This window comes from Mycobacterium sp. NGS61 (assembly GCF_059812325.1).
The window spans coordinates 1-57671 of sequence record NZ_JCALCL010000007.1 but is presented as its reverse complement, the minus strand read 5'-3'; the positions used below and the strand labels follow the sequence as shown (position 1 = coordinate 57671).

The 57671-nt window shown below is 66.4% G+C and carries 47 protein-coding genes and 6 pseudogenes (1 of these 53 running past the window's edge); 27 read left to right on the top strand and 26 right to left on the bottom strand.

Annotation, left to right across the window (positions count from 1 at the left end):
- The 4 genes and pseudogenes from AC5Y3Z_RS16030 to AC5Y3Z_RS16015 form a co-directional block, all read right to left on the bottom strand.
- Positions 1 to 521, bottom strand: partial view of an acyl-CoA dehydrogenase family protein gene (locus AC5Y3Z_RS16030; RefSeq protein ID WP_463826486.1) — the 5' portion only. Its footprint begins 637 nt before the window's first position; the window shows 521 of its 1158 coding nt (coding positions 1-521); the start codon lies at positions 519 to 521; its stop codon lies beyond the left edge, outside the window.
- Positions 518 to 925 (bottom strand): annotated as a pseudogene (locus tag AC5Y3Z_RS16025) (acyl-CoA dehydrogenase family protein); the annotation flags it as partial. The gene AC5Y3Z_RS16030 and the pseudogene AC5Y3Z_RS16025, both read right to left, overlap by 4 nt.
- Before the next feature lie 57 nt (positions 926 to 982).
- A pseudogene (locus AC5Y3Z_RS16020) lies at positions 983 to 1603 on the bottom strand (acyl-CoA dehydrogenase family protein); the annotation flags it as partial.
- Complete coding sequence (locus AC5Y3Z_RS16015; RefSeq protein ID WP_463826484.1) at positions 1600 to 2649, bottom strand: acyl-CoA dehydrogenase family protein; 1050 nt, start codon at positions 2647 to 2649, stop codon at positions 1600 to 1602. The gene AC5Y3Z_RS16015 and the pseudogene AC5Y3Z_RS16020, both read right to left, overlap by 4 nt.
- 69 nt (positions 2650 to 2718) lie before the next feature.
- Here AC5Y3Z_RS16015 and AC5Y3Z_RS16010 point away from each other — a divergent pair, with 69 nt between their 5' ends.
- Positions 2719 to 3576, top strand: a complete 858-nt coding sequence (locus AC5Y3Z_RS16010; protein ID WP_463826483.1) for an LLM class flavin-dependent oxidoreductase — start codon at positions 2719 to 2721, stop codon at positions 3574 to 3576.
- Here AC5Y3Z_RS16010 and AC5Y3Z_RS16005 read toward each other — a convergent pair.
- Positions 3533 to 4267, bottom strand: coding sequence for an SDR family oxidoreductase (locus AC5Y3Z_RS16005; RefSeq protein ID WP_463826482.1), 735 nt, complete (start codon positions 4265 to 4267; stop codon positions 3533 to 3535). The genes AC5Y3Z_RS16010 and AC5Y3Z_RS16005 overlap by 44 nt on opposite strands.
- The gene (locus AC5Y3Z_RS16000; RefSeq protein WP_463826481.1) at positions 4264 to 5085 is read right to left on the bottom strand and encodes a FadR/GntR family transcriptional regulator; all 822 of its coding nucleotides are present in this window, start codon (positions 5083 to 5085) and stop codon (positions 4264 to 4266) included. Before AC5Y3Z_RS16000 ends, AC5Y3Z_RS16005 begins: the two co-directional genes overlap by 4 nt.
- Positions 5086 to 5172: 87 nt before the next feature.
- Here AC5Y3Z_RS16000 and AC5Y3Z_RS15995 point away from each other — a divergent pair, with 87 nt between their 5' ends.
- From AC5Y3Z_RS15995 to AC5Y3Z_RS15965, 7 genes are all read left to right on the top strand, one after another.
- Positions 5173 to 7581: a CaiB/BaiF CoA-transferase family protein gene (locus tag AC5Y3Z_RS15995; protein WP_463826795.1), complete on the top strand. Its 2409-nt coding sequence runs from the start codon at positions 5173 to 5175 to the stop codon at positions 7579 to 7581.
- 11 nt (positions 7582 to 7592) lie between these two features.
- On the top strand, positions 7593 to 7784 hold the full coding sequence (locus AC5Y3Z_RS15990; protein ID WP_463826480.1) for a ferredoxin: 192 nt from the start codon (positions 7593 to 7595) through the stop codon (positions 7782 to 7784).
- A gap of 95 nt (positions 7785 to 7879) precedes the next feature.
- The gene (locus AC5Y3Z_RS15985) at positions 7880 to 9010 is read left to right on the top strand and encodes an aromatic ring-hydroxylating oxygenase subunit alpha (protein ID WP_463826479.1); all 1131 of its coding nucleotides are present in this window, start codon (positions 7880 to 7882) and stop codon (positions 9008 to 9010) included.
- An 8-nt stretch (positions 9011 to 9018) separates the two neighbouring features.
- Positions 9019 to 10584 (top strand): AMP-binding protein, encoded by a 1566-nt coding sequence (locus AC5Y3Z_RS15980; protein ID WP_463826478.1) that lies wholly within the window; start codon positions 9019 to 9021, stop codon positions 10582 to 10584.
- Positions 10585 to 10612: 28 nt separating this feature from the next.
- Entirely contained in the window at positions 10613 to 11035 is a 423-nt protein-coding gene (locus tag AC5Y3Z_RS15975) for a nuclear transport factor 2 family protein (protein ID WP_463826477.1), read from the top strand.
- Between the two features lie 141 nt (positions 11036 to 11176).
- Positions 11177 to 11719 (top strand): FAS1-like dehydratase domain-containing protein, encoded by a 543-nt coding sequence (locus AC5Y3Z_RS15970; RefSeq protein WP_463826476.1) that lies wholly within the window; start codon positions 11177 to 11179, stop codon positions 11717 to 11719.
- Positions 11716 to 12189 carry a MaoC/PaaZ C-terminal domain-containing protein gene (locus AC5Y3Z_RS15965; protein WP_463826475.1) on the top strand — a complete coding sequence of 158 codons (474 nt, stop codon included), beginning with the start codon at positions 11716 to 11718 and terminating at the stop codon, positions 12187 to 12189. The genes AC5Y3Z_RS15970 and AC5Y3Z_RS15965 overlap by 4 nt, the downstream gene beginning before the upstream one ends.
- 237 nt (positions 12190 to 12426) lie before the next feature.
- Here AC5Y3Z_RS15965 and AC5Y3Z_RS15960 read toward each other — a convergent pair whose 3' ends face one another.
- Genes AC5Y3Z_RS15960 through AC5Y3Z_RS15950 form a run of 3 tightly spaced genes read right to left on the bottom strand, consistent with a single transcriptional unit; the run spans position 12427 to position 14620 of the window.
- The gene (locus tag AC5Y3Z_RS15960) at positions 12427 to 12861 is read right to left on the bottom strand and encodes a type II toxin-antitoxin system VapC family toxin (protein WP_463826474.1); all 435 of its coding nucleotides are present in this window, start codon (positions 12859 to 12861) and stop codon (positions 12427 to 12429) included.
- Positions 12851 to 13120 (bottom strand): type II toxin-antitoxin system Phd/YefM family antitoxin, encoded by a 270-nt coding sequence (locus AC5Y3Z_RS15955; protein ID WP_463826473.1) that lies wholly within the window; start codon positions 13118 to 13120, stop codon positions 12851 to 12853. Before AC5Y3Z_RS15955 ends, AC5Y3Z_RS15960 begins: the two co-directional genes overlap by 11 nt.
- Positions 13121 to 13159: 39 nt before the next feature.
- On the bottom strand, positions 13160 to 14620 hold the full coding sequence (locus tag AC5Y3Z_RS15950) for an aldehyde dehydrogenase (RefSeq protein ID WP_463826472.1): 1461 nt from the start codon (positions 14618 to 14620) through the stop codon (positions 13160 to 13162).
- Positions 14621 to 14703: 83 nt separating this feature from the next.
- On the opposite strand from AC5Y3Z_RS15950, the gene AC5Y3Z_RS15945 reads away from it, so the two are divergent.
- Positions 14704 to 16011 carry a lipocalin-like domain-containing protein gene (locus AC5Y3Z_RS15945; protein WP_463826471.1) on the top strand — a complete coding sequence of 436 codons (1308 nt, stop codon included), beginning with the start codon at positions 14704 to 14706 and terminating at the stop codon, positions 16009 to 16011.
- Between the two features lie 12 nt (positions 16012 to 16023).
- On the opposite strand, the gene AC5Y3Z_RS15940 is transcribed toward AC5Y3Z_RS15945, so the two are convergent.
- Complete coding sequence (locus AC5Y3Z_RS15940) at positions 16024 to 17166, bottom strand: aromatic ring-hydroxylating oxygenase subunit alpha (protein WP_463826470.1); 1143 nt, start codon at positions 17164 to 17166, stop codon at positions 16024 to 16026.
- 76 nt (positions 17167 to 17242) lie between these two features.
- Here AC5Y3Z_RS15940 and AC5Y3Z_RS15935 point away from each other — a divergent pair, with 76 nt between their 5' ends.
- The 5 genes from AC5Y3Z_RS15935 (at position 17243) to AC5Y3Z_RS15915 (ending at position 31206) form a co-directional block, all read left to right on the top strand.
- Positions 17243 to 18106, top strand: coding sequence for a MerR family transcriptional regulator (locus tag AC5Y3Z_RS15935; RefSeq protein ID WP_463826469.1), 864 nt, complete (start codon positions 17243 to 17245; stop codon positions 18104 to 18106).
- A 180-nt stretch (positions 18107 to 18286) separates the two neighbouring features.
- Positions 18287 to 19006 (top strand): DUF1906 domain-containing protein, encoded by a 720-nt coding sequence (locus AC5Y3Z_RS15930; RefSeq protein ID WP_463826468.1) that lies wholly within the window; start codon positions 18287 to 18289, stop codon positions 19004 to 19006.
- 528 nt (positions 19007 to 19534) lie between these two features.
- A complete protein-coding gene (locus AC5Y3Z_RS15925; protein ID WP_463826467.1) occupies positions 19535 to 28756 on the top strand; it encodes a fatty acid synthase subunit beta domain-containing protein in 9222 nt (3073 codons plus the stop codon).
- Positions 28757 to 28775: 19 nt separating this feature from the next.
- On the top strand, positions 28776 to 29168 hold the full coding sequence (gene acpS, locus AC5Y3Z_RS15920; protein WP_463826466.1) for a holo-ACP synthase AcpS: 393 nt from the start codon (positions 28776 to 28778) through the stop codon (positions 29166 to 29168).
- A gap of 598 nt (positions 29169 to 29766) precedes the next feature.
- Complete coding sequence (locus tag AC5Y3Z_RS15915) at positions 29767 to 31206, top strand: PE family protein (protein ID WP_463826465.1); 1440 nt, start codon at positions 29767 to 29769, stop codon at positions 31204 to 31206.
- Between the two features lie 51 nt (positions 31207 to 31257).
- Here AC5Y3Z_RS15915 and AC5Y3Z_RS15910 read toward each other — a convergent pair whose 3' ends face one another.
- From AC5Y3Z_RS15910 to macS, 3 genes are read right to left on the bottom strand one after another with little or no spacing between them, the layout of a single operon-like run.
- Complete coding sequence (locus tag AC5Y3Z_RS15910) at positions 31258 to 33120, bottom strand: DUF2339 domain-containing protein (protein ID WP_463826464.1); 1863 nt, start codon at positions 33118 to 33120, stop codon at positions 31258 to 31260.
- Between the two features lie 60 nt (positions 33121 to 33180).
- Complete coding sequence (locus AC5Y3Z_RS15905; RefSeq protein ID WP_463826463.1) at positions 33181 to 33837, bottom strand: response regulator; 657 nt, start codon at positions 33835 to 33837, stop codon at positions 33181 to 33183.
- Positions 33830 to 34972 (bottom strand): MacS family sensor histidine kinase, encoded by a 1143-nt coding sequence (gene macS, locus AC5Y3Z_RS15900; RefSeq protein WP_463826462.1) that lies wholly within the window; start codon positions 34970 to 34972, stop codon positions 33830 to 33832. Before macS ends, AC5Y3Z_RS15905 begins: the two co-directional genes overlap by 8 nt.
- A 120-nt stretch (positions 34973 to 35092) precedes the next feature.
- Between macS and AC5Y3Z_RS15895 the strand changes: the two genes are divergently transcribed.
- Complete coding sequence (locus AC5Y3Z_RS15895; RefSeq protein WP_463826461.1) at positions 35093 to 36436, top strand: dipeptidase; 1344 nt, start codon at positions 35093 to 35095, stop codon at positions 36434 to 36436.
- 59 nt (positions 36437 to 36495) lie between these two features.
- Here AC5Y3Z_RS15895 and AC5Y3Z_RS15890 read toward each other — a convergent pair whose 3' ends face one another.
- Positions 36496 to 37734, bottom strand: coding sequence for an HNH endonuclease signature motif containing protein (locus AC5Y3Z_RS15890; RefSeq protein WP_463826460.1), 1239 nt, complete (start codon positions 37732 to 37734; stop codon positions 36496 to 36498).
- Positions 37735 to 37794: 60 nt separating this feature from the next.
- Positions 37795 to 38268, bottom strand: coding sequence for a thioredoxin-dependent thiol peroxidase (bcp, locus tag AC5Y3Z_RS15885; RefSeq protein ID WP_463826459.1), 474 nt, complete (start codon positions 38266 to 38268; stop codon positions 37795 to 37797).
- An 80-nt stretch (positions 38269 to 38348) separates the two neighbouring features.
- Between bcp and AC5Y3Z_RS15880 the strand changes: the two genes are divergently transcribed.
- Positions 38349 to 38576: a DUF3618 domain-containing protein gene (locus AC5Y3Z_RS15880; protein WP_463826458.1), complete on the top strand. Its 228-nt coding sequence runs from the start codon at positions 38349 to 38351 to the stop codon at positions 38574 to 38576.
- Positions 38577 to 38581: 5 nt separating this feature from the next.
- Here the strand turns inward: AC5Y3Z_RS15880 and AC5Y3Z_RS15875 are convergent.
- Positions 38582 to 39356, bottom strand: a pseudogene (locus AC5Y3Z_RS15875) (SDR family oxidoreductase).
- A gap of 91 nt (positions 39357 to 39447) precedes the next feature.
- Between AC5Y3Z_RS15875 and AC5Y3Z_RS15870 the strand changes: the two are divergent.
- Complete coding sequence (locus AC5Y3Z_RS15870; RefSeq protein ID WP_463826457.1) at positions 39448 to 40332, top strand: LysR family transcriptional regulator; 885 nt, start codon at positions 39448 to 39450, stop codon at positions 40330 to 40332.
- A gap of 124 nt (positions 40333 to 40456) precedes the next feature.
- Here the strand turns inward: AC5Y3Z_RS15870 and AC5Y3Z_RS15865 are convergent, their stop codons facing one another.
- Entirely contained in the window at positions 40457 to 42193 is a 1737-nt protein-coding gene (locus AC5Y3Z_RS15865; RefSeq protein ID WP_463826456.1) for a DUF3556 domain-containing protein, read from the bottom strand.
- Positions 42194 to 42555: 362 nt separating this feature from the next.
- On the opposite strand from AC5Y3Z_RS15865, the gene AC5Y3Z_RS15860 reads away from it, so the two are divergent.
- From AC5Y3Z_RS15860 to AC5Y3Z_RS15845, 4 genes and pseudogenes are all read left to right on the top strand, one after another.
- Positions 42556 to 43260, top strand: coding sequence for an ABC transporter ATP-binding protein (locus tag AC5Y3Z_RS15860; protein ID WP_463826455.1), 705 nt, complete (start codon positions 42556 to 42558; stop codon positions 43258 to 43260).
- On the top strand, positions 43257 to 44426 hold the full coding sequence (locus tag AC5Y3Z_RS15855) for an ABC transporter substrate-binding protein (protein WP_463826454.1): 1170 nt from the start codon (positions 43257 to 43259) through the stop codon (positions 44424 to 44426). The genes AC5Y3Z_RS15860 and AC5Y3Z_RS15855 overlap by 4 nt, the downstream gene beginning before the upstream one ends.
- Positions 44423 to 45226, top strand: a complete 804-nt coding sequence (locus AC5Y3Z_RS15850) for an ABC transporter permease (protein ID WP_463826453.1) — start codon at positions 44423 to 44425, stop codon at positions 45224 to 45226. Before AC5Y3Z_RS15855 ends, AC5Y3Z_RS15850 begins: the two co-directional genes overlap by 4 nt.
- Before the next feature lie 67 nt (positions 45227 to 45293).
- A pseudogene (locus tag AC5Y3Z_RS15845) lies at positions 45294 to 45966 on the top strand (cytochrome P450); the annotation flags it as partial.
- A gap of 5 nt (positions 45967 to 45971) precedes the next feature.
- On the opposite strand, the gene AC5Y3Z_RS15840 reads toward AC5Y3Z_RS15845, so the two are convergent.
- On the bottom strand, positions 45972 to 46868 hold the full coding sequence (locus AC5Y3Z_RS15840; protein ID WP_463826452.1) for a lysophospholipid acyltransferase family protein: 897 nt from the start codon (positions 46866 to 46868) through the stop codon (positions 45972 to 45974).
- Between the two features lie 49 nt (positions 46869 to 46917).
- Between AC5Y3Z_RS15840 and AC5Y3Z_RS15835 the strand changes: the two genes are divergently transcribed.
- Positions 46918 to 47490: a TetR/AcrR family transcriptional regulator gene (locus AC5Y3Z_RS15835; protein ID WP_463826451.1), complete on the top strand. Its 573-nt coding sequence runs from the start codon at positions 46918 to 46920 to the stop codon at positions 47488 to 47490.
- A 154-nt stretch (positions 47491 to 47644) separates the two neighbouring features.
- Positions 47645 to 47830 carry an excalibur calcium-binding domain-containing protein gene (locus AC5Y3Z_RS15830; RefSeq protein WP_463826450.1) on the top strand — a complete coding sequence of 62 codons (186 nt, stop codon included), beginning with the start codon at positions 47645 to 47647 and terminating at the stop codon, positions 47828 to 47830.
- 30 nt (positions 47831 to 47860) lie between these two features.
- Here AC5Y3Z_RS15830 and AC5Y3Z_RS15825 read toward each other — a convergent pair whose 3' ends face one another.
- From AC5Y3Z_RS15825 to AC5Y3Z_RS15800, 6 genes are read right to left on the bottom strand one after another with little or no spacing between them, the layout of a single operon-like run.
- A complete protein-coding gene (locus tag AC5Y3Z_RS15825) occupies positions 47861 to 49111 on the bottom strand; it encodes a flavin monoamine oxidase family protein (protein ID WP_463826449.1) in 1251 nt (416 codons plus the stop codon).
- Between the two features lies 1 nt (position 49112).
- On the bottom strand, positions 49113 to 49913 hold the full coding sequence (locus AC5Y3Z_RS15820; protein ID WP_463826448.1) for a TauD/TfdA dioxygenase family protein: 801 nt from the start codon (positions 49911 to 49913) through the stop codon (positions 49113 to 49115).
- Positions 49892 to 50956 (bottom strand): D-alanine--D-alanine ligase family protein, encoded by a 1065-nt coding sequence (locus AC5Y3Z_RS15815; protein ID WP_463826447.1) that lies wholly within the window; start codon positions 50954 to 50956, stop codon positions 49892 to 49894. Before AC5Y3Z_RS15815 ends, AC5Y3Z_RS15820 begins: the two co-directional genes overlap by 22 nt.
- Entirely contained in the window at positions 50957 to 52312 is a 1356-nt protein-coding gene (locus AC5Y3Z_RS15810; RefSeq protein ID WP_463826446.1) for an ATP-grasp domain-containing protein, read from the bottom strand.
- A complete protein-coding gene (locus AC5Y3Z_RS15805) occupies positions 52309 to 53529 on the bottom strand; it encodes a sedoheptulose 7-phosphate cyclase (RefSeq protein ID WP_463826445.1) in 1221 nt (406 codons plus the stop codon). The genes AC5Y3Z_RS15810 and AC5Y3Z_RS15805 overlap by 4 nt, the downstream gene beginning before the upstream one ends.
- Positions 53530 to 53560: 31 nt before the next feature.
- Positions 53561 to 54226, bottom strand: coding sequence for an HAD-IA family hydrolase (locus tag AC5Y3Z_RS15800; RefSeq protein ID WP_463826444.1), 666 nt, complete (start codon positions 54224 to 54226; stop codon positions 53561 to 53563).
- A gap of 224 nt (positions 54227 to 54450) precedes the next feature.
- On the opposite strand from AC5Y3Z_RS15800, the gene AC5Y3Z_RS15795 reads away from it, so the two are divergent.
- The 3 genes from AC5Y3Z_RS15795 to AC5Y3Z_RS15785 all read left to right on the top strand — a co-directional run bounded on the left by AC5Y3Z_RS15795 (position 54451) and on the right by AC5Y3Z_RS15785 (position 56309).
- The gene (locus AC5Y3Z_RS15795) at positions 54451 to 55047 is read left to right on the top strand and encodes a TetR/AcrR family transcriptional regulator (protein ID WP_463826443.1); all 597 of its coding nucleotides are present in this window, start codon (positions 54451 to 54453) and stop codon (positions 55045 to 55047) included.
- Entirely contained in the window at positions 55044 to 55943 is a 900-nt protein-coding gene (locus tag AC5Y3Z_RS15790; RefSeq protein ID WP_473139677.1) for an oxygenase MpaB family protein, read from the top strand. The genes AC5Y3Z_RS15795 and AC5Y3Z_RS15790 overlap by 4 nt, the downstream gene beginning before the upstream one ends.
- A 237-nt stretch (positions 55944 to 56180) precedes the next feature.
- The gene (locus AC5Y3Z_RS15785) at positions 56181 to 56309 is read left to right on the top strand and encodes a hypothetical protein (RefSeq protein ID WP_463826441.1); all 129 of its coding nucleotides are present in this window, start codon (positions 56181 to 56183) and stop codon (positions 56307 to 56309) included.
- A gap of 127 nt (positions 56310 to 56436) precedes the next feature.
- Here the strand turns inward: AC5Y3Z_RS15785 and AC5Y3Z_RS15780 are convergent, their stop codons facing one another.
- Together AC5Y3Z_RS15780 and AC5Y3Z_RS15775 are read right to left on the bottom strand one after the other, a co-directional pair.
- On the bottom strand, positions 56437 to 56940 hold the full coding sequence (locus AC5Y3Z_RS15780; protein WP_463826794.1) for a DUF4352 domain-containing protein: 504 nt from the start codon (positions 56938 to 56940) through the stop codon (positions 56437 to 56439).
- Positions 56941 to 56988: 48 nt separating this feature from the next.
- Positions 56989 to 57084: pseudogene (locus tag AC5Y3Z_RS15775) on the bottom strand (DUF2510 domain-containing protein); the annotation flags it as partial.
- Between the two features lie 152 nt (positions 57085 to 57236).
- On the opposite strand from AC5Y3Z_RS15775, the pseudogene AC5Y3Z_RS15770 reads away from it, so the two are divergent.
- Positions 57237 to 57671: pseudogene (locus tag AC5Y3Z_RS15770) on the top strand (IS21 family transposase); the annotation flags it as partial.

Here is a 57671-nt window from a genome sequence, read left to right as displayed (position 1 = left end):
AGCACGCACCACGACGCCATCCGGGCGTAGGAGGTCCACACCTTCTGCCCGTCGATGCGCCAACCGGTGCCGTCCGGCACGGCGCGGGTGCGCAGTGAGGCGAGGTCGGTCCCGGCTTCCGGCTCGGAGAATCCCTGACACCAGATCACCTCACCGGATGCGATGCCGGACAGGTGTTTTGCCTTCTGCTCGGCCGTCCCGTGCCGCATGATCGCCGGACCGACCCAGTTGATGCCCATGTACTGCGGTCCACGCGGCTCGTAGTTGGCCCACATCTCTTCACGCAGCACGGTCTGCTGCCAGATCGAACCGCCACCGCCGCCATGTTCTTTCGGCCACGCCAGCGCCAGCAACCCTTCGGACGCCAACAGCTTGCAGAACGACTCGGTGGTCGCCAGGTCGTCCGGATCGTCGGTGCAGGCGCCGAGAAAATCTTCCGGAATGTGGTCGGCTATCAACTGGCGCAACCGGTTTCGCAGCTCACCGGCGTCGTCACCGAGATCGTAGTCCATCGTGGTCATCCCTTCGGCAGCCCGAGCACCCGCTCGGCGATGATGTTGCGTTGGACCTCGGAGGTCCCACCGTAGATGGTGGCGGCCAGCGCATCCTGGCGTTCGAACAGCAGGTCCGGGTCCGAGCTCGAAGCCGGGCCGGCCGCGGCTGCGCTCAACTCCCAGACCCGTTGCAGCGTCAGCGATCCGAGGAGCTTCATGGTGTCGGCCTCCGGGCTGGGCCGCCCGGCGAGTTCGTTGGCCAGGGCGCGGTAGCCGGTGGCCCGCAGCGCCTCGGCGTCGGCGTGCAACCTGCCCAGTTCGGTGTGGACGTCCGGGTTGTCGCCGATGGAGGCCAGCCCGCGTTTGATCTCGACCCAGTTCATGATCCAGATCATCTGCCGCTCATGGTGTAACGACGCCAGCGCGACATTCCAGCCGCCGTTGCACGGACCCAGCAGGTTGGCTGCCGGCACCTCGACGTCGTCGAGGAAGACCTCGCAGAACGTCTCGTCGGAGATCGAGGCCATCCGGATGGTCTCGATCCGCACCCCCGGTGACTCCAGGTCGAGGATCAGGCAGGAGATGCCGCGGTGCTTCGGCGCGTCCGGGTCGGTGCGGGCATACAGGGTGCACCACCGCGACAGGTGGGCCTGGGTGGTCCAGATCTTGTGGCCGTTGACCCGGAACACCTCGCCCTCGCGCACGGCACGGGTGCGCAAACCGGCGAAATCGGACCCGGCCTCCGGTTCGGACATGCCCAGGGCCCACCATTCGTCGCCGCGCAACGCGGGAACCAGCAGGCGCTCGATCTGTTCGGGCGTGCCGAACTGGCGGATGCCCGCCGCCGCAACGTTGGGCCCGGCGATGTTGGGTAGCTTGGGCGCACTGCGCAGTGCCGCCTCGATGCGGATCTCCATGGCGTCGCGCAGGCTCAGTGAGCGCCCGCCGTGCTCGCGCGGCCAGGTGGGTTGTATCCAGCCGGCCTCGAAGGCGGCCCGTTGATAGTCGCGCCGCAGCGCTATGTCCCAGCGGTACTCCCGATAGCGGTCGTGATAGTCGCCGGGCAGAAAATCGGTCAGCCACGCACCGAATTCGTCGACCACCGTCATGGCGCGCCTCCGGCCAGACGCCGGCCCACCTCGGTGTACAGCGCGCGGCTGTCACCCAGCAGCGACGCGTTCTGCCAGGCGTGCCGGACGAACAAGTGGGCGTCGTGTTCCCAGGTCTGACCCAGCGCGCCGTGCACCTGGACCGCTGTGCGCGCGCACTGGGCGGCGGCATCCGCGGCCGCCGCTTTGGCCATGGCCGCCGCGGTCCAGGAGCACGACCCGGCGGCGGCGTAGGTGAGGCTGCGGGCGCGCTCGAGGCTGACGTAGTTGTCGGCGAGCGCGTGCTTGATGCCCTGGAACGCGCCGATCGGGGTGCCGAACTGCCGCCGCGTCCTGGCGTGCTCGATGGACCGCTGCAGGGCTGCGCCCGCTACCCCGATCAGGTCGGCGGCGACCGCGACCAACGGTGCGGCCAGGGCGGATTCGATGCTGTCGACGGGTGCGACGGCCGCCGGTGCCGCGTCGATATCGGCGTCGGCGACGGGTTGGGCGGGATCGGTGGACTCGCCGGCCCGGATGGTCACCCCCTCACCGGCGCGCACCACGGCAGCGACCGGCCCGTCGTCGGAGATCGCCAGTGTGACGATCAACTCCGCGCGGGAACCGTGCGGTATCGCGACCGCCCGTCCGTGCACGCGGCCGTCCTGAAATGTCATCGGTGCGCCCGGTAGCCGCACACCGGGGGAGTGCACGGCCAGGGTCGCGACTACCCCGGAGGTGATCTGCGCCAGCATCTCGTCGACTGCGGGACCCGCGGCACGCAAAACCCCTGCGGCCAGCCCGACCCCGCACAGCAGCGGCACGGGCGCGAGCGCCGCGCCGCACTCCTCGAGGACCACCGCGAGCTCGACCGGACCGAATTCACCGTCGGAGTCACGCGCTGCCAGTTCGGTCCAGCCGAGGTCGACGACCGTCTTCCACAGGACACGCCACCGTTCGGGGTCATCGAGGGCCTGTCGGGCGGCATCGGGCGGGCACTCGGTGCGCAGGATGGCGCGCACGGTGTCGCGCAGCGACAACTGCTCCGACGTCAGACCAACATCCATAAGACCCCTAACATAATAAAAATAGTAAACTAGCGACCCACGCGCAAACGGACATGGTGAGGTGGTCGGATGGTCGAGTGGTACCTGTTTCTGCCGCAGGTTCGGCTACCGGTGGCCGACATCGTGGACCGGGCGAAGCATGCCGAGGCCGGCGGGTTCGATGGGATCGCTTTCATCGATCATCTCGAGGCGCCCGGGCAGCCGGGTGAAAACATCTGGGAGGCAATGGGCGTCGCCGGCTGGGTCGCCGCGAAGACGCAACGGTTGCGGGTCGGTCATCTGGTGCTGTGTGACGCTTTCCGGCATCCGGCGGTGCTCGCCAAACAGGCCGTCACCCTGTCCGAGGCGTCGGAGGGCCGATTCGAACTGGGCCTCGGGTCCGGATCCTGGCCTGCGGAGTTCACCAAATTCGATGTCGGTCAGCAGGATCCGGTTGCCCGGGTCGAGCAGCTCGGGCGACACCTGGGACTGATCAAGCAGTACTGGGCCCGGGACCAGCATCCCCGGCCTACGTACCCGATACCGCTGGTCCTGGGTGGCAGCGGCCCGCGGATGATGAAACTCGTTGCTGAACACGCGGATTGGTGGAACCTGCAGGCAAATCACCTCGACCGGCTGGCCCGGCTGTCCGACGCCACCGGCTCGGCACGGATATCGGTCCAGCAGATGGTGGGCTTCGTCCGCTCGGGCATCGATCCCGAGCAGGTCCGCGAGGTCAGCACCCGACGCTTCGGCCACCTCAGCCCCGGGTTGGTGTGCGGCGACGCCGACGAGCTGACCGCCCACTTCGCCGCGCTGGCCGCGCAACGGGTCGAACGCTTCTACGTGTGGTTCGCCGATTTCGCCGCCCCGCAGTCACTGGCTGAGTTCGGTGAATCGGTGATCAGGAGGTTCTCTGGGCCTTTGCTCGCCGGCGGGCTTCGGTAGGCACCACCGGGGCGCGGGCGTACGGCCCGCGCTGCACGGCGCTGAGCCGGATTTCCGGCAGGTCCACCGAGGGGTCGACGGTGTCCAGCCAGGCGACCGTCTCGGCGATGTCGGACACCTGGATCGCGTACATCTCGAACGGAACATCTTGCAGCATCTCGGTTTCCACCGGACCCGGCGTCACCAGGTGCACCGCGATACCGTCGCGGTCGACCTCCAGCGCCAAGGCCCGCGCGAACGCGTTCATGCCGGCCTTGGACGCGGAATATGCGGTGCGGCCCATCATCGGTTCGTGCGAGGCCGAGGACGAAATGAAGATCAGCCGCGACCCGGGCCGCATCCGCGGCAGTACCGCGGAGGTCAGCACGAAGCACGAGTCGAGATTGGCCGAGATGATGGTGCGCCACTGCTCGAAAGTCTGCTTGCGCGCGTACGTTCCACCCAGCGCGCCGGCCGCATGGACGACGAGGTCGATGCGTTCGAGTGGGCTCAGCGCGGCGGCGAACTCATCCGGGTCAGCCGCGTCGGCGACGATGGCGCGGGCACCGACCTCGGCGGCCGCCGCACGCAGCGGGCCTTCGCGCCGCGCCAGCACCACGACGTCATAGTCGAGCTGACAAAGCTTGGCGGCGCACGCTTTTCCAATGCCACCGCTACCGCCGGTGACCAGAGCGGTTCGTCGAGTGGTCAAGGGCGCCGGAGGTCCCGCGGCCGGGACAACGCTTGCGGCGACAACGCATAGATCCGCTGTTCGGCGCGGCCGGACAAGACGTAGGTCTGGGTGTCGGCGAGGTGCCGACCGGCGATACGGCGTGCCCGGTCCACGTCGCCCTCGGCGATCGTCTCGGTCAGCTTGATGTGGGTGTTCAGCGCGGCCCGGCGCCTGGTCGGCGACGGGTAGGTGCCGCTGGCCGAACTTTCGTCGGCCCATTGCTGTTCGTGGCTGGACCACAGCGTCTCCAGGCTGCCCACCACCGCGATGATGGTGTGGTTGCCGCAACCCCGCACGATGAGGTTGTGAAATTTGCGGCCGATCTCGGTGAAGAGCCGCCCGTCTTCCAGGTTTTCCGCCATCTCGTCGTTGACCTGCTTGAGTTCGGGCACCAGGGTGTCGGCCCGGTCGGGCCGCTGGGCCGCCAGCGCCGCACAGGCGGGCTCGAGTTCCTGCAACGCGGCGCCCAGATCGCTGACGACGACGTTCTCACTCTGCAGCAACAGTCCCAACATGTAGGCGGCGCTGGTCTTGGCCGGTGCGTGCACGACCGCGCCGCCCCGGTTTCCGCGCCGCACCGAGACCAGTCCCTCGGTCTCCAGGATCCGTAGCGCTTCGCGCAGCGAGACCAGGCTGACCTTGAACTGATCGACGAGCACTTCCTGGCGTGGCAGCAGGTCGCCATCGGCGAGCTCACCGTCGATGATCTGGCGGCGCAACTCGTCGGCGACGATCTCGGCGATCCGCGGCGCGGACAGCCGGCGGCGGGCGTCGGGCCCAATACCCAGAGCGGTCATCCGGTTCCTCGCAACCTGCAGCAGGAGAGAGTACACGGTTGCTGACCCCGCGAACTCGTCTGGCTTAGCTATTTTAGCAGTAATGGTATAAATAGCCGCGTGAGTCACGGGGCCGATAACCGGCCGACGCCGCTCGACGATCTGCGAGTCGTCGAGATCAGTGACCGCCTGGCCGGCAGCTATTGCGGGAAGCTGCTGGTGGACGCCGGTGCGGTGGTTCGCAAAGTCGAACCGCCGCAAGGGGATCCGCTGCGGCGCTATTCCGCGACTTGCTCGCCGGTGCCGGACGGCGCAACCGGCCCGTTGTTCAGTTACCTCAATGCCGGCAAGAGCAGCCTGGCCGTGTCGGCCGATTCCGAGCGCTTCCGCGCCGAACTCGCCGGCGCAGACGTCGTCGTGGTGGCCACCGGACGCGCCCGGGCGGCCGCGCTGGGGATCGACCCGCAGCGGCTGCTGGCACGATCCCCGCAGGCGGTCGTCGTGACCATCTCCGATTTCGGTTGGAGCGGCCCGTTCGCCGATCGCGCTGCCACCGAGTTCACCCTGCAGGCGTGGTCGGGGTGCACGGGCTTCCGCGGCGATCCGGCCGGTCCGCCCATCTCGATCGGCGGTGAGCTCGGGGAGTACATGGGCGGTGTGTATGCGGCATTCGGAGTGCTGGCCGTGCGTCGCCGCGTCGAGCACGGCGGACCGGGGGAGCACCTGGACCTGTCCATGCTCGAAGCGATCACGGCGATGCAGAGCAGCGAATGGCTGCATTCCCAACTGCTTCGGGTGCCGCCGATCCGGCGCACCCTCGAGGTGCCCTCCATCCTTGCCGCCAAGGACGGCTACGTCGGCATCACCATGGTCACCGGGCAACAGTGGCTCGACTTCACCGCAATGGTCGAATGCCCGCAGTTCGAAGACATTCCGCAGCTGCGCTTCCAGATCGGTCGCTGGGAGTACCGCGACATGATCTACGAAGCGATCGGGCCGTGGATGGCGCAGCGCACCGTCGCCGAGATCGTCGAACTCGGCCAGCTCTTCCGGCTGCCGATCGCCCCGCTGGGCAACGGCGCCACCGTCCGGGACATGGACTACATGACCGAACGGGGCGTGTTCGTCGCGAATCCCGCCGGTTTCCACCAGCCGCGGCCACCGTGGCTGATGTCGCGCTGTGCTCCGGCACCGCCGCGCACGTCGCCCGGACTCGGGGACGGGAACGGTCAATCGGCATGGCAACAAAGGGAATCCGGACCAGTGTCGCCCGAAGCCGGGCTGCCGTTGCAGGGTGTCCGCATCGTCGACCTCACCGCCTTCTGGGCCGGCCCGGCCGCCACCCACCTGCTCGCCGCATTCGGCGCCGACGTCGTCAAGGTGGAGTCGATCCAGCGTCCCGACGGCATCCGGTACTCGGGCGGCATGCGTACCGATGTCGACGATTGGTGGGAATACGGCTGGGTGTTCCATGCGATGAACACCAACAAGCGGTCCGTCACACTGGATTTGGGGTCGGCGGAGGGTCGGCGGCTGTTCACCCGGCTGGTTGCCCAGGCTGATGTGGTGATCGAGAATTTCTCGCCGCGGGTGATGGAGAACTTCGGCCTCACCGCCGACGTCATGCTGGAGATGAACCCTGAACTCGTCGTCGCCCGGATGCCGGCTTTCGGGCTGGACGGTCCGTGGCGGGACCGAGTCGGATTCGCGCCCACCATGGAGCAGATCGCCGGCCTGGCCTGGGTGACCGGTCTGCCGGAGACCCCGCCGGTGACCCCGCGCGGTGCCTGCGATCCACTGGCCGGTGTGCACGCCGCGTTCGCGGTGCTGGCAGCGTTGCATTTCGCCGAACGCACCGGGTCGGGACAGCAGGTCGAGCTGCCGATGGTGGAAACGGTGTTGAATACCACCGCAATTCAGCCGATCGAATACGAAGTTTTCGGCAAGACCCTGACCCGGCGGGGCAACCGTGGGCACGGCGGTGTGCTGCAGAACCTGTATCGGTGTGCGGGGCCGGACGACGAGTGGATCGCGGTCAGTGTGTGCGACGACCGGCACTGGGCGGGTTTGGTCGACGTGCTGGGCGCGCCCGCCTGGTCAGCCGACGGACTGTCCACCGCGGCGGACCGACGTGCGCGGGCCGACGAGATCGATGACAGGTTGCGGGACTGGTTCGCCGGCCAGCCGCGGGACAGCGTGGCGGAACGGCTGGCGGGTGCGGGTGTCCCGGTGGCACCGGTCGTCTCGCCGTCCTCGGTGACCGAGAACGTTCAGTTGCGGAAGCGCGGCTTCTTCGAGGCGCTGGAACATCCGCGAACCGGACCCGGCCTCTATCCCACGCCGCCGTTCGCGCTGCTGGCCGGTCAACAAAACTGGCTGAGTCGCCCACCGCCGACGTTGGGCGAGCACAATGAAGAAGTACTGCGCGATCAGTGCGGGCTGACCGAGGAGGAACTCGCGCACCTTGCCGCCAGCGGGGTGATCGGGACCCGACCGGTCGGCGTCACGGCAAAGTAAGGGGACATCTGATGCGCGTGATCGTTGATCCGGACATGTGCGAGGCCAACGGGTTCTGTGAATCGCTCGCCGCCGACATCTTCGAGTTGGGCGATGAGGACGTGGTGCAGATCGCCGACGGTCCGGTGCCCGCCGACCGCGAGATCGATGTGCGCGCGGCGGTGGACCAGTGCCCGCGGGCGGCGTTGAAGCTCATCGACTGAACCCGATGAGCGGCCGCGTTGACGTTCAATGTCTAAGATAGTAAAAATAGACATTGGTCGTCGAACCGCGGTGAAGCGTGGGCAACGGAGAAGTCGTGACGGATACATTTTCAGACCTGGCCGCGGACTCGGCGGCCGAAGATCCCTCGGAACGGGAGTTCGGGCCGTCCGGTATCGCGCTATCCACCTATCGCTTTCCGACGGGTTGGTTCATCGTCGGGTTCGCCTCTGACCTGGCCGCCGGCGAAGTCAAACGGGTGCACTACTTCGGTGAGGAATTGGTGCTCTTCCGCACCAAGTCCGGCAAGGTGAACGTGCTGGACGCCTACTGTCAGCACCTCGGCGCCAACATGGGTGTCGGCGGGACGGTCGAGGGCGAACACATCGTCTGCCCCTGGCACGGCTGGCAGTGGCGCGGCGACGGCACCAACGCCCTGATCCCGTACAGCAAGATCGGTTGCAAGAACAACGTCCGCATCCGCACCTACCCGACGACCGAGTGGTACGGATTCATCCTGGTCTGGCACGAACGCCACGGCCGCGCGCCGTATTGGCAGCCGCCGGTGCTGCCGGAGTTGGAGACCGACGAGTACTACCCGCTGCACCCCCACACCCGGATGGTCAACCGGGTCAAGGTGCACGCGCAGATGATCATCGAGAACGCGGCCGACCCATACCACGTCCAGTACGTGCACAAGGCGGCCAACCCGGCCAACACCGCGTCGTTTGAGGTGTCCGGTTATCACCTGCACGCCACCGTCAAGGCCCACTTCGGCGGCGGCCGGGCTAAAACCTGGCTGACGCCGAACGGGCCGGTCGACGCCAAGATCATCTACGACAACTACTCGCTCGGGTTGGGCATCGTGCGCTTCCCCAGTGACCTGGTGCAGACCTGTCAGGTCACCGGCCAGACGCCGGTCGACGAGGACTACACCGATTACTTCTATACCCAGGCCTCGCTGCGGGAGCCCGGCGACAGCGGCGACAAGCCCACCGGTCGCGCCGCCAAATTCCTTGCGCTGCAACAGGAAGTGATCAAGCAGGACTTCTTCACCTGGGAGAACATGAAGTACCTGGAGAAGCCGAACCTCGCGCCGGAGGAGGCGCATGACTATGCGGCCCTGCGTCGCTGGGCGCACCGCTTCTACCCCGGTGCCGCGCCGTCGCCCAAAGACTTCGGGTACACCGCCGACGGCGAGCCGGACCCGGCCGCCGCTCCGGCCTGATCCCGCCGGTGTCTCCGGGCCCGGGTGATTTCGGTGTCGACGAGTTCACGGTGCCTGCCGTGCTCGATCGTCGGGCCGAGCAGTTCCCGGACCGGGTGATGATGTCGGTGGCCGGTCTGGACATCACGTTCGCCCAGCTACGCCGGCGTTCTCTTGCCGCGGCGGCTCTACTGGCTGATCTCGGTGTGGGACAGGGCGATTGCGTCGCACTGTTCACTGCGACGTGCCCGGAATGGATCTACTTCTGGCTCGGTGCGGCCCGGATCGGCGCAGTGAGTGCCGCGGTCAACGCCGCCAACAAGGGCGACTTTCTGCTGCACAACCTGAAGTTGTCGCAGGCCAAGGTAATCGTCACCGACGCCGAGCGACGGACCCGCCTCGACGAGATCGCCGCGCAACTGAGCACTGATGTTGTGGTGCTTGACGATTCGCTCACCGCGGCACTGGACCGCGAGGTATCGGTGCCCGCGAAGCCCGCCGCTGCCGGCGACCTCGGCGCGCTGTTCTTCACCTCCGGCACCACCGGGCCGTCGAAAGCTGTTGCCACGTCCTGGCATTACCTGTTCACGGTGGCGGCGACCGCAGTGTCGGCCTGGGAGTTCGCGGCGGGGGAGACCCTGTGGACCGCGATGCCGCTGTTTCACCTGAGCGCGGCGCCGGTGGTGCTGGCACCGATGCTGGTCGGCGGCACCGCGGTACTGGCCGAAGCTTTTCATCCGGGCGAGGTGTGGGACGACGTGCGCTCCCACGATGCCGTCGGGTTCGTCGGTGCGGGCGCGATGGTGTCCATGCTGCAGAACCTGCCCGCCGATCCGCGCGACGCGCAGTTGCCGTTGCGGTTCATCTCGGCGGCGCCCATCGATGCCGTGTCGTACCGGTCGATCGAGAAGCGGTACGGCTGCGCGGTCGTCACCATGTACGGCATGACTGAGGCATTTCCGATTGCGGTCAACGGCGTTGCCTACGAGGGTGTTCCGGGGACATCCGGGTGCGCGAATCCGAACTTCGAGGTCCGCATCGTCGATGCCGACGGCGTCGAATGTCCGACCGGATCGGTGGGGGAGATCAGTTGCCGGCCCCGGTATGCCGAAGTGATGAGTCAGGGCTACGTGCGGCCTGGCGACGACGCATTGCTCGTGGACCCCCATCCGGAGTGGTTCCGCACCGGTGACCTGGGCAGGTTCGACGACGGCGGCAACCTGACGTACGTGGACCGCGTGAAGGACTCGCTGCGTCGCCGCGGTGAGAACGTCTCCTCGGTGGAAGTGGAGGCCGTGCTGGCCAGTCATCCGGCTGTGCAGGAAGCCGCCGCCGTGGCAGTGCCCAGTGCGCTGGGGGAGGACGACATCCTGTCAGTTGTCATGTTAAGGCCGGGTGCGGCAATGGATTACGTGGAGCTGCTGGATTTCTGCGCCGCGCGCATGCCGTACTTCTGTGTGCCCAGGTACATCGATACCGTCGATGAACTTCCCAAGAACGTCATCGGCCGCGTCCGCAAGGACGTGTTGCGGGCCCGGGGCTTGACGGCGGGGGCGTGGGACCGGGAAAGCCACGGATACACAGTGAGCCGATGAATACACACCGCAGGAAAGGCGAACCAACATGCCGTTGACCTACCAGGAACAGCAGATGCTGCAGGCCGCGACCGGTCGCGGCGCGATTCTGGATCTGACCGCGCGGCACAACCGGGCCCACGCCGACGGGGACCGCGACGCGTGGATCACCACGTTCCGGCATTCCGGTGCCACCTATGTGCGCGACGGAGAGTCGTTCGACGATCTGCGTGCCGCGTTCGACGGCGGCGACGGGCGACGTCTGGTCACCGTCGACCACGAGTTACACGTCGACGGCGTCCACGCGACACAGCATTGTGTGGCAATCCTTTTCCACACCGCGGGCGGCGAAACCACGCTGCAGGCCACCGGTGCGTTCCGGGACAAACTCAGCTACGAGCGCGGCGGCTGGTACTTCACCTCCCGGGAACTGACCTGGGATTCGGTGCCCAGTCCGCAGTTGGTCGGCTGATACCGGTCACGCCCTGAGCTGACCCAGCAGGCCCAGCATGTCCGCGCGCGCCCAATGCCCGACCCACTGTCGTCTCGGAGTCAAAGGAGGGTGGTGTCCGGATGTTCCCACCTAGATCAGCCTGAACTACTCTGGCGAAGAATGGTCGAGGACATCAGTTACAAATGCGCGTTCGGAACATACGAGGACGCGCTGAAGATGGTGGGCTTCCGCACCGAACCCCGCACTGCCGGAACTGTGGTGAGCGGTGCCAGAATCCAGCATTTCGCCGCCCTGGTACACGACGGCAACCCGGCCTACTGGAACCGCGAGTTCGCAACGCAGGTGTGGGGCGGGCTCCTTGCGCCGCCGGGATTGCTGATGGGTTGGGTGATCCCACTGCCGTGGGCCGGCGATGGCGTTCGGCCGACGGCAGCAATCGCGATCCGGGTTCCGCTGCCCGGCAGGACTTTTGTGAACGCATCCAACGAGGCCGAGTTCTTGGTCCCGATCGTCGAGGGCGACCGACTCTCCATCGTGGAGGAGGTGGTTTCGGTGTCTGCCGAGAAGACCACCAAACTTGGTGTGGGACATTTCATTCAGACGCTGGATACATTCCTGCGTGATGACGGCACGGTCGTGGCGTTGAACCGGAATACCTTGTTCCGCTTCAATCCGAGCGATTCGACCGGGGACCCCGGATGATCTCGGACACCGGAGACCACCGACTGGATTGGGATGCGCTGAGCGTTCCTGTCGACCTGCCTGAGGTTGTCGACGAGATCAGCTATGAACGGGTGGTGATGAATGCGGGCGCTACCTGGGATTTCTTCCCGGGGCATTTCGACCCCGAATACGCCAAGCGCCAAGGCCACCCGACGATCTTCGTCAACACCATGCATCTGGCCGGATTCGCCGACCGGATCGCGACCGAGTGGGCGGGCCCGACCAGTCGGGTGCTGCGCCGCTCCATGCGACTGATCGGATCTATCTACGCCGGCGACACCATGATCGGCCGGGGACAGGCAACGGCCAAGCGCCTGGACACTACGGTCGACCCGCCGCGTCAACTGGTCGACCTGCGGATCGAGGTGAGCAACCAGCACGGTGCGCTGTGCTGCCCGGTCGACATCACCTTGCAGTTGAGCGGATCCGGATACCTCATCAGTGGATGATGCGGGTGGACTGCATCGCTCGCGCCGTCGGGGCCGATGTCCGGTCCGACCCCGGGTGGTGCGAACTGTTCCACTCCGGTCTACCGCACGCCTGGCGGACCTTGACCGAGTCTGGCATGTTCGATGCGCCGGTTCACATAGCCGAGGGCGCGGATGTGCAGACAAGGCTGCTCGCCCGCCTTGGCCGTGACCCGTCGTGGCGGTGCCCAGCAGGAGGCGAGCCGGCTGGGTGACTCGTCACGACGGTGGACGTCGTACCGCGACGACGCGGAGAATACCGTCCAGTCCGTCGAAATCGGTTGCGTTGGTGGTGTACAGCGGCAACTGTGCGGCCGCGGCCGTCGACGCGATCATCAGGTCGGCTATCCGCCGTCTGGGAGTTCGGCCACGGGCTTGGACCGACGCGCTGATACGTCCGAATGCCCGAGCAGCCTCGGTCTCGAATGCAATCGGGTCAAACTCGTTCTCTGCGCGTTGCAACACGGCCGCGCGGCGGGCGCGTTCCTCGACGGAGTCCGCGGTGTTGCCGCCGACCAGATGGACGCCCGCGGACAGTTCAGCCAAAGTGACAGCGCTGATTGCCATTTCGTCTGGCAGCTCGTCCGGGTCGATGGCGTTGCGCAGGATCAGGATGTTGGTGTCGAGCAGACCCCGCGTCGGATCAGCGTTCATACGGGTCGATTGTGGACTGGTCGAACGCGGCGTCTTGGTCGGCGCGGAAGGCGGTTATGTCGATCAGTGGCGCTAATTGCGACCCCCGGGCAAAGTCGGCGCGCGAGACGAAGCGACGCCGCCCACGCAGGGGAATTAATTCGCCGATCTGACGGCCGTCCCGCGTGACCGCGAAAGAGTCGCCCCGCTCGACGGCATCCATGATTTCTTTCGATCGCATGCGGAGGTCACGCTGACTGACTTGGCGCTGACCACTCATGTGCCATAGGGTAGCACGCCGTGCTACATGCAACGAGAGTCAGAGCGGCGGTAACTTGCCGCCGCACGCGATCGACTGCAGCTCCACGTATTCGTGCAACCCCTCCGGACCGAATTCGCGCCCCAGCCCGGAGTGTTTGAAGCCGCCGAACGGATTACTGATGTCGAGCATGTACATGTTGATGCCGTAGGTGCCGGTGCGCACCTGCGCGGCGATCTCCAAGCCATGCGCGACGTCGGCAGTCCACACCGAACCGGCCAGGCCGTAGTCGCTGTCGTTGGCGATCCGGATCGCGTCGTCCTCGTCGTCGTAGGTGAGCACGGTCAGCACCGGGCCGAAGATCTCCTCGCGGGCGATCCGCATGTCGTTGGTCGCGTCGGTAAACAGGGTGGGGCGCACGTACCAGCCGCGCGGCGCGGGGCTGTCGTCCCCGCCGATCACGACGCGGGCGCCTTCCTGTTGCCCGGACCGGATGTAGTCCTGTACCCGGGCCTGTTGTCGTTGGGCGACAAGGGGTCCGATGTCGGTCTTCTCATCGTCAGGGTCACCCACCCGCAGCGAGGACATCATGTCGGCCAGCGCGTCCACCAGCTCGTCGTGGCGCCGTTGGCTGACCAGGATGCGCGTCTGCGCAACGCAGGCCTGCCCGTTGTTCATCAAGCTGGCCGTCTTCAATCCGCTTACCGTCCTGCCGATGTCGGCGTCGTCGAGGACGATCGCCGCGGACTTGCCGCCGAGTTCCAGGCTCACCCGTTTCAACTGCTCACCGCACAACGCGGCGATGCGCCGGCCGGTGGCGCTGGAACCGGTGAACGCGATCTTGTCCACGCCCGGGTGACGCACCAGCGCCTCGCCGACCTCCGGCCCGCCGGTGAGCACCGAGACCACACCTTCGGGCAGGTCGAGTTGCTCGATCATCTCGGCCAACCACAAAGCGTCCAAAGGGGTTTCGGGTGCGGGCTTGATGATAACCGGGCAGCCCGCCAGCAATGCGGGAATCAGTTTCGGCATGATCAGGCATTGCGGGACGTTCCACGGCACGATCGCCCCGACCACCCCGACCGGGGCGCGGCGCAGGTGCGCTTCGCCGAGCACACCGCGACGGCGCTCCACCCACGGGAACTCCCGCGCGGTCGCCAATGCCAGGTGGATCATCGAGGCGGCTCCGGCCGCCTGGCCCAGTCTGCTGAAGCTGCGCGGCGAACCCATCTGTGCGGTGATCAGGTCGGCCATCTCCTCGATGTGCCGACCGTAGACGCCGGCCAGCTCATCGATTTTGCGCATCCGTTCCTGCGGTTCCAGCCGCGGCCACGGGCCGTGATCGAAGGCTCGGCGCGCCGCAGCGACCGCGGCCTCGATGTCGTCGGGGCCTGCGGCCGGAACCTCGGCGATCGTCTCCTGGGAGTGCGGGGAGATGACGGAAATCCGTTCCGTTGCTGTGGGTTTGCGCCATCGACCGCCGACGAACAATTCGTCGTAAGAGCGGGGATTCGCCGTCATCGGGGCACCACCTCAGGGCAGGCGACGGTTAAATTCACTATTGATGCTAACATAGCAAAAATTCAGCAGAGGCAAGGCAACCTGTGACGAACGACTGGCGCAGCTACCCGTTCCAGCTGGTACCCGGTGACAGCCAACTGGAATTTCCCGCCGCCGAAGGCGAGCACCCCGGTCAGGAGTCCGACACCTGGTTCATCGCCGGTGAACTCGCCGCAGCCGACACCGGTAGGTCATTCGCGTTCCTGACCATCTTCAACAAGAACCGGCCCGGCGGCTCGATCGTCGCCGACTTCTACACGCTGGCGTTGTTCGATCTCGACACCGGTGCGTACGGCACCTTCACCGATTACGACATGCCGCCGGCCAGCATGGAACCAGGGGTCAAGCCCAAGATGACCACCGCTGTCGGCCATCTCGACCTCGCATACGACACCGGTGCCGGCACCGCCCGCTGGACGACGCGCGACGACGACGGAGAGTTGCTGCCCTACACCTACGACATCAGCCTGGTGGGCACCGACCAGCACGGGCAGCCCATGCACCTGGACCTGGCGGTCACGCCGACACGCGCACCGACCCCGTTGGGCGCAGCGGCTTACCACGGCAAGATCGCCTGCTTCGGTCAGGACGACACCTACTCCTACTTCCAGACCGGGATGGTGATGACCGGAACGCTGCGCTGGGGTGACAGCACCGAACGCGTCACCGGCACCAGCGGGCACGTCGACCGGCAATGGTTCCCGAAGTACGCGGGTGGGGGAACTGGTGAGCCGCCGCGCACCCGATCGCACGAATGGCGGACCATCAACTTCGACAACGGCGTCGACATGAGCATCTGGCGCCAGTTCCTGCGCACCGAAGGCAATGCGCTGCAACCGTTTACCGGCATCACCACCAGCTACCCCGACGGCAGGGCCCCGGAGTGCGTCGAGGATTTCGACGTCACCATCACCAGCTACGTGCGCTGGCCGGACGAGATCAGAGCGCTGATCCGCCCGCCCGTCAAGGCCCGCTATCTGCCTGATCGGCATCGAATCGTCTGTGCTCCACTCCAATTGGATATCGTCGGCGAGCCGCTGGTGCCGGCCCCGGCGCACGGCTTGCCAATCGAGTACATGGAAGGGCCCTACCGCTACCGGGGAACGCTGGCCGGTGAGCCGGTGACGGCGTTCGCGTTCAACGAGCGTTCGCTGGCGCTGTACCGGGATTGGGAGTTGCTGCAGGTGTTGGCCACCGAAGCGGCACCGGACCTGGTCGACCGGCTCACCCAGCTACTGGCGTCCGGTCGCTGCAGCGAGGCACTCGAGGTCGTCCGGGCGGCGATGGCCGACGCTCCGGAACACGCAGAGGTGCTCGAAGCTCTCGCCGAGGCGCTGTCGCAGTCGGCGTAAATCCCGAAAGATTCAGCCGCGCGCGTCGACTGCCTGCTGCCAGGCAAGGTGTCGGTGCTGCAACCCCGGCTCGTTGCGCCCGAACAGAAGCTGTTCGCGCGCACCGGATTCCAGGTTGGCCTGCAGTTGCGCGACCAACCGGTAGTCCTCGTCGCGAACGGTGGCGTGGGCGTATTCGAAGACGGTCTGCGCGCCGGCCGCCACGGATTCCTCAGAGATGTCCAACGGCGTCGAATTCTGATGGACGGTGATCGACCGCCCCGGCTGATCACCCGGGTAGACCCGGAACAACTCACCGTTGGCGATGGTCACTGAGATCACGATGTTGGGGAACAACGCGTAGATGACCACCAGGTTGTTCAGCGGCACCCACTGCTGCTCAGGCACATCCTCCAGATCCAGAATTGTGTTGAGCGGGAAGATCAACCGGTGGTGGGGTCCGAACGCATCGAACACCGTGCAATTGCTGCGCGCCAGGGTCGCAAACGTCTTTTCGTGCACGGTGGCGAAGTGGTAGTTCTCCGCGAAGGTATCCACCGCTAGCTTCCAGTTGATGGGCGAATCGAGCACCTTCTCGCCCAGCGGAGTCCACCGTCCGATACCCCACGAATCCAGTTCGGCAGCCAATGGCCCCAGGTGGGCCGCGACATCCAGCTCCACTTCGGGATCCAATGCTATCCAGAGGAATCCGGCGTATTCGGTGGCCGGCAGCTCGGTCAGCCCGTCAGACTTCAGCGTGGTGTCCGGGAATCCTTCCCGTCCCGGCAACGCAACCAACCGGCCGGTGTTGTCGTAGGTCCAGGCGTGGTAGGGGCAGGTGAACCGTTTGGCGACACCGCAACCCGATGCGACCGGCGCCTGCCGGTGCAGGCAGATGTTGTCGAATGCCTTGACCGAGCCGTCGGCCGTGCGGGTCAACAGGATGGACCGGCCCAGCACTGTCTTGGTGCAATAGGCCCCCGGCCGCGGCAGTTCGGAGACATAGCCGACCAATTGCGGGCTGGCCTGCACCATGACCCGATCGCGCTCGTGCCGCTCCCGTGCGGTGTACTCAGCCGCGTTGACCCGGTGCGGCGCAGGTGCGAGGTCGGTCGTTTTGTCCCGCGCCAATTTGAGCGCACGACGGGTGAGATCGATGAGCTGATCGTGATCCACCGGAAGCCTCCTGCAGTCCTGTCTCCAAGCTTTTCTGCTTCCAGTACAGACCTTATGACCGTTGTAAGGTCAAGACGTGGCTGACCAGTTGTTGATCGGCGAGGTCACCGCGTTGACGGGAATCGCCTCAGGTCGCATCCGCCACTACGAGAAAATCGGATTGTTGCGTGCCGAGCACCTCAGCAACGGGTATCGGGTCTTCGATGTCGAGCAGGTGCTCGACCTGCTGCGCATCGACCTGATGAGAAGCCTCGGCGTCAGCATCAACGACATCGCCCGGTTGCTGGATGACGGGCAGACGACGCTGTCCGACCTGCTCGACGAACACCGCACACTGCTGGTGCGCCAGCGCGACCGGTTGGACCAGCTGATCACTGCGATCGATGCCGCCACCGACGCCGGCGGCGGCGACGTCAACGAGCACATCCTGCGCCGACTGGCGACCACCCACCGCGACAGCATCGGCGTGATGGGCAGACTGTCCGAGCCGTTGGCCGCCCCGGTGGCCGCGATGTATGCCGAGCTCTTCGACGAGTGGCAGTTGCCGGTGCCCGCTTTGTTCGGGCAGATGGTGCTGCCGCCCGCTGCCAGCACGTTGTTGGCGGAACTGTCCGGATGCCCGGGGCGGCGGGTGCTGTTCGATCGACTCCGCCAACTCGCCGCTGACGTGATCGCGCTGGGCGACAACGTCTCGGCGGTAGCGGAACTCGCAGGCAGGTGGATTGATGCGCAGGTGGCCGAGCCGTTGCCCGACGACGTGGTGGGTGCTCTGCGCAGGGTGCAACCGCTGTTGGAGAACGACCCGGTGATCGTGCAGGGCTTCCGCGCGTGGGCGCGCTCGATCAACCCCGCGGCGCCGATGTTGATCGACGAGATCGCTCAGCAGACGGCCCGGCGCGGACTCGAAGCGATCAGCGTGATCGTGCTGCCCGACCGCTGACCGGACGCACCGGAAGTGTCGAGCCTGAACAGGTGGCACCGAGACTGCAGTGAGGACGTCGGCGCGCACAGAATGCGGCGCTGAGTACAGGCTCGACAACCCAAGAACGATGCCAAGGTGATGCGTTGTGTCCAGTGTGGCCAACGTGATTTCTGGGAACAGTGAACTACTCTGTGCCGCATGTCGGTCTCTCGGCGTGACGTGCTCAAACTCGCCGCGGCGACACCCGGCCTGCTGGGGCTGGGTGCTGCGGCAGCGTCCCTGCGCGCGGCGCCCGCCGCGGCCTCGCTCGGCACGTTGCTGGACTACGCGGCCGGCGTCATCCCTGCCAGCGAGATCCGGGCCGCGGGTGCCGTCGGGGCGATCCGGTACGTGTCGGACCGCCGGCCCGGCGGTGCCTGGATGCTGGGCAAGCCCATTCAGCTGGCCGAGGCGCGCGACCTGCACGGGAGCGGACTCAAGATCGTGTCCTGTTACCAATTCGGCAAAGGCAGCACGTCGGACTGGCTGGGTGGGGCTGCCGCAGGCCTGCAGCACGCCAAGCGCGGCATGGAACTGCACGCCGCCGCCGGCGGCCCGTCCAGTGCCCCCATCTACGCCTCCATCGACGACGATCCCTCGCACGACCAGTACAAGAACCAGATCGTCCCCTACCTGCGGTCCTGGGAGTCGGTTGTCGGGCACCAGCGCACGGGTGTCTACGCCAACTCGAAGACCATCGACTGGGCGGTCAACGACGGCTTGGGCACCTACTTCTGGCAGCACAACTGGGGATCGCCGAAGGGGTACGAACACCCCGCCGCGCACCTGCATCAGGTCGAGATCGACAAGCGCTCGGTCGGCGGCGTCGGCGTCGACGTCAACGAGATCCTCAAGCCCCAATTCGGGCAGTGGGCCTGACCCCCGGTCGGTTCCCAGGCTCTGCCGCGGGCCCGCCTCGCACTTTCCAGCAAACACTTGTTCGCGCAGCTTCGGCGGTCGGCTACACGGATGAATCCGCGACAGCCCGCTGGGCGGCTCATTACGCGACGCTTGAGGGCGAAATTTTTCATATAACGATTTGATAACAATACTGCTTTGAACAGCGGAGTTATAGCTACTCGACCGTAACCACCTGCATGCAGGACGTTTGTCGGCGCCGCTCGCTCCGGCGGCCAAACGCGGTGTTACCCACGACACGGTTACCCGTGCGTAGAACTCGCCAGTAACCAATCGCTCCAAGAATTCGTGGAGATCCTCATGACACTCTTATTGGGACCGATGCCGATCGTTCGAGGTTCTGAGGCCGCCGCAGCAGCCCCGGACCGCACCGGTCACACCGACGATCGGCTGGCGATTCGGTGCGGAATCGCCCGGAAGTCGATGCGGCCCCGGGAAACCGGGCGATCGAACCGAGATGCGACACAGAGGTTTTGAGGGAGATACAAGGTGACGATCCACGAGAGGCACGACTGGGTGTCCGCCGACCGTGACGGCAGCGGTCCGCACAACGCACATGCTCTGGTCGATCGCCTGACCACCGGCGAGCCGTACGCCGTTGCGTTCGGCGGCCAAGGCAGTGCGTGGCTGGAGACGCTGGAAGAACTGGTGTCCGGGGCGGGCATCGAATCCGAATTGGCGACGTTGGTCGGCGAGGTCGAGCTGCTACTCGAGCCGGTGGCAAAAGAGCTGGTCGTGGTGCGTCCGATCGGTTTCGAGCCGCTGCGGTGGGTGCGCGCGCTGGCCGCCGAAGATGCCATCCCCTCCGAGAAGCACCTGACGTCGGCGGCGGTCTCGGTGCCCGGGGTGCTGCTGACCCAGGTGGCGGCCATCCGCGCGCTCGCCCGGCAAGGCATGGACCTGGTCGAAACCCCGCCGGTCGCCGTTGCCGGACATTCCCAAGGTGTGCTCGCCGTCGAGGCGCTCAAGGCCGGCGGCGCGCGCGATGTCGAGCTGTTCGCCATCGCTCAACTGGTGGGTGCCGCCGGCACGCTGGTCGCCCGGCGGCGGGGGATCTCGGTGCTCGGCGACCGCCCGCCCATGGTGTCGGTCACCAACGCCGACCCGGAGCGGATCGGACGCCTGCTCGACGACTTCGCCCAGGACGTGCGTACCGTGCTGCCGCCGGTGTTGTCCATCCGCAACGGCCGCCGCTCGGTCGTCATCACCGGTACCCCGGAACAGTTGTCCCGCTTTGAGCTGTACTGCCACCAGATCTCGGAGAAGGAAGAAGCCGAGCGCAAGAACAAGCTGCGCGGCGGCGACGTCTTCGCGCCGGTGTTCGACGCCGTCAAGGTCGAGGTCGGCTTCCACACCCCGCGGCTGGCCGACGGCATCGAGATTGTCGGGCGCTGGGCCGAGAAGGTGGGGCTGGATGTCGCGCTGGCCCGGCAACTGGCCGAAGCGATCCTGGTCCGCAAGGTCGACTGGGTCGAGGAGATCACCAAGGTCCACGACGCCGGTGCGCGCTGGATCCTCGACCTGGGTCCCGGGGACATCCTGACCCGGTTGACCGCGCCGGTCATCCGCGGTCTGGGCATCGGCATCGTGCCCGCGGCAACGCGCGGTGGTCAGCGCAACCTGTTCACCGTCGGGGCCACCCCCGAGGTGGCCCGGGCCTGGTCGAGCTACGCGCCGACGGTGGTCCGACTGCCCGACGGCAGGGTGAAGTTGTCGACGAAGTTCACCCGGCTGACCGGCCGGTCGCCGATTCTGCTGGCCGGCATGACCCCGACCACCGTCGACGCGAAGATCGTCGCCGCCGCGGCCAACGCCGGGCACTGGGCCGAGCTGGCCGGGGGCGGACAGGTCACCGAGGAGATCTTCGCCGACCGTGTCGAGCAGCTGTCCGGGCTGCTCGAACCCGGCCGCACCTACCAGTTCAACGCGCTGTTCCTGGACCCCTATTTGTGGAAGCTGCAGCTGGGCGGCAAGCGGCTGGTCCAGAAGGCTCGCCAGTCTGGCGCGGCGATCGACGGCGTGGTGGTCAGCGCCGGCATCCCGGAACTCGAGGACGCCGTCGACCTGATCGCAGAACTCAACGACATCGGCATCAGCCACGTGGTGTTCAAGCCCGGCACTATCGAGCAGATCCGTTCGGTCATCCGCATCGCCACCGAGGTGCCCACCAAGCCAGTGATCATGCACGTCGAGGGCGGCCGCGCCGGTGGTCACCACTCCTGGGAGGACCTCGACGACCTGCTGCTGGCCACCTACTCGGAGTTGCGCTCGCGCTCCAACATCACCGTCTGCGTCGGCGGTGGCATCGGCACCCCGGAACGGGCTGCGGAGTACCTGTCCGGACGTTGGGCGGAGGCTTACGGTTTCCCGTCGATGCCGATCGACGGCATCCTGGTCGGCACCGCGGCGATGGCCACGCTGGAGGCCACCACCTCGCCCTCGGTCAAGCAGATGCTGGTCGAGACCCAGGGCACCGACCAGTGGATCAGCGCCGGAAAAGCCCAGGGCGGCATGGCTTCCAGCCGCAGCCAGCTGGGCGCAGACATCCACGAGATCGATAACAGCGCCTCCCGGTGCGGGCAGCTGCTCGACGAGGTGGCCGGTGACGCAGACGCGGTCGCCGAGCGGCGCGACGAGATCATCGCCGCGATGGCCGGCACCGCCAAGCCGTACTTCGGCGACGTCGGAGAGATGACCTACCTGCAGTGGCTGCGCCGCTATGTCGAACTGGCCATCGGAGAAGGCAATTCGACCGCCGACACCGCCGCACCCGGCAGTCCCTGGCTGGCCGACACGTGGCGGGACCGGTTCGAAGAGATGCTCAAGCGCACCGAATCCCGACTGCACCCGCAGGATGTCGGTCAGATCGAGACCCTCTACGCCGACCGCGAGTTGTTGGAAAGCCCGGACCGGGCTCTCGCGGCCCTGGTCGAGCGTTACCCGGACGCCGAGACAGTGCAGCTGCATCCCGCCGACGTGCCGTTCTTCGTCACGTTGTGCAAGAAGCCGGGTAAGCCGGTCAATTTCGTGCCGGTCATCGACAAGGACGTGCGCCGCTGGTGGCGCAGCGACTCGCTGTGGCAGGCGCACGACGCCCGCTACGACGCCGACCAGGTGTGCATCATCCCCGGGCCGGCGGCGGTGTCCGGCATCACCCGGATGGACGAGCCGGTCGGTGAATTGCTCGACCGCTTCGAGCAGGCCGCCATCGACGAGGTACTCGCCACCGGGGCCCAGCCGACGGATGTGACGGCGCGCCGCCTCGGTCGCGCCGATCTGCGCGGACCGCTGGCCCTCGTGCTCGACGCACCCGACGTGCGGTGGGCCGGGCGCACCACCACCAACCCGGTGCACCGGATCGCACCGCCGGCCGACTGGCAGGTGCGCGAAAACCGCACCGCCACACACACATCCACCGGGTCGCGGCTGGCGGTCGGCTCCGACGACAACGGCGTCGTGCTCAGTGTGCCGGTGTCGGGAACCTGGATCGATATTCCATTCGAGTTGCCCGCCAACACAATCGACGGTGGCATACCCGTGGTGTCCACCGAGAACGCCAGTGCGGCCATGCGTTGTGTGCTGGCCATCGCTGCCGGTGTCGACGGCCCCGAATCGCTGCCCGCAGTGGAAAACGGCGCCGCCACCGTCACCGTCGGCTGGGATCCCGAACGGGTCGCTGACCACACCGGCGTCACCGCCACCTTCGGCGAGCCGCTGGCACCCAGCCTGACCACCGTGCCCGACGCGCTCGTCGGGCACTGCTGGCCCGCCGTCTTCGCCGCGATCGGCGCGGCCACCACCGACGATGGCGTGCCCGTGGTCGAAGGCCTGCTCAGCCTGGTGCACCTCGACCACGCGACCCGGCTGGCTCAGCAGTTGCCGACGGTACCGACCGAATTGACCGTCGTCGCAACGGCTTCGGCGGCCACCGACACCGATATGGGCCGCGTAGTGCCCGTCTCGGTCCGGGTCTCCGACAATGACGGCGCGCTCATCGCCACCCTCGACGAGCGGTTCGCGATCCTGGGGCGCACCGGGTCCGCCGAACTCGCCGACCCGGCCCGCGCCGGTGGCGCGGTCTCGGAGAACGCCACCGACACCCCGCGCCGGCGCCGTCGCGACGTCACCATCGGCGCGCCCGTCGACATGCGCCCGTTCGCCGTGGTGTCCGGCGACCACAACCCCATCCACACCGACAAGGCCGCCGCGCTCCTGGCGGGGTTGGGCTCGCCGATCGTGCACGGCATGTGGCTGTCTGCGGCGGCGCAGCACGCGGTGACCGCCACCGACGGCCAGGCGCGCCCGCCGGCGCGACTGATCGGCTGGACCGCGCGGTTCCTGGGCATGGTGCTGCCCGGCGACGAAGTGGACTTCCGGGTGGAGCGGGTCGGAATCGACCAGGGCGCAGAGGTTCTCGAGGTCACCGCGAAAGTCGGCGCGGAGCTGGTCATGTCTGCCAGCGCCCGGCTGGCCTCGCCCAGGACGGTCTACGCCTTCCCCGGCCAGGGCATCCAGCACAAGGGCATGGGCATGGACGTGCGGGCCCGCTCCAAAGCGGCCCGCAAGGTGTGGGACGAGGCGGACAAGTTCACCCGCGACACGTTGGGCTTCTCGGTGCTGCACGTGGTGCGCGACAACCCGACCAGCATCATCGCCAGCGGGGTGCACTACCACCACCCGGACGGGGTGCTGTTCCTGACGCAGTTCACCCAGGTGGCGATGGCGACGGTGGCGGCCGCGCAGGTTGCCGAGATGCGCGAGCAGGGCGCGTTCGTCGACGAGGCCATCACCTGCGGCCACTCGGTCGGCGAATACACCGCGCTGGCCTGCGTCAGCGGTGTCTTCGAACTGGAAGCATTGCTGGAAGCCGTGTTCCATCGCGGGTCGAAGATGCACGACATCGTGCCGCGTGACGAGCTGGGCCGCTCCAACTACCGCCTGGCCGCGATCCGGCCCTCGCAGATCGACCTGCCGGACGACGAGGTCACCGCGTTCGTCGCCCAGATCGCCGAGCGCACCGGTGAGTTTTTGGAGATCGTCAATTTCAACCTGCGTGGTTCGCAGTACGCCATCGCCGGTACCGTGCGGGGCCTCAAAGAGCTGGAAGCCGAGGTAGAGCGGCGCCGCGAAATCACCGGCGGCAAGCGCTCTTTCATCCTGGTGCCAGGCATCGACGTGCCGTTCCACTCGCGGGTGCTGCGCGTCGGGGTGGACGAATTCCGGCGGTCGCTGGAACGGCTGATGCCGCGCGACAAGGATCCCAAGGTGATCCTGGGCCGCTACATCCCCAACCTGGTGCCGCGGCCGTTCACGCTGGATCGCGACTTCATTCAGGAGATCCGCGACCTGGTTCCCGCCGAACCGCTCGACGAAATCCTCGCCGACTACGACACCTGGCGCAACGAGCGGCCCCGCGACCTGGCCCGTAAGGTCCTGATCGAGCTGCTGGCCTGGCAGTTCGCCAGCCCGGTGCGCTGGATCGAGACTCAGGACCTGTTGTTCATCGAGGAGGCCGCCGGCGGCCTGGGCGTGGAGCGCTTCGTCGAGATCGGCGTGAAGACAGCGCCGACCGTCGCGGGTCTGGCCACCAACACCCTCAAGTTGCCCGAATACGCGCACAGCACAGTGGAAGTGCTCAATGCCGAGCGGGATGCCTCGGTGCTGTTCGCTACTGACACCGACCCGGAGCCGGAAGACGAACCGGTGGCCGATGAGCCCGGGACCGACGCGCCGGCGTCGGAAGCCGTTGCCGCCGCGCCGGTTCCCGCCGCGGCACCGTCCGGAGGCCCGCGTCCCGAGGACATCGGTTTCGACGCCGCCGACGCCACCGTGGCGCTGATCGCGATCTCGGCCAAGATGCGCATCGACCAGATCGAGCCGCTGGACTCCATCGAGTCGATCACCGACGGCGCGTCGTCGCGGCGCAACCAGCTGCTGGTGGACCTGGGTTCTGAGCTGAACCTGGGTGCCATCGACGGCGCCGCCGAGGCCGACCTGGCCGGGCTGCGCGCGCAGGTCACCAAGCTGGCCCGCACCTACAAACCCTATGGCCCAGTGCTTTCCGATGCGATCAACGACCAGTTGCGTACCGTGCTGGGCCCCTCGGGCAAGCGCCCCGGCGCCATCGCCGAACGGGTCACCAAGACCTGGGAGTTGGGCGAGGGTTGGGCCAAGCACGTGACCGTCGAGGTGGCGCTGGGTACCCGCGAGGGCACCAGTGTCCGTGGCGGCGCCATGGGCCATCTGCACGAGGGTGCGCTGGCCGACGCGGCGTCGGTCGACAAGGTCATCGACGCGGCAGTGGCTGCGGTCGCCGCCCGCCGGGGCGTGTCGGTGTCGCTGCCCTCGGCTGGCGGTGGCGGTGGCGCGACCGTCGACGCGGCCGCACTGAGCGAGTTCACCGACCAGATCACCGGTCGGGACGGGGTGCTGGCTTCAGCTGCCCGGTTGGTGCTGGGGCAGTTGGGTCTTGACGACCCGGTCGCCGTGTCGCCGACAACCACCGACGCCGAACTCATCGACCTGGTCACCACCGAATTGGGTGCGGACTGGCCACGTTTGGTGGCGCCGGCGTTCGACGGGAAGAAGGCCGTCGTCTTCGACGACCGCTGGGCCAGCGCCCGCGAGGACCTGGTCAAGCTGTGGCTGACCGACGAAGGTGACATCGACGCCGACTGGGTTCGGCTCTCGGAGCGTTTCGAAGGTGCCGGTCACGTGGTGGCGACCCAGGCCACCTGGTGGCAGGGCAAGTCGCTGGCCGCGGGCCGTCAGGTCCACGCCTCGCTGTACGGCAGGATCGCCGCCGGTGCCGAGAACCCGGACCCCGGTCCCTGCAGCAGCGAAATCGCCGTGGTGACAGGTGCTTCCAAGGGATCGATCGCCGCGTCGGTGGCCGCGCGACTGCTTGACGGCGGCGCGACGGTGATCGCGACCACCTCGAAGCTCAACGACGAACGGCTGGCGTTCTACCGCACCCTCTACCGTGATCACGCACGCTACGGCGCGACGCTGTGGGTGGTGCCGGCCAATATGGCGTCCTACTCCGACATCGACGCGCTGGTCGAATGGGTCGGCACCGAGCAGATCGAAAGCCTTGGGCCGCAATCGATTCACCTCAAGGACGCGCAGACTCCCACGCTGCTGTTCCCGTTCGCAGCGCCGCGGGTGGTCGGTGACCTCTCCGAGGTCGGGGCCCGCGCCGAGATGGAGATGAAGGTGCTGCTGTGGGCGGCGCAACGACTCATCAGCGGGCTGTCGAAGATCGGTGCCGAGCGCGACATCGCCTCCCGGTTGCACGTGGTGCTGCCCGGTTCACCCAACCGCGGAATGTTCGGCGGTGACGGCGCTTACGGTGAAGCCAAGTCGGCGCTGGACGCCGTGGTGAGCCGCTGGCACGCCGAAACCTCGTGGGCCGAACGGGTCAGCCTGGCGCACGCGCTGATCGGCTGGACCCGGGGTACCGGGTTGATGGGGCACAACGACGCGATCGTCACCGCCGTCGAGCAGGCCGGTGTCACCACCTATTCGACCGACGAGATGGCGGCGATGCTGCTCGGCCTGTGCGACGTGGAATCCAAAGTCGCCGCGTCGAGTTCGCCGATCAAGGCCGACTTCACCGGCGGGCTGGCCGACGTCGAGCTGGACATGGCGGAGCTGGCCGCCAAGGCGCGCGAGGAGATGACCTCGGAGTCCGCCCCTGCCGACGACGCGCCGGCCGAGGGGACCATCGCCGCGCTGCCGTCGCCGCCCCGCGGGTACCGCCCGGCACCGCCGCCGGACTGGGACGACCTCGCCGTCGACCCGGCCGACCTGGTGGTGATCGTCGGCGGCGCCGAACTCGGGCCGTACGGATCGTCGCGCACCCGCTTCGAGATGGAGGTCGAAAACGAGCTGTCGGCGGCCGGTGTGTTGGAGCTGGCCTGGACCACCGGGTTGATCCGCTGGGAAGAGGACCCCCAACCTGGTTGGTACGACACGCAATCCGGCGATCTGGTGGACGAATCCGAACTGGTCGAGCGCTACCACGACACCGTGGTGGAGCGCTGCGGTATCCGCGAGTTCGTCGACGACGGTGCGATCGACCCCGACCACGCGTCGCCGCTGCTGGTGTCGGTCTTCCTGGACAAGGACTTCACCTTCGTGGTGTCCTCCGAAGCCGAGGCCCGAGCGTTCGCCGAGTTCGATCCCGAGCACACGGTGATCCGGCCGGCGCCCGACTCCGGCGACTGGCAGGTCACCCGCAAAGCCGGCACGGAGGTCCGGGTACCCCGCAAGACTAAGTTGTCGCGAGTGGTCGGGGCGCAGATCCCGACCGGCTTCGACCCGACGGTGTGGGGCATCAGCCCGGACATGGCCAACTCGATCGACCGGGTGGCGCTGTGGAACATCGTCACCACCGTGGACGCGTTCCTGTCCGCCGGGTTCTCCCCGGCCGAGGTGATGCGCTACGTGCACCCGAGCCTGGTGGCCAGCACTCAGGGCACCGGCATGGGCGGCATGACGTCGATGCAGACCATGTACCACGGCAACCTGCTCGGCCGTAACAAGCCGAACGACATCCTGCAGGAAGTACTGCCGAATGTCGTTGCCGCACACGTCATTCAGTCCTATGTCGGCAGCTACGGCTCGATGATCCACCCGGTCGCCGCGTGCGCGACGGCCGCGGTGTCGGTCGAGGAGGGCGTCGACAAGATCCGGCTGGGCAAAGCCGAGCTGGTGGTCGCAGGCGGGCTGGACGACCTCACGCTGGAGGCCATCATCGGCTTCGGTGACATGGCCGCCACCGCCGACACCGCGATGATGCGGGGCCGCGGCATCGACGACGCGAAGTTCTCCCGGCCCAACGACCGGCGTCGGCTGGGCTTCGTCGAGGCGCAGGGGGGCGGCACCATCCTGCTGGCCCGCGGCGACCTGGCGCTGCGGATGGGGTTGCCGGTGCTGGCGGTGGTCGCCTACGCGCAGTCCTTCGGCGACGGGGTGCACACGTCGATCCCGGCTCCCGGGCTGGGCGCCTTGGGCGCCGGCCGCGGCGGCAGAGACTCCGCCCTGGCACGGGCGCTGGCGAAACTGGGCGTCACTGCCGACGACATCGCGGTGATCTCCAAGCACGACACGTCGACGTTGGCCAACGATCCGAACGAGACCGAGTTGCATGAGCGGCTCGCCGACTCGCTGGGTCGCTCCGAAGGTGCGCCGCTGTTCGTGGTGTCGCAGAAGAGCCTGACCGGTCACGCCAAGGGCGGCGCGGCGGTGTTCCAGATGATGGGGATGTGCCAGATGCTGCGCGACGGCGTGATTCCGCCGAACCGCAGTTTGGACTGCGTCGACGACGAGTTGGCCGGTTCGGCGCACTTCGTCTGGTTGCGCGACGCACTGCGCTTGGGTGACAAGTTCCCGCTCAAGGCCGGGCTGCTCACCAGCCTCGGGTTCGGCCACGTGTCGGGTCTGGTCGCGCTGGTCCACCCGCAGGCGTTCATCGCGGCGCTGGAACCCGGGCAGCGGGCGGACTACCAGCGCCGCGCCGAGTCCCGGCTGTTGGCCGGCCAACGGCGGCTGGCATCAGCCATTGCCGGCGGCGAGCCGATGTATCAGCGGCCGCCGGACCGCCGTTTCGACCACGACGGACCGGAGAAGCCGCAGGAGGCGGCGATGCTGCTGAATACCGCATCCCGGTTGGGCGCGGACGGGGCGTACCAGGTCGTCGCGGATTGATCCGATAGCCTCACCACCCATGGGCATCGTCGGAATCGGGATTGACCTTGTCTCCATTCCTGATTTCGCCGAGCAGGTCGACCAGCCGGGCACGGTGTTCGCCGAGACCTTCACCCCGGGTGAGCGTCGCGACGCCTCCGACAAGAGTTCGTCGGCGGCGCGGCACCTGGCCGCCCGATGGGCGGCCAAGGAGGCGGTGATCAAGGCCTGGTCTGGTTCGCGGTTCGCGCAGCGGCCGGTGTTGCCCGAGGACATCCACCGCGACATCGAGGTGGTCACCGACATGTGGGGCCGCCCGCGGGTCCGGCTCAGTGGCGAAATCGCCAAGCACCTGGCCGACGTGACGATCCACGTGTCGTTGACCCACGAGGGGGATACGGCGGCCGCGGTGGCGATCCTCGAGGCGCCCTAGGCCCCGCTTCTGCGCGAGCAGACACAGAATCGCATCACGCGACCCGATTGAATGCGATTCTGTGTCTGCTCGCGGGGGGTGGTGAGCGTTGTGGCCATGCTGCAGCGGACGGTTCGCACGGAGAAGCTATTGCACATGCGTCGGGTTGCGAGTTACCATCCGAACGTACAACCTACTCCGCAGTAAGTTACTCGCTAGTTCGACCAAAGTACCGTGTCGAAGGGTCTGAGATGTGCAACCGTTGCCCGGTGAACCCGGTCGTCGCGGGCGAGACACCGCACTGGCGTGCCGCGTCACCGCCCTGAACAGTTGTCGCTCGGGCCGCGCGCCTGACGAATTCACTGCTGGCGGCAGCACCTAGTTAGTTCGGTCCCCGAACGGCTGAGTTGCATGCGATTTGGTTAATATTGCGCTCTGAATCCGGCGGATTCAGGGCTATTGAAGGTACCCGGATTTCAGCTATTTAGTAGAGCAAAATATGCTGTGAATTTCCTATGATACTTGACCCGATGTAGAAACAAGTGTTTAGTTTCGGGGTTGTACGGATGACCAGGGGTCATACCGGGCCTAGTCAAAGGAGACTGATATGTCGTATGTAGTGGCGATACCCGAACTCGTGCAGGCGTCGGCCAACGACCTTGCGGGTATCCAGTCAGCGCTGACCGAGGCCGCTGCGTCGGCTGCGACTGCGACCACTTCGGTGCTGCCCGCGGGCGCCGACGAGATTTCCGCGGCAATTGCTCAACTATTCGGCTCGCACGGGACAGAGTTCCAGGCAATCAGCAAGCAGCTCAATGCGTTTCATGCAAAATTCGCAGATCTGGTGGGTGCGAGCGCAGCGCAATACACTGCCGCTGAGGCCGCTGCGCAGTCGCTGCTCGGCGGGGTCAGCGCCGCCGCGGGAGCGTCTCCCCTGGAGGCGATTGCAACATTCGCCGGCGAGGTGGCGGCGCCGTACCAGGCGTTGTCGACGAATACCGCAGCGAACTTGCAGAGCCTGACTCGTGCCGTCTCGGCGAACCCTATGCCATTCCTACGGCAATTCATTGCCAATCAGGCCAGCTACCTGCAGACCATTAGTACCGGATTCGCCAGCGCCATACAGAACCTGCCCGCAACGCTGGGGAACCTACCGGTGGTAATTCACAACGCGCTCTCGGGTCTGGCTGATTTCCAGCCCGGTGCGCTGGCCCAAGGGTTCATTAATAACCAGATAGGCTATTTCAACACGATTTCGACGTCGTTGACAGCTGCCGCGCGCGACTTCGGCACCGGCGTGCAGGCCTTCCCGGCCAGTCTGCAGGCGGCTGGTCAGGCGTTGGCGGCGGGCGACTACACCAGCGCGGCGAACACTCTGGCAACAGGGTTCCTGGCGCCGTTCTTCACCGGCTTCAGCAGTGTGGTCCTGCCCACCGGTGTGGTAGTCGTCTCGCCGGTGGGTGCAGTCGGCGATCTCGGACCGATCTTCACCATCCCTGGGCAGATGGCACAGAACTTCACCAACCTGCTGCCGGTCGGTTCGATTCCCGCAGCGATATCGCAGAACGCCACCAACCTCATCACCACCATGACCGATGTCACTCAGTCGATCGACCTGGTAGCACCTACGCTCCCGCTGCATGTGGGCCTGCCGCTTGTGTTGGCGATTGACGCGATAGGTCCAGTGGTCACCACAGGTGCTGCGGCCCAGTCGAGTCTGGTGGCGGTCACGACCGCCCTCCAGGCGGGCAACATTCCGGGAGCGGCGGCGTCGCTGCTCGGCGCGCCGGCGGTGATTGCCAACGGGTTCTTGAACGGGCAATCGATGCTGACGCTCAATGTTCCGGTGGACATTGGTTTGGGAGTGCCGCTCAACACCTCGACCGGTCTGCCGTTGGGTGGACTGCTCACGCCGTTACAGGGCGGTCAATTGACACTCATAGAGGGCATCGATCCCTCGCCGCTCGGCGGCGCGCAGTTCGGCGGCATCATTCCGGGGCTGCTGAGCTACCTGCCACAGCAGCTGGCGCAAGCCATCGGGGCGGGGCCGCTCGCGTAACCGGTTGGCGCCCCGCCGAATTGCACTCTGTTCGGCGGGGCCCCGTGCGTTTCAGGTGCGTTGGTCTACGCCGGCCAGGCTGCGGGCATAGCCGGCGCCCATACCCAGCAACACCAGACCCACGATGATGAACGCCGCCACCCGAAAGATGCCGTCCAACGTGGCGAGGTCGAACAGGAACAACTTGGCGGTGGCTGCCGCGGTCAGCGCCAACCCTGCCGTGATCGCCTCGCTACGGTGGTCATGTCCAGACCGCAGGGCATACACGAAAAGCGCTGCCGCCATGCCGATCCAGCAGATGGTGGCCGCCATGTGCCCGGCCAGGAATCCGCCTCCGGTGCCACCGATCAGAACACCCGCAGTCACGGTGAACGCGGTCACGGCGTAGCCCACCGCTGCCGCCGCGATCGCGAGTAGTAGGCCCGCGCAGTCGGAGTTGAGGAAGACCCGGGTCAGCACGGATGCCAGAGCAACCACCAGCAGGCTGGCTGCCAGGGTGGACACCGCAACCGACGGCGGCGTCGTGCTGGCCCGCACCAAGGCCGTCAGCGGTGCGTAATGGTAGAACCACCCCGCCCCAATGGTGCCGAATCCTGTTGCAGCCCAGCGTGCTACGTCATTCCGACGACCGGCGATCGCAACCACGATAGCCAGTGCGAGCAGTAGCGGGCCCGCGACGTAGCCGTCGAACGCAACGGTGACGGCCACCAGTGCCGCGATCGCCGACCAGGCCGACCAGATCTGGCTGACGATGCGGGGGTGGTCGCCCAGCAATGTGACGGTGAGCATCGCGGCCGCCACCGCGGCGGAAAGAACCGCTGCCAGAACGTGATTCACTCCGACTGCGCTGGCCAGCACCGGCAAGGTACCGGCGGCGGTCAACAGTGCCAGTGCGGTCGCGTTGGTGGTGCTGGGCAGCAGCACCACGCCGCCGACGATGGCGAGTGTCGCCGCCACTCCGCATGCTCCGCCGACCAACCAGGCGTTGTCGTGGTCGTTGACCGCGACCAGTGCGAGGAGTAACGGCAGCGTCGTCGCCGCGGTGCGGGCGGTGTGCATCCAGATCCAGTCCTTGCCCAACTGCACCGGCAACGCGGCCGCCGACAGCGCCAACATGAAGCTGACCAGGAGCAGGTCGATACCGCGGGTGAGGACGGGAGCCAGGCCGATCAGTGGGATCAGCACCAGCAGCGCGAGATGCTCGGAACCCCACCGTCGCGACACAGCCAGACCCGCGCCACCCACGACGGCGGCCAGTACCAGTCCCAGCGACGCGGGGACCCACTTGTAGATGGTGACGACCGCGATCACATCCAGGTATTCCGCGGCAATACCGGTGGCGGCCAGGGCGATCGCACCGATCCGGCCGCCCGGGCGGCTACGCAATCGGGCAGCGACGCCGACGAGCGCGAGCGCCAGTGCGCTGCCGCCGGCCACCCGGATCTCCGGTCGTAACAGTCCGGCCTGCGCGGCCAGCACGAGCAGCAGCACCACGCCGATCAGCGTGACAGCTACACCGGCGACGGCCAGAACCTTGCCGATCCAACCGGATTGGGCCGTGTCCGGGCTGGCCGGGGCGACGGGCCGCGGGGGAGTGGGCGGGGCGGACGGCACGGGTTTGGGTTGACGCGGTGGGCGCGGTGGGCGGGGTGCGACTGTCGCCGGCCGCCAGGATTGGTAGTAGTGCTGCCAGTATGTGCCGGCTTGGTGCGGCGGGGCGACGGGAGCCGGCGCGACGGGCGGCGGGACGTATCGCGGTGCCGGCGGGACGGCGGTTTCCGGCGGCGTGGACGCGGGGGCGGAGATCAGCCGATCCAGCTGACTGAGCTCACCGGAAACTCGCGACATCTGCCGGGCGAGAGAGTCGAATTCTTGCGACAGCCGACTGATCACAGCCTGATGCGGTTGGGTCATGGTGACCCACCCTGCCGGGGATACCCCGGTGGTCGGATGAGTAGGACTACCCGAATCCGGTCATTGATCGAGCCCGTGCTCGATGGCGTAGCGCGTCAGCTCCACCCGGTTGGCCACCTGCAGTTTGCGGAAGGTGGCCTGCACGTGGTTTTCCACCGTCCGGTGGCTCAATGATAGTTTTTCGGCAATCTGCTTGGCGGACATGCCCTTTGCGACGAAGCGCAGTACCTCGGTCTCCCGCTCGGTCAGGCTGGGTCCCGCCGGCTCGGATTGCGGGCGCTGCGCGATGCGCCGGTATTCACCCAGCACCAGTCCGGCCAGACTCGGGGTGAACACCGCCCGTCCGGCCACGGTGGCTCGCACGGCATCGGCCAGTTCGGCCTTGGAGGCACTCTTGACCAGGTAGCCCGTCGCCCCCGCCTTGACCGCTTCCAGCACGTCGTCGCGTTCGTCGGAGGCCGAGAGCACCAGTACCCGGCTGTCGGGTGACACTTCAAGGACTTCCATCGTCGCCTGCACACCGTCGCCGTCGGACAGGCGCATGTCCATCACCACCACGTCCGGTTTGACCACCGCCGCCCGGCGGCGCGCCGACGCCACGCCCTCAGCGGTAGCAACCACGTTGAACCCGTCGTCTGCGAGATCCCGGGCGACCGCGTCGCGCCAGATCGGGTGATCGTCGACCACCATCACCGTAGGTGCCGCATCCTCAGCCATGCCGTCCCTCTCCCCGTGGCACTCTCAGTTCCCATTCGGTACCGTCACCCGGCCCGGTGGTCAGCTCGGCGCTGCCGCCCAACGCTTCCAACCGCCCGATGATCGACTTCACGATCCCGACGTGTCCCTGACTGACCGCTTCCTCCAGCCGTCCAGGTGCGATGCCCACTCCGTCGTCGCGAATGCTGACCGCGACCTCGTCGCCGAGGTCCTCCAGCAGCACGAAGGTGCGAGCCTCCGGACCGGCGTGCAGCCGTACGTTGTCCAGCGCGTTGCCGACCGCGGCATCCAGTTCGCCGGCCACGGCACTGTCCAGGGTCACCGGGGTTCCCGGCAGGCTCATCGACACGTGGTCGCACTCCCGGCAGCGCAGCAGCGCACGCAAATCGACCGTCGCCTCCGACTCGCGCTGCATGTCGGTGGAGGTGACCCACTTGCGCAGCGCGCGTTCCTGTTCGCCGGCAAGTCTGGCGAGTTCGGCTGTGGCACCGCCAATTTCGTGCCCCCGCTTGGCGACCAGCGCGAGTACCTGGACGACGCCGTCGTGGACCTGGCGGGACAGCCGCTCGCGTTCTTCCACCGCAGCGGACAGACGGGCCGCCCGCTGCAATTCTTCATGGGCGCGGCGCGCGGTCCGAGCCGCCAGACCTATGGCCAGCCCGACAGCCAGCTCGACGATGATAGTGGCGTTGCGTCCAAAGTTGACGTTGAGGTAGCCCTTGACGAATTCGCTGGTCGCCGCCACAGCCAGGCCGGTCAGCATGCCGCCGGCCGGTCCGAACTGCAGCGCCGCCGAGATAGTGGCGTTGCTGGCCCACAAGGTCGTGGGCCAGGTCTGATTGTTGTGCGCCCACTGGCCGGACGCAACGACCTCGGTCGACAGCATCAGCATCACGACCACCACGAGTTCGGCGATCACCCAGGCCGGGCGACGGCCGAACCCGCGCAGGTAGGCGACCGAACATGCCACGCTCCACCCGATCAGCACCGCGAACAGCGTCCAACCCAGCGCCGGATGGCGCAGATCCGCGCTGACCGCGATGTGGAAACCCAGCGCGTACAGGCAGCTCAACAGCCGGAACAGTTGCGCGGCCCGCCACAGTGGGGTGGTGGGATCGGGCCCGTCGGTGCTCACCCGGCAAGCCTAGAGCGGGCCGAGGGGTCAGTCGGTCCTGCCGTGCCCTCGCCCGCCGATGATCACTGGTCACACGACTCACCTCACGTCAGTGACACGGGCATGGCTAGCCTCGGAACCATGACTGATCTGGTGGAGCGGGTGCGCGCGGTGCTGCCTTCGGTGCGGCGCGACCTCGAGGATCTGGTACGCATCGATTCGGTGTGGGCCGACCCGGCCCGGCGCGACCAGGTGCACCGCAGCGCACAGGCGGTATCAGACCTGTTGTCGCAGGCTGGTTTTGGCGATGTGCGGATTGTCAGCGAAGGCGGTGCCCCCGCCGTGATCGCGCATCATCCCGCTCCGCCCGGGGCGCCTACGGTGCTGTTGTACGCCCACCATGATGTGCAACCCGAGGGCGACCGCGGGCAGTGGCACTCGCCGCCGTTCGAGCCGACCGAGCGGGACGGACGCCTCTATGGACGCGGCACCGCCGACGACAAAGCAGGCATCGCAACACATTTGGCCGCATTCCGGGCACATGGCGGTCAACCGCCGGTGGGCGTGACGGTGTTCGTGGAAGGTGAGGAGGAGTCGGGGTCGCCGTCGCTGGGGCAATTGCTGGCCGCCCACCGCGACGAGCTGGCCGCCGACGTGATTGTGATCGCCGACTCGGACAACTGGAGTACCGAGGTGCCGGCGCTGACGGTGTCGTTGCGGGGGATGGCGGACTGCGTGGTGGAGGTCGCCACCCTCGACCACGGCCTGCACTCCGGGTTGTGGGGCGGCGTGATTCCCGACGCGCTGAGCGTGCTGGTGCGCCTGTTGGCCAGCCTGCACGACGACGACGGCAATGTGGCCGTCGAGGGTCTGCACCAGACCGACATCACCGGCTTGAACTACCCCGACTATCCGCCGGAGCGGGCCCGCACCGACTCGGGCCTGCTGGACGGGGTGAGCGAGATCGGGTCCGGGTCGGTGCCGCAGCGATTGTGGGCCAAGCCCGCGATCACCGTAATCGGTATCGACACCACATCCATTGCTGCAGCGTCGAATACGCTGATTCCGCGGGCGAAAGCCAAGATCAGCATCCGGGTGGCGCCCGGCGGTGATGCGAGCGCGCACCTGGACTCGGTCGAAGCCCACCTCAAGCGGCACGCTCCGTGGGGCGCGCACGTCAGCGTGACTCGCGGCGAACTCGGCCAGCCCTACGCGATCGAGGCCAGCGGACCGGTGTACGACGCGGCGCGGGCGGCGTTCCGCCAGGCGTGGGGTACCGATCCCATCGACATGGGCATGGGTGGGTCGATCCCGTTCATCGCCGAGTTCGCCGAGGCGTTCCCACAAGCCAAGATTCTGGTCACCGGGGTGGAGGATCCGGGCACCCAGGCGCACAGCGTCAACGAGAGCCTGCACCTGGGCGTGCTGGAGCGGGCGGCGATCGCGGAAGCGTTACTGCTGGCGAACTTAGCTCCGGACCGCTAAACGCGAGACGCGGGAATTTCCGCGCAGCTGTGTGCAGGCGAGTTCCGTTGATCGCCAACCTAATTCGGTGGCGCTTCGGGTTGGAAGGGTGTGTACCACCACCAGTCGGCGCGTTCGCCGAGGGGTCCTTGGCAGGGTGGGACATCCGGTGGTGGTGTGGTGGGGGGTCGGGCCAGTGATCCGGGTGGGAGGGGGTGTCCGTCGTCGTCGGTGACGATGAGGTTCTCGGCGGTGCCGGTGATGGTGATCCCGCCCTGGTGATGTAGGCGGTGGTGGTAGGGGCAGACCAGGGCCAGGTTGGTCAGTTCGGTGGGGCCGCCGTCTTCCCAGTGCCGCAGGTGGTGGGCGTGCAGGCCGCGGGTGGCTCCGCAGCCGGGCACCACACAGCAGCGGTCGCGGTGTTCCAGGGCGCGGCGTAGCCGGCGGTTGATCTGGCGGGTCTGCCGGCCGGTGCCGATGAGCTGCCCGTCGCGTTGGAACCAGGCCTCGAAGGTGGCATCGCAGGTCAGGTACTGGCGGTCGGCGTCGGTGAGCAGCGGACCCAGATGCAGCGCCGCGGCGCGCTTGTCGACGTCGAGGTGCACCGCCACGGTGGTGCGCTGCCCGTGCGGGCGGCGGGCGACCTCGGTGTCCCAGCCGGCCTCGACCAGGCTCATGAACCCATCCACAGTGGTGGGCAGGGGCGGCGCGCTGGGCGCGTCGTCCTCGCCGTGGTCGCGTTTCCACGTCGCGACCAGGGCATCGAGATGAGCCTGCAACGCGGTGTCGAACACCGCGGCCTCGATGTGCGGCAACGTGATCCGCCACGTGGTCGTGTGTTCATCGCAGGTCTTGGTGATCCGCCGCCGCGGCTCGGGGGCGGGCCCGGGATCAGCTCGGGGTTCGAGCTTGACCGCGGTACGCAACTGGGTGACCGTGGCCACCGCCGCCAACTCCACATAATGCTCATCAGAGCCGTCCGCGGCGTGCTGGGCGATCACCCCCACCTGATCCAGCGACAACCGGCCCTCGCGCATGCCGGCCGCACACCGCGGGAACTGCTCCAGTCGCCCGGCGATCGCCGCCACCGTCTGGGCGTTGGCCGGCGACACCCCGGTCTTCCAGGCCACCATCGACGCCAGCGACCGACACCCGGTCATCCCCCACAACTGCTTACGGTCCACCTCAGCAGCGATCTCCACGATGCGCCCATCGATGGCATTACGCTGACCCGTCAGCTCCGCCAACTCCTCAAACAACACCTCCAAGCGCTCCTTGGGCATCAACCCGACAGGCTCAGCAACAGCGGCGGCAGACACAACACCATCACAGCACCGGGGTACGACAACTCCCGGCCGCCGGGGAAGGCTCGATCGGGCCTAAACCGACAAGTCCCGCCGCAGCTTCGCCACGTGCCCGGTGGCCTTCACGTTGTACTGCGCGATCTCGATCTTGCCCTTGTCGTCGACGACGAAAGTGGACCGGATGACGCCGGTGACCGTCTTGCCGTACATCTTCTTCTCGCCGAACGCGCCGTAGGCCGCCAGCACCTTGCGGTCCGGGTCCGACAGCAGCGGGAAGGTCAGCTTCTCCGCGTCGCGGAACTTGGCCAGCTTCTCCGGCTTGTCGGGGGAGATGCCGACGACGTCCAGACCGCTCTCGTTCAACTCGGCCAGGCTGTCCCGGAAGTCGCACGCCTGCTTGGTGCAGCCGGGCGTGGAAGCCGCCGGGTAGAAGTACACGACGACGCGGCGGCCCTTGTAGTCCGACAGCGACACCGTGTTGCCGTCAGCGTCGGGCAGGCTGAAAGCGGGCGCTGGGTCGCCGGGTGCCAGTCGTGTGGTCTCGGTCAAAGTGCATCCCTTTCTCGTCGCCGAAGCGTCGGCACTAGGGTAGTTGGTCAGTGCATCAGCTTGATTTGGAGGACAGACACGTGGCGGACCGCGATCCCGACACCATCAAGAAGGAGATCGATGTCGCCCGCGAGCAGTTGGCTGCCACGGTCGACTCGCTTGCTGAGCGGGCCAACCCGCGCCGCCTGGCCGACGACGTCAAAGCCAAGGTGTTCGAGTTCCTCAACAAGCCCATCGTGACGGTGTCACTGACCGGGGCCGGCGTCGTCGCCGTCATCGTGGTGATCCACAGGATCAGGAACCGCTGACCCGCTCAACGCGTGGAGTAACCGCCGTTGGCGAAGATGGTCTGTCCGTTGATCCACCAACCGTCACTGACCAGGAAGCGGATCAGCGAAACGATATCGTCCGGATCGGTCAAACCCGTCCTGGTGAATTTCGACAAATCGGCCGCCGTCTGGTTGAACTTCGCCGACTCATCGGTTTCCTGCCCGTAGAAGAAGGGCGTCTCCATCGGTCCGGGTGCGACGGCGACCACCGAGATACCACGTTCCCCGAACTCCTTGGAGGCCGCGCGGGTGAAGTGTTCGACGGGGCTCTTGGAGCCGGCATAGATCGAGTACAACCCGGTGTAAGCAGCCAGTAGCGAAGTGACCACGGTGACCAATTTGCCCTGGTCCGTGAGGTGCTTGCCCGCCTCCTGGATGAAGAAGAACGCGGCTTTGGAGTTGACGGCGAAGATCGTGTCGTACTCGTTCTCGGTGATGTCGGCGATCGGCTTCTTGATCACCATCCCGGCGGTGTTTACCGCGATGTCGATCGTCCCCAGGGCGGCCTTGGCGTCGTCGAACAGCGACGAGACCGCTGCGGCCGAGGTCAGGTCGCCCTGGAAGGCATAGGCCTCGGGTCCGGCGTCGCCTGATGGCAGCGACCGTCTGGTCCGCGGCTGCTCTGGTGGCGTCGCTGTTGTAGTGAATCGCAATGGCTTTGACGCCGCGAGTCGCCAGATCGCGGGCGAGCAGTCCGCCCAGGTTCTTGGCGCCGCCGGCGATCAGCACTGTCTTACCGTTCAGGCTGTGGTTGCTCATGACGCGAAACTATGTCGGCGGATATACAAATCGCCAACAGTGTTTAATGGTCGAATGACAACCGGAAGTTGTCCATGGTGAGGGGTTGGCGGTGTCGGACCACCATGCACCATTAGACCTGTACCGGCTGTCCCAGTTCATCGCGGTGACCCAACACGAGAATCTGACCGCCGCCGCCCAGCGGCTTCATCTCACTCAGCAGGCATTGAGTACGGCCATGCGCCAACTCGAGCACGCTATCGGCGTCAGCCTGTTCGACCGTCGCGGCCGGCGACTGCAGCTGACCCCGGCCGGGCAGAAGCTGCGCGAGGGTGCACCGTTGCTGTTGGCTGCCGCCGCCGCACTCACCGACGCCACGCGGCAGGTGGCCGCCGGCCGTCAGCCGCCCTTCGTCGTCGGACATACCCCGGCGATCACTGCCGAAGAGATCTTCACGATCATCGAACCGGTGCGCGCGGCGCTGCCGGAGGTCTCGGTGACGGCGCGACAGATGTTCCCCTCCGACATGCAGCAAGCCCTGCTCGATCGATCCATCGACGTGGGTCTGCGGCGCGGCGCCACCACGCCACCGGAGTTCGCCGGGGCGGTCATCGGTTACGACGAACTGCGGGTCGCGGTAGCAGCCGGTCACCCGCTGAGCAAGCAGACCAGCATCGCGCTCACCGACATCGCCGCCTACCCGCTTGTTGTGTGGGCACCGCCAACGTTCTCGTTCTATACGGACTTCCTCGTAGCAGCTTGTCGCCGTGCGGGTTTCGAGCCGACGGTGGTGGTCAACAAGATGCAGGGCACCCCGCCGGTCACCGCGGTCGTCGGCAACGACTACGTCGCATTGGTGACCGCGCCGGCGGGCCCGGCGTTACACGGTCGTGTCGAAGTGCGGGCCCTGGACGACCCGCCGCTAGTGCCCATTCAAGCATTATGGTTGCCGCACACCACATCTGAGGCACGGACCGCGCTGTTGGCGCGGCACTGAATCAGTGGCGCGCCACGAAAGTGCCCGGAGACCAGCGCCTTGAATCCTGCAATACCGTCGGCGGCGAACAGACCGGGCAGTTCGTGCCCCGGACCGGTCGACGCGTCGGTGACCAGGGCGGTCGTCATGCGTTCAGCCCGGTGCTGCTGGTGACGTGTACCGGGAGATCGTCGTTCCAAGGTTGCGTGGTGACCATGTCGTCGACGTTGACGTAACCGCGCTCGAATTCACCCGTCGCCGCGTCGACCAGCCGGTACTCCTGACGCTGAATGTGGATCGGCTGCGCGTCGAGGATCACCACCCGAACCTCACCGGGGGCGAATCCGCACCGCTGCTGCAGTGCCTCGATGAGGCACTCGTTGTGCATGTGCCCGTCGCCGAAGTTCCAGCCAACCGCCACCGCGCACAACATCTCGCCTTCACACAGGTTGTAGTCCTGCTCGTCGTAGCCGGCCAGCGCCCGGTGGACCAGGGTGAACAACGCGCGCCCGTGGGTGTTCATCCCGCGGAAGGCGTAGGCAAGATGGATGGGGACCAGGGTGTCCTCTTTGCTTTTGTACAACCGCTCGAGTTGCAAATGCTGCATCGGTCCCAGCGCGCGGGCGCCGATGCGGATCTTCTCGTCGGCCGACGGCTTCACGCACCACACGGTGGTGTCCCAGTTGCCGGCGTAGTACCGCATGCCGGGCAGGAAAGACACCTTGTGCGGGAACAGGTTTCCGACGATGACGGTGCCGACGAGGACCACGAACAGCACGGCGACCGGCAGCGGGTTGATGACACTGGCAAGTCCGACCGGCGCGTGCGCCACGAACAGCCACAGCACGCTGAAGATCATGAACACGTTCCACTCCAGTGGCACTCCCATCGGAAAGGCCAGCAGGATGTTCAGGTGGAACACGATCATCACGAACGCAGCGACGGTCGTCGGCCAGCCGCCGTGTGAGAAGAGCAGCGCCAGCGGCACCAGCCCTTCGATCGCGGTCGAGAAGTGCGCGATGAATCCCGACCACGCACCGGGCCGCAGATCGTCCGGGTAGTGCTTGAACAACGACGTCTTAAGGACGCCCGACGGGATGAACGGATTGTTGGCCAGCATGGTCGAGATCACGAACGGGAAGTGCCGGGTCAGCTTGGACGTGGCCGCGCCCATCCAGATCACCAGGCAGACCAGCTTCGCGGCGACCACGCTATCGGCACCGGAGAACAGGAACGCCAGCGCCAGCGGCGCGTAGACCTCGCCGCGCGCGGCCAGGAAGATCACCTTGTCCCGCAGGCCGAGTACGGCCAGCAGCGTCAGGATCGCGACACTCTGCCACCGCGGCAACACTCCGATCGCGGTGTGCAGGGCCGGGATCGGCCCACTCCCGTCAGACACCAGCGCCGTGACGAGCAGCGTGAGCAGTGCGCCGTAGAGTACCGCGTCGAGCGGAGTTCTGTTGTGGCCCTTGGTCAGCGGCACCCGGTCGGGCCACGGGGGCAACCGGATGGTGCCTGGCCGCAGCCAGTACAGGATCGAGCCGATCGGTGGGAAGTACCGCCCGGCCAGCGGTCCGAAGCAACAACCGAGCCCGACGACTTCGAAGAGCATGGTGAACAACACGGCCTTCTGGAACACGATGGGTTCGGTCCACCAGGCGGAGAGGTCGGTGAAATCGCCGATGCCCGCTGTGGACCACGCGCACACCCAGATGCCCAGGACGTAGAGCACGATCTTGACGCCGTACATAACATGCATCACCAGGGGAGTGCCGAAGCCGTTCTCAGCGATGTGGCGCATCATCGGGATCACCCGCTCGGAACGAGTCCGCTTGCTCCACTCCGCGTCGACGACGGGGAGGTTGGGCTGGATGAACCCCATAGCGACTCCTTCGACAGCGGCCGATTCTCGGTGAGGAAAAACTACCGGGTGTGGCGGGACTGGGGTAGTGCGTGTCGACTCAGCGGGACGCTTTTGCACCGGTTGCGATCAGCACGATCCCATCTGGCCGCCGGAGTTGCGGACGCCGCGCCACCGATCTCGGACTGAGACACCTGAATGCACTGTGCTGGAACATCATTCGGGATCACAACCGCGCTGCTTCCGCTCGCTGCCGGCGTAGCTGCGCGCCAGCTGTCCACAGTCGCCGCGGCGACGTGCAGGAGCAATGCCCGCGCCGCAATGGCAGCGTGCTGCCTGTGCCGTGCCCTGCCGACGGCACAGTCGTCGAAAGGAACGCGAACGTGGGAGCTGCCACTGTACGAATAGTCGGTGGCCACAAGCGCTTTGACGCCGGCAGCCACGCGCTGGCCGACATCGACCTGACCGTCGAGCACGGCGATTTCCTGGCGATCCTGGGCCGCAGCGGCAGTGGCAAGTCCACTCTGTTGCGGGTGATTGCCGGGCTGGAACAGCTCTCGTCGGGAACCGTCGAATGGTCCACCGGCTCCACGCGGCCGCACGCCGGCGTGGTGTTCCAGCAGGCGCTGCTGCTGCCGTGGCTGACCGCGGGGGAGAACGTGCTGATCGCCGGGCGGTTCGCCGCCCAGCAGGCGTCGTTCAACCGGGATTACGCCGAGGAGTTGTTGCGTCGCTTCGATCTGGAGCGGGTCGCCGACCGCTATCCCGACCAGCTGTCCGGCGGGCAGGCGCAACGGGTGGCGATCATCCGGGCGGTCGCTACCCGGCCCCGATTGTTGCTGCTCGACGAACCGTTCAGCGCACTGGACCCGGCCATCCGGGCCGACCTGCAGCGGTGGCTGAGCACGCTGGCCGCCGAGTTGGGCGTCACCGTCGTTCTGGTCACTCACGACGTCGACGAAGCGTTGTTGCTCGCCAGCCGTGTCGTGTTGCTCGGTCCCGACGGGCGGATCCGGCGCGAATGGCAGCCCGGCAGCCAGCAGTTGCGACAGGAGATCCTCGACCACTACCGCCTGGTGGGGCAGTGACGGGCCTGGTGTCGCGGCGGTCCTTGCTGACCGGCGCGGCGGCCCTCGCCGCGGCGGGCGGAGTGGCCGGCGTAGCTGATCTGGCGCACGCCGCCAGTGTCGACCGGACGAACACCAGCGGACAACTGCGGGTGGGCTACCTGCCGATCACCGACGCGGCGCCGCTGTTGATCGCACACGCCGCCGGTCTCTACCAGCCGGGTGTGGTGAGCGCGGCCAAGCCGGTGTTGTTTCGCAGTTGGGCCTCCCTGGCCGAGGCGTTCGTCACCCGCCAGGTTGACGCCGTGCACATGCTGATGCCGACGGCGATCCAGTTGCGATTCCTCCTGCGTAGTCCGGTGCGGGTGTTGAGCTGGAACCACACCAACGGATCAGCACTCACCGTAGCGCCGCACATCACCGACTACGGCCAGTTGGCCGGAACTCAAGTGGCAATACCGTTTTGGTGGTCGATCCACAACATCATCCTGCAACAACTGCTGCGCGCGCATAACCTGGTGCCGGTGGTGCGCCGCAGCGCCTCACGCACCGCCCGCACGGTCGAACTGATCGTGATGAGTCCGTCGGACATGGTGCCGGCGTTGGCCAACCGCTCGATCAGCGGCTACGTGGTGGCAGATCCGTTCAACGCCATGGCCCAGGTCCGCAAGATCGGCCGCATCCATGCGTTCCTCGGCGACGTGTGGCGTGACCATGCCTGCTGTGTGGTGCTCGCGCACGACGACCTGATCGAACACCGGCCGCAGGCGGCCGCCGCCTTGGTGGATTCAATTGTCGCTGGACAGCAACGCATTAACGCGGACCGGGCTGCAGCAGCAGCGGCGTTGTCGAACGGCGCGTACCTGCCGCAGCCCCTGCCGGCGATCAAGACCGCGCTCAACTACCGCGCGCAGGACTATCGGATCGTCCACCCCGACTGGCAACCACAGCGGCTGGGATATCAACCCTTTCCATTTCCCAGCTTCACCCGCCGCCTGGTCGAAGCCATGCACGACACCGTCGTGGACGGCGATCGCGGGTTCCTCGACCGACTGGATCCCGCGACCGTGCATTCGGAGTTGGTCGACGACTCCTTCGTGCGTGGTGCGCTGGGCGCCCGCGGTGGGCTCGAATCCTTCGGCATCCCTTCCGATTTCAGTCGAACTGAACAGGTGCAACCGCGATGACTCTGGATACAGCGACCCTCTCGGCACCCGTAGATTCCCCGTCAGGTGCACTCGTCCGGCGCTGGTGGCCGCCCACGCTGGCGATCGGGACGGCGATCGGGTTGTGGTGGTTGGCGACCGCCGTCCTGGCGCCCGCGCAGTCGCTGCTGCGTGAGACGACACCGTTACGAGTCGCCACATCGCTGGTCGATCTGTACCACCGCGGAGTGTTGCTGCCCGACACCGGTGTCAGCCTGTGGCGGCTGCTGGTCGGGTTACTGGTGGGCGCGGTCATCGGCATGCCCACCGGGCTGCTCATCGGGCTGAACGACACGGCCGATCGCGCGACCCGACCCGTGGTGCAGTTCCTGCGCATGATCTCACCGCTTTCGTGGGCCCCGATCTCGGTGGCACTGTTCGGAATCGGCAACGAGCCGGTGATCTTCCTGATCGCTGCGGCGTCGGTGTGGCCCATCCTGATCAACACCGCCGCCGGCGTGCACGCCATCGATCCCGGGTACCTGCAGGTGGCCAGATCGTTCGGTGCCACCCGGGCCGAACAACTCACCGTGGTGGTGCTGCCCGCCATCCGCGACCATCTGCAGACCGGTCTGCGCGTGGCCCTGGGTATCGCCTGGGTCGTGTTGGTGCCAGCCGAAATGCTTGGCGTGCGTTCGGGTCTGGGCTATCAGATCCTCAACGCGCGCGATCAACTGGCGTACGGACAAGTGGTTGCGGTGATCGTGGTCATCGGGTTGATCGGCTACGGGCTGGATCTCGCTGCGCGACGAGCGCTGTCAGGATCGCGGGCTGCCCGATGATCCCGTCGCGTAGCGACAACCGAAAATAGAGTAGTCGTCTACGCGTTGCATCTCGCCCGATCCACCCCAGGCCTTCACTCCTCGCTCGGTAGCCCGCCTGGACACCGTCATCACCGACATCATCACCGAACTGACCGACCCTCTGATGGCCGCGGGCCGCAGCGAGATCGTCTCGGATGTCGCCCGGCCCTATCCGGTACCGGTCATCAGCCCGTACTGGGCGCCCCCCGCGACGACCGGCGCCGATTCTCGGCCTGGGCCGACGACTTCTTCACGCTGTTCACCTGGAATGTCAGAGAGTACGAACGCGACATCCTGACCGCCTGGGCCGAACTCGACGCCTACATCGATGCCATGGTGGCTGACCGGCGCCACTCACTGACCGATGACCTGATTTCGGACTCGATCCGCGCCGAGGACGACGGCGACCGGCTGAGCATCGAGGAGCTGCGGATGCTCGCGATCGGCATTCTGATGGCGGGCACCGACACCACCCGCAACCAACTGGCCGCGGCGGTGGAGGTCTTCTGCGACCATCCCGGGCAGTGGCAGCTCCTCGCCGAGCAGCCCAACCTGGCGGTGACTGCTCGAACCTCGCCCGGCGCGACCTCGCCGAGGCGCTGCGGGTGATGGCCGCCCGGATGCGCAATCTTCGTCGCTACGGACCGGTTACGTGGCAGCCGATCGTCGGAATCACCGGTCCGGCAACGCTTCCGGTCGAGTTCGACGCCGCTGAGTAGTCGCTTCAGGCCGCCGTGGCTGCCCGTGTCCACGCCAGCGGGTTCAGCTCCCGGAACGGGTCGCCGGTACGGATCTCCAACAGCCGGTCCAGTATCGCTTCCAGGGACTGCTGGGTGTCCGCCCGCACCGACTCAACCCACTTCTCGGTAGACATGCGCGCTGGTTTCGTCGTGCAGATCGGCTCACCGAATTGCAGATACATCCGTTGCGGACGAGGGATGAAGGTGGGCCCAACGCCGCGCAGCAGCGGCATCGCCATATCGGCATCGCCGGACATCCTGGTGCTGACCGCCCGGCTGAGCCGACCCAACAGGCTGTCGCGGGTGACCAGGCTCTTGTAGACGTCGTCACCGCCGACCAACCCGACCGGAACGATCGGATAGTCGTTCTCCACCGCGATGCGGGCGAAGCCGGCCCGGCCACGCCAATTCAGTTGATATTCCTCGCCTTTGAATTTGGCGATCTCGCGTCCGCCGCCGGGGAACACCAGGATGGTCTCGTTGTGGCGCATCAGTTCCCGTGCGGTCTCCGGGTCGCCGACCACTCCGCCGTAGGCGGTCATCACGTCGTGGCCGAACCCGGGCTGCTGGGCGAAACGGCGGTCGGCCAGCGGCCGGACCCGGGTGCCGATCGCGCGTCGCACGAAGTGCGGAATCAGCAACACCTCGCCACCGATGAACTGAGTATGATTGCCCACCAACAGGAATCGACCGTCGGCCGGCAACGTGTTCAGACCGCTCACGTACGGCCGGGTCGCGTCGATCACCGGTGCGATGCCGTCGTGCACGCGCTCCAATGCACCACGCAGAAGCTCAACGCGGCGCGGATGGTTCATCACCGCATCCATGTCGATCGGCCGGCTGTCGACGTCTTTTGTTCGCGGCGGGGGGAAGGGTGCCATGCTGACCACTATACCGAACGAACTAGTTCGTATGGGTTATGATCGGATCGTGCGCACCCGGTCCGAGCTTCGCGACACGATTCTCGGTGCCGCGCGCTCCGAGTTCGCCCAGTACGGCCTGGCCGGCGCCCGCATCGACCGGATCGCCCGAGCGGCGACCGCCAGTAAGGAGCGGCTGTACGCGCACTTCCGGGACAAGGAAACGTTGTTTCGCAGCGTGGTCGCCGCCGACAGCGAGGAATTCTTCGCCGCCACCACGCTGAATCCGGAGGCGGTGCCCGAATTCGTCGGCGAAATCTACGATTTGGCTTGTCAGCGGCCCGAGCATCTGCGCATGATCACCTGGGCGAACCTGGAAGGGCTGGCGCTCGACCCGCCCCCCGCCGACGAATGGGACTCCATGCCGGCCCGTCATATCCGCGCCATCGAAGCAGCCCAAGCCGCCGGCTACGTGGACGTTTGCTGGCAGCCGATGGAATTGCTGGTGCTGTTGTTCGGGGTGGGCCTGGCCTGGGCGCAGTCGCCGCACCCCGATGCGCGAACGGTCGATTCCGAAGTGATTGCGGCCCGACGGGCCGCCGTGGTGGAGGCCGCCCGGCGGATTGTGAGTCCCGCCGGCTGAAGCGCGGTCAGTTCGGAGGTGGACCCGCCCCAAACCCGTTCGCGGGGAGTTCGGCACTTTCTCGACTTCCGCCCGCCGTCGGTCGCGGTGTCGTAATCTCGCCAATCAACACAGGGAGGGTGTTGAGACGACAGTTCGTATGCTCGTTGCTGCGGTGGCCGCAACTGTTGGTGTCCTGGGTTACGGGACGGCTATCGCACCTGCTGCACAGCCCGATGCGCCGTATGCCAACTGCAAGGCGGCTGTCGCCGATGGCCGCTACAACATCCCGAGGGGCGATCCCGCCTACCGGCCCCCGTTGGACCGCGATAACGACGGCTTCGCCTGCGAGTCGAAGTAACCCCCGCGCACACCGCGAAGGTGGCAGCGGTCAGCCGGTGTTGGCCCCGATGGCCTGCAGAATCGCCTCGCCGGTGCGACGACCGCTGACCAGCGCACCCTGAATCGAAGCGCTATCACGGTGATCGCCGCATAGCCACGTCCCTGCCGGAGTGCGGATCGGCCGTCGCACCCGCAGCGGCGGGTGCTGTGCAGGCAGTGCGCCAGGAATGACGTGCCGGGTCACCGGCACCCAATCGCGATGGTCGGTCTGCAGGATGTCTGCGGCATGTTGACGCATCGTATGTTCGTCGGGGACGGTGCCATCGCGCACCAACGCAGAAGCCGCGATCAGGTGCTGACCCGGTGGCGCGTAAGTCGGTGCGGCGGCACTGATCACCGCCGTGTTCAGCACCGGTCCGCGCCCTCGGCGGGCATCCACCCGCAGCATCGGGGGACCCGGTACCGACTGGTCGCTCGCCCACCAATCGGTCACCACCCCGTGCATCTGGGGTGCCGCTTCGCCGGTCAGGGGCGTTGCCGCGACAGCGTCGGTGGCGACTACCACGTGCTGGGCGCGGACGCTGCCCGCGTCGCCCTGGACGTGAGACCCGTGGGTGTCCGACACCACCCGAATGGCCCGGTGCTGCAGCGCAATTCGTTTGCCAAGTCGATCGGCGAGCTGACTCGGCAAAGCCTGCATACCGTCGGCCGGCAACGCCGGCAAGCCCAACGCGAACATGCGGGCCAACAACAGTGTGAACGCATTCGAACTGGCCCCGGACTCTTCGAGCAACACCCCGGCCAGAAAACGATCCACCACCCGGCGCACGTCGCCGCTCACACCGGCCCGATCCAGCGCTTCGCTCACATTGACATCCCAATGCTGGGGTGCCGTCAGCTTTTTCGGTCGTAGCGCTGGGGACGCCCACCGCGCCAGCGCGATCACATCGCGTGCCCTTACCCCACCCGAGGACAGCATTGTCAACACCCGCTTCGGGTGACGGATCGGGTGTACCCAGACCGCGGAGCCCTCATCGCGGCGCGCGATCACGCCGGCCCCGAAAGGTTGCAGTCGCAGCTGCGCCAAATCCACGGTGTGACGCAACTCGGGGTAGGCGGGGTTGAGGACCTGAAAGCCTCGGTCACAACGGAACCCGTTGATGACATCGGTCCGGATGCGACCGCCGACGGCGTCCGACGCTTCCCAGACCAGCACCTCGCGACCGGCCGCGGCGAGCACATCGGCACAGCGCAAACCGGCCAAACCAGCGCCGATGACGAGTATTTCGGTTTCTTCCATGTCACCAATCCGATCGCTCGACGGTCAACGGCTCCCGATCGACGACCATGCCACGATGCATCACGCGGCCGCCGATCACTCCGCGGTGGTCGGCACGGTGCAGTACACATCGGTTGTCCCACATCACGACGTCGCCTTGTGACCACTCGTGGCGGTAGACGTTGTCGTCCCGCGTCGAGTGGCGGAACAGGAAGCCGACCGTTTCGGCTCCCTGCCGCGGCGACATCCCACTGACCGCGGCGCAGCGCTGCGGCGCCGAGAGATACAGCGCGGTCCGCCCGGACAGCGGGTGCCGCAGGAATACCGGATGCTCCGCCTGCGTCTCTTGCTCCGGGCCTGGCTCCAGACCCGTCACGACGTGGGTGATGGTGCACCCGGTGAGTCGGTGGCGCACCTCCGGTGGCAGCGTCGCGTACGCCGCGTACTGATCGGTGAACAAGGTGTGCCCACCGTGTTCCGGCACGCGCACCGCCCGTAAGGCGGTGTAGGACGGGGGATTTCGCACGTAGCTGGTGTCGGTGTGAAACGTCGAGCGTGGTGGCCTGCTGCGACCCACATTGCTCACGATATTCAGGTCTGGGAATCCCGGCACCGGAGTCTCGCCGACCGTGAACACGGTCTCACCGAAGCTGCGCAAGAACCGCAGGAAAGCCGCGTCACCGATGACCTGCCCGGGGAGGACGAGCACCCCGTGCCGGGCCAGCAACCGGCGGAGCTGGCGAACGTCGCGGCCACCCAAACCGTCGACCCGCATGTCGGGCACCCGCGCCCCCAGCGGCGTCAGTGCGGTGTGCGCGAGCATGGCCCCCCTTCGAGGCCGAGTTCGCGAAGCTGGTCGGCGAACAGTTCGGTGACGTCCACCCCTGATGCTGCAGCCATCACCGCAAGTACGCTGGACGGGGCGAACGAGCAATACGGACCGGCTTCGAGGAACCAGGGCTTACCGGTGGGGTCGATGCGAAAGTCGAACAGGCTGTAGTGGCGACAGCCCAAAGCCCGGTGGCACTGCCGGGCTGCCTCCCATACGACCTCGGTGATCGGATCATCGCGGGCGACGATCCAGGCCCGGCTGGGTTCCTTTGCGGCGAGGTACAGTTCGCCGGCGTTGGTGCGGCGCAGTTTGTCATCGCGGTGCCGGATCGGTTTGGTCGTGGCGTCCACGGCGTACTCTTCCAGCGGCAGGCACACGAGCTTGCCGCGGCGAACGACGATGCCGCACCGTACTTCTCGTCCCGGCTCGATATAAGACTCGACGAGGGCGGCTGCGCTGTGCCCGAGCGCCGCGTCGATCGCCGCGCCAAGATCCATCGGCCTGCGCACCAGCGATACGCCCACCGAGTTGTCTGCGTTCACCGGCTTGACGACGACCGGCGGCCGCAGCCTCAATCGACGATCACCATCTCGCACCACCTGGCCCGCCGGGACAGCGACGCCTGCCGCGGCCACGATGTCGCGTGCCATGGTTTTGTCGGCAGCAACCGCCATCACTTCCGGTCGGTTGCCGATGTACGGGATGCCCAGCACACCCAGCAGGCGGCGGTAGGAGGTCATCCCGCAGATGCAGAACATCTGCGGCACGGCGACATCCACCTTCAGGCAGCGCAGGTGCTCGACTGCATCCCATACCGTCATCGGCGCAGCTGATTTCAGTGCTTCGGTGCTGAGGTCTTTCGGGAATCGCCACGTCCCACCCGGTGACACGTACGCCACATGCATGTCGTAGCGGTCCGGATCGGCGAGCGCACCCAGACAAGCGCGCGCATACAGGCAGGACAACTCGGCATGGAAGTCGTCAAGGGCCGACCCGACGAGGTGCAACACCGACACGCGTGCTGAGACGGCCATTCAGTCGCCGCCGTCCTCGACGAGCTTGCCGATATTGAAATCGATGCGGCTCCAGCCTTTTCGGCTGCGCAGGTTGTCCCACAGCAGTGCCGGAATCTGCAGGTGGTGCACCATGAGGTACGGCAACGGATCCCACCGGGTGAAGATCGCGTCCTTACCGCCCAGCATGGTCCGGAGTCTGCGGCACCGTCCGGGTTGGGTGAGTAGACGCCAGAACTCGTGGTAGATCCAGTAGGTGGGGCGAGCACCGCGGTCCGGCGTGATCAGCGGGTGTTCGTCGTCGAGATAGGCGGCGGCCAATGCCGGGTGATCGTGGAACATGGTGATCGCGGAATGGGTCCGTGGATTGCACTCGATGGCGTAGGTGTGCCCGTCCCGACCTTCGATGAAGTCGAAGGCCACCTGCCCGGTCAGGCCGAGACTCCCGACGAATGTCTCTACCCAGTACTGTATTTCGGGCTTGTCCACATGCTGGTAGTTCAGTTGGGCCGCCGAGGATTCGCAGCACCCGTAGACTTGCAGCCAGCCGTCGTGCACGGTGCCGTGGGTGCAGTATTCGCGCCCGTCGATGAACTCCTGCAAGATCCAGGGGTCGTCCGCCGAGATCGGGAGGGACCGCGCCAAGGCGGCGTTGCGCTCAGGTGTGCGGGCCGACAGGCGGGCGAGGTTGATGCGGCCCACCGGGTCGTAGGCAATTCGCTTCAGGATGTAGTCGCGGTCGGGTGGAAATTCGAAATCCGCGACCTGCGCAGCGCTGGTGATCCGGTGGGAGTCGGGTACGCGAAGGCCCAGTGATGCTGCAGTAGCCGCGAATTCGGCCTTGTCATCGAGCAGTCGAACCGTTCCGGGATCGACATGAAGAGTGTTGCAGGTGCCGTCGAGCAGTGCTCCCACCCAGGCATCGGGGACGCTGCCCGCCGGGCTGGACACCGGCACGAACACGTCGACGTTCTCATACTGGGCGATACGCAGGAGTGCCGAGGCGTAGTCGGGAGCCGTCGGCTCGGGCACGCAGTAGAACTCGTCGACGGCGCGGGAGAACCGGTGTCCGGTCAGGCGGTACTTGGCAGATTCGACCAGGATCACCCGGTGCCCGGCCAGGTGAAAGGACCTGGCCAACTGCAGGGCCTTGGTCATTTTGCCGCCGTTGAGCAAGATGGTGCGACGGGCTTGGGCGGCGACCGGCGTTTGGGGTGGCCGCCGCCGGCTCAGCAGTGTCAGCGCTACCACGGCGAGGTCGATCGGCAGCGTGAGCAACAGGGCGAGCAACGTGGCAACAGTTCGGCCGACGTTGGCGTCCCTGCGTGCCGGCTCGCGAACCGCTGCCGGCCGCTCGATCTCCAACGTTGCCGTCACTGCCCCACCACCTCCGGTGCGGCGAAGACATTTACGCCGTCACCAGCGCGGGGAAATTCCAGGCAGATCTTCTTGTGCAGCAACAACGTATCGGCCAGTTCGGTGGCACTGACATCGTTGAGGAACGTGCATCGACCTAGCGGGTCGGGTACCGCCGCACGAAGCAGGCCGTCGCGGGTTCGAAGGATGGCTGCCGTCGCCTCGGCAAGCAGTTGTTCGGTCAAATGTTCACTGTCCAAAGCCAGTCCCAGTGCGCTCATCACCCCCAGCACGCGATCGCGGTCGGCGACGGAGAGATAACCCCGCTGCTCGGCCAGCGTGGTTGACAACGCCATGTCGATGTTGATCGCGTGACCGTGGAAGAACGGGATGGGCGGGGTGAGCTCCAGTGTCGGACTCCACGTGTGCCCGAACGCAATCACCCGATCCAAGTCGATCTCGTGCAGGTTGGGCGCTTCCAGGTCGAGCATGGTGGCGATCGCGAGGTAGGTGAGATGGTCACCCACGGAACGCAACTCCGAGTTGCCGTGCAGATGGCCGAATCTCGTGCGCAGGAGATCGGCGCCGTGCGCTTCGAGCAGTTCGAAGATCTTGGCGTTGCCGACGACGGCGATCTTGATCAGTTCGGCCATCCCGTTGCGCACCTGATCCTCAGGAAGCGTCTTCAAAAACGAGAAGTCCAACAGGACCTGCTGCGAAGCGTGGTAGGCACCCAAGCGGTTCTTGTGTTTGCCGTGATTCACCGCGACCTTGATGGACACGCTCGCGTCGATCAGGCCGATCAGGGTGGTTGGAATCCGGATGTACGGGGTGTTGCGCCGGTAACTCGCGCAGGCGAACCCCGCCACGTCGGTGGTCAATCCGCCGCCCACGACGAGCTCAGGTTCGGTGCGGACCAGCCCGAAAGCATTGAACTCGCTGACAATCCGCTCGTAGGTCTCCAGTGACTTGGCCGTCTCCCGAATCTGGACCGGGACCACGGTCAGCTTGATCTCGTGCTGCTCGAAGTAGTCGTGTATCGAGTCGGCGTAGAGCTGATACACGGTCTCGTCGATCACCATCAGCGTCCGGCCGTACGGACGGTAACTGTCCGCCAGCAGTGTGTTGTCGCGGCCGAAGACGCCGTCGACGTATAGCAGGTCGTACTCGATCTTTTCGTACCCTTCGACGTGAAACGCCCTGTCACTCGTGGTCACTCGGGCCTGAAGATTGCTCATTGCGTGTTCCTCGGATAGGTCAGGGCTGGACTCAGCGGGTCACCAGGCCGAGAACGGCTGCGGCGTCCAGAGATTCGACGGTCTCCGTGGCGGCGCTGAAGTCGCCACCGCTGGTGTTCCGGTTCGGGAAGGCGACGCAGGTGATGCCGGCGGCAGTCGCGGCGGCGACTCCTCCGACGTTGTCTTCAATCGCCACCACGCTGTCAGCGTGCTCGCCGAGTCGTTCGAGGGCGAATTCGTACGCCACGGCATCGGGTTTCGGTGCTGTCACGGACTCCTTGTCCACGATGAGATCGAAAGTGTCCGCACTGATCTGCGGCTGTAGAGCTTTCAACAGCGCGGCGACGTTGTCCGGTGAGGTGGTGGTGATGAAGCCAAGTTTGTGATGGTGTTCCTTGGCCTCGGCAACGACGGCAGCCACACCGGGACGCAGAGGCACAGTCGAGTCGCCGAGAAGCCGTTGGAAAATGCCGGACTTGCGCGCGTGTACCGCCGCGGCGTCGACGTCCTCACCGCGGGACTCTGCGTAATCCTGAATCCGTTGTGCCCCACCGTTGGAAGCCAACATCGAGATGTAGTCCTCGCGTGACCACTCCCAGTCGAGTCCGGAGGCTGCAAACGCCTCGTTGAAGGCTTGCCGCTGTAATTCCGACGTGTCGGCGAGAGTGCTGATGGACCCGAACAAGACAGCTGACATGGGTTTCCCTCCATTGCGTGGATGTCAGTGTGATGGATCACCCGTTCAATACTGATCTAAACGTACAATAGTGAACAGAAAAGTGTCTACTGATAGATGGGTTCACTACTGAGTCGGACTTACAGAGGGTCGACGAGCCGCCCAGTAGACTTCTGGGCCGAACGAGTTCTCTCTGGCGGCGCCCGCAAAGGAAGGGCCGATGCAAACTAGGTGGCGCGGCGAATATGACCCCCGTCTCGGCTAACGACGAGTCCGGCGTTGAAGACGCGCGGGTGGCCCGCACCCGCGCGGACGTCGCCCGTGCCACCCTGAAAATTCTCACCGGGGACGGGTCCGAGGCGATCACCCATGCGCGGGTCGCCGAGATCGCCGGCTACTCCAAGACCACCGTGTACACCCACTGGCCCACCCGCATCGACCTGATCATCATGGCGATCGAATCGCTCGGCGAGATGCCCCATCACGAACGCACCGGTGACCTGCGCGCGGATGTCGTCGAGGAACTCAAGGTATTTCGTTCCGGGATTCTCGAACTGCGGCTCGACCGGGTGCTCGCCAGCATGGCGCAATGGGCCTCTGAGGAGCAGATGAGGCAGGTCCGGGACAAGGTCAACACCGACGGCCAGCACCAGATGTACGCCATGCTCGGAGAGGTTTTCTCCGGAGCGGCGCTGGACGCTGCCGTGTCGATGCTCACCGGGGTCGTCGCGTGCCCGTCGCTGATGTACGGCACAGTGCCCAACGACGAGATCATCGAAGCCGCCGTCGACATCATCTTCAAGAGCGCCGCCCAACATTCAGCTCGTACGGTGAAGGGATGACTCTGTCGTCAGCGGTCAGCGCGGTCAGGCGCGACCTGGAAAGCAGATTGTTCGCCATGGTGGCCGGACCGCAGGGGCCGACCAACCGTGAGCGCATCCACCACACCCCGGGCGAACGGTGGTTCGGCGAGGACCGGCCCATCCGGCGCGTCCACGCGGACGCGTCGATGTTCGTCGGCGGGTTGCGGGCCCTGCTACTGCAGTCGCTGCATCCGCTGGCAATGGCCGGCGTTGCCGACCACTCCGACTATCGAGGTGACCCCTGGGGGCGGTTGCAGCGCACCAGCACCTTCCTGGCGACGACGACGTTCGGTTGCGCTGCCGACGCCCAGCATGCCGTCGACCAGGTCCGGCGCATCCACACCTTCGTGCGTGGTGTCACCGTTGATGGACGGCCGTATCACGCGTCGGACCCGCACCTACTGGAGTGGGTGCACATCGCCGAGGTGGATAGCTTCCTGCTCGCCCATCAACTGTATGGCGCAGCGCCGCTCGACCAATCCGGCCGGGACGGGTACGTCGCCGATATGGCCGTGGTGGCAAGGGCACTGGGCGTGCCGACGCCGCCGGAGACCGAACGCGAGTTGCATGAGCGCATTGAGGCTTACCGACCCGAATTGCGCGCCACGCCAGCGGCCCGGGATGCCGCGCGCTTTCTGCTGCTGACTCCACCGCTGGCCCTGCCGGCCCGACCGGTGTACGGCGTGCTGGCCGCGGTGGCGGTCGCGATGCTGCCGACGTGGGCGCGGCGCCCGTTGTGGTTGCCGTACGCCCCGGTGCTGGAGTCCACCGTGACGCGCATGTCCGGGCACGTCCTGGTTGGGAGCCTTCGCTGGGTGATGACTGCGGGCAGGGTTCCGGTCGAGCCGGAGTTGGTGCTGCCGGGCGTTGGGTAAGCCGGTAGACAAACACGCTTGTGGTGGTGCGCCGTCAGGGTTTCGAACCCCGGACCCGCTGATTGAGAGCGCCTTCCCCGCTTGCCGTCGTCCGGTGCATGATCGCTTTCGACAAAGCGAGCCGGACCGTATTGCCCAAGATCTGCACTCCTGTATTTATCGCTTACATTGCCAAAGAAGATGCGGCAGGAATGCGTTACTGCGTCGGTCGACCGCTGGCGACTCCCGATGGTTCCGATGCGCAAACCGGGTTGGGTGTCGCTGTCGAAGATCGACGACGCCCTGAAAGACGTACTGTGCTCGCGGCGGCAGGCCTCGGCCAAGTGGATACATACCATCCGTCACATCGCCACCACGCTGCTCTAAGAACTCGGTGACCCCAAAGATGAGAGCATGCAAATCACCTGCTCTTATTTGCCGCCGGGCACTGCGGCTACATCCACGTCGACCAACCCAAACCCGCGCCGAGCGCGGAAACTCGAATAAATCCTGCTCAGCTGAGTTTGACCTTTACCCCGCCGCTGAACGCCGAATCGTGAAGTTCGATAACAGTGGCCTTGGTGCCCGGGGGGACGTCGAAGGGCACCTGGGCGGTGATTGTGAATCCGGGATTCATGTTGACCAGCATCGACGTGTTCTCTCCGTTCGCGCCGCTGTTCAACTCGATTGCCGCCATCGAGTCGGCCGCGAACTGCTTGCCGTCGCCATCGAACAGCTTCTGGTTCTCCACGAAGAAAGACTGTGGTTCGTTCCCGGTGTTTTTTACCGTCATGGTGACGATGATGAACTCGCCGCGTGCCTTCGACGTTCCGGTATCGGGCGAGGTGCGGACGCCGGTGACGGTGAACGCGAACTTCCCGTCACGGACCTCTTGCCCGACACCGGCACTGGAATCCGCCTTGCTGCCTTTGCCTCCCGCGCTGGTTGTTTTTTCGCCGGCTGAACTGCCTACGATCGCGACCAGTGCTCCGCAACCGCCGAAGAACAGCACCACCACAGCGAGTAGGACCCACGGCCATACCTTGCGCTTCTTGACCGGTGCGGCCGGGGCTGCCCCGGTCCACTGGGCGCCATCCCAGTATCTGGTGCCCCGAGATCCGGAGGGGTCGGGGTACCAACCTGGGGGATTTGGTTGCGTCATAGTCATGAACCTACCTGGGCTAGCGGGTCTCTCGGGACTTTTTCGATTCGTTCAATTTTGTCGGCGTCGCTTGAAAATTGACCCCGTGTCGACGGGTGAATTTTGACCCCCTTCGACTGAGTCTCGGCTTATGAGCCGACAGGAGAAGGGAGTTGTTGTCAGTGGAGGACTGGGCTGAGATCCGCAGGCTGCATCGAGCCGAGGAGTTGCCGATCAAGTTGATCGCCAGGACGTTGGGTGTCTCGCGTAACACGGTGCGGGCGGCGTTGGCTTCTGAGGGGCCGCCGAAGTACGAGCGTAAGCCGGCCGGGTCGGCGGTAGATGTTTTCGAGGAGGCGATCCGCGCGCAATTGTTGGCGGTGATCGCTGAGCGAGTCGGTTGGACGCGTGGGATGACGGTGTTCAAGGAACGTGTCCGCGAATTGCGGCCGGCCTATCTTCCGCCGGATCCGTCGGGTCGCGCCAGCTATGACGCCGGCGATATCGCGCAGTGCGACTTGTGGTTCCCGCCGACCACGGTGCCGGTCGGCTATGGGCAGGCCCGTACCGCGCGGCAGTTGCCGGTGCTGACGATGGTGTGCGGGTAT

Excerpts from the sequence above, each read along its gene's own strand:
- AC5Y3Z_RS16015 (WP_463826484.1), bottom strand. The coding sequence starts at position 2,649 with ATGGATGTTGGTCTGACGTCGGAGCAGTTGTCGCTGCGCGACACCGTG.
- AC5Y3Z_RS16010 (WP_463826483.1), top strand. The coding sequence starts at position 2,719 with ATGGTCGAGTGGTACCTGTTTCTGCCGCAGGTTCGGCTACCGGTGGCC.
- AC5Y3Z_RS16000 (WP_463826481.1), bottom strand. The coding sequence starts at position 5,085 with ATGACCGCTCTGGGTATTGGGCCCGACGCCCGCCGCCGGCTGTCCGCG.
- AC5Y3Z_RS15990 (WP_463826480.1), top strand. The coding sequence starts at position 7,593 with ATGCGCGTGATCGTTGATCCGGACATGTGCGAGGCCAACGGGTTCTGT.
- AC5Y3Z_RS15975 (WP_463826477.1), top strand. The coding sequence starts at position 10,613 with ATGCCGTTGACCTACCAGGAACAGCAGATGCTGCAGGCCGCGACCGGT.
- AC5Y3Z_RS15970 (WP_463826476.1), top strand. The coding sequence starts at position 11,177 with ATGGTCGAGGACATCAGTTACAAATGCGCGTTCGGAACATACGAGGAC.
- AC5Y3Z_RS15965 (WP_463826475.1), top strand. The coding sequence starts at position 11,716 with ATGATCTCGGACACCGGAGACCACCGACTGGATTGGGATGCGCTGAGC.
- AC5Y3Z_RS15960 (WP_463826474.1), bottom strand. The coding sequence starts at position 12,861 with ATGAACGCTGATCCGACGCGGGGTCTGCTCGACACCAACATCCTGATC.
- AC5Y3Z_RS15955 (WP_463826473.1), bottom strand. The coding sequence starts at position 13,120 with ATGAGTGGTCAGCGCCAAGTCAGTCAGCGTGACCTCCGCATGCGATCG.
- AC5Y3Z_RS15950 (WP_463826472.1), bottom strand. The coding sequence starts at position 14,620 with ATGACGGCGAATCCCCGCTCTTACGACGAATTGTTCGTCGGCGGTCGA.
- AC5Y3Z_RS15930 (WP_463826468.1), top strand. The coding sequence starts at position 18,287 with ATGTCGGTCTCTCGGCGTGACGTGCTCAAACTCGCCGCGGCGACACCC.
- acpS (WP_463826466.1), top strand. The coding sequence starts at position 28,776 with ATGGGCATCGTCGGAATCGGGATTGACCTTGTCTCCATTCCTGATTTC.
- AC5Y3Z_RS15910 (WP_463826464.1), bottom strand. The coding sequence starts at position 33,120 with ATGACCCAACCGCATCAGGCTGTGATCAGTCGGCTGTCGCAAGAATTC.
- AC5Y3Z_RS15905 (WP_463826463.1), bottom strand. The coding sequence starts at position 33,837 with ATGGCTGAGGATGCGGCACCTACGGTGATGGTGGTCGACGATCACCCG.
- AC5Y3Z_RS15895 (WP_463826461.1), top strand. The coding sequence starts at position 35,093 with ATGACTGATCTGGTGGAGCGGGTGCGCGCGGTGCTGCCTTCGGTGCGG.
- AC5Y3Z_RS15865 (WP_463826456.1), bottom strand. The coding sequence starts at position 42,193 with ATGGGGTTCATCCAGCCCAACCTCCCCGTCGTCGACGCGGAGTGGAGC.
- AC5Y3Z_RS15850 (WP_463826453.1), top strand. The coding sequence starts at position 44,423 with ATGACTCTGGATACAGCGACCCTCTCGGCACCCGTAGATTCCCCGTCA.
- AC5Y3Z_RS15840 (WP_463826452.1), bottom strand. The coding sequence starts at position 46,868 with ATGGCACCCTTCCCCCCGCCGCGAACAAAAGACGTCGACAGCCGGCCG.
- AC5Y3Z_RS15825 (WP_463826449.1), bottom strand. The coding sequence starts at position 49,111 with ATGGAAGAAACCGAAATACTCGTCATCGGCGCTGGTTTGGCCGGTTTG.
- AC5Y3Z_RS15820 (WP_463826448.1), bottom strand. The coding sequence starts at position 49,913 with ATGCTCGCGCACACCGCACTGACGCCGCTGGGGGCGCGGGTGCCCGAC.
- AC5Y3Z_RS15815 (WP_463826447.1), bottom strand. The coding sequence starts at position 50,956 with ATGGCCGTCTCAGCACGCGTGTCGGTGTTGCACCTCGTCGGGTCGGCC.
- AC5Y3Z_RS15805 (WP_463826445.1), bottom strand. The coding sequence starts at position 53,529 with ATGAGCAATCTTCAGGCCCGAGTGACCACGAGTGACAGGGCGTTTCAC.
- AC5Y3Z_RS15800 (WP_463826444.1), bottom strand. The coding sequence starts at position 54,226 with ATGTCAGCTGTCTTGTTCGGGTCCATCAGCACTCTCGCCGACACGTCG.
- AC5Y3Z_RS15795 (WP_463826443.1), top strand. The coding sequence starts at position 54,451 with ATGACCCCCGTCTCGGCTAACGACGAGTCCGGCGTTGAAGACGCGCGG.
- AC5Y3Z_RS15790 (WP_473139677.1), top strand. The coding sequence starts at position 55,044 with ATGACTCTGTCGTCAGCGGTCAGCGCGGTCAGGCGCGACCTGGAAAGC.
- AC5Y3Z_RS15785 (WP_463826441.1), top strand. The coding sequence starts at position 56,181 with ATGCGCAAACCGGGTTGGGTGTCGCTGTCGAAGATCGACGACGCCCTG.